Consider the following 55,126-nt stretch of genomic DNA (forward strand, 5'->3'; position numbering starts at 1 on the left):
CCGGGCGGCGGCGTCGAGCTCGCGCACGGAGTGGGCGATCGTCAGGGGGTGCGGCGGGTAGGAGAACCACACCTCGCCGTCGGCCTCGAGGTGCGCGGTCGGCTCGCCGTCGGTGACCACCAGCAGCACGGGCTGGGCGTTGGGGTGCTTGCGGAAGAACCGGTTGGCCAGCAGCAGGCCGTGGTGGAGGTTGGTGCCTTTGTCCCAGCGCGCGTCGAGGGCGGTCAGCTCCTCGATCTCCATCACCTGGGCGTGGCGGCCGAAGGCGATCAGCTGGATGTCGTCGCCGCGGAAGCGCGACCGCACCAGCTGGTGGAGGGCGAGCGCCGTGCGCTTCATCGGCACCCACCGGCCGTCCATCGCCATCGAGAACGACGTGTCGACCAGCAGCGCGACCGCGGCCTGGGTGCGGGCCTCGGTCTCGACGACCTCGATGTCGTCGACCTGGATGCGCACCGGGGCGGCGCCGCCGTCGCGGAGCACCGCGTTGGTGATCGTGCGCGGCACGTCCCACGGCTCGGTGGAGCCGAACTCCCAGCGCCGGGTGGCCCCGGACGGCTCGCCCGCGAGCCCCGTCGACCGCGTCTCCCGCGCGCCGGAGCGACCGCTCATCCGCTCCGCGACGTCGCGCAGCAGCGCCTTGCCGAGCTGGCGCATCGCCTTCGGCGAGAGCCGCAGCTCCCCGTCGGAGCCGCGCTTGAGGTAGCCGCTGTCGCGCAGCGCCCGCTCGAGCTCCTGCAGCGTCCGGGCGGACACGGCGGCGTCCGGCCCGAGCTGCTGGGCGAGCGCGTCGAGGTCGACGTCATCCATCCGGGCCCCGTGGTGCGACTGCGCGAGCTGGTCGGCGAGGGCGTCGAGCTGCGCGAGGTCCTGCAGCGCGCCGGTGCCGTCGCCGAGACCCATGCCCTGGTCGCCCTCGAAGCTCTCCGAGCCCGACCAGTCCTCGCCCGGGCGCAGCGCCTGGAGGTTCGCGTCCATCCGGGCGAGCTGCTCCATCAGCTGCGGCGAGCCGAAGGCCTGCTGGGAGAGCTCCATCAGCTCCTGGCGCTGCTCGGCCGACATCGAGTTGAGCATGCGCTGGGCGGCGGCCGCGCGCTGGGCGAGCTGGTCGAGCAGCTCGTCCATGTCCTGCGGGTCGTCGGGGAAGAAGGCGCCGTGATTGTCCATGAAGTCACGGAACTCCTCGTCCGTGACACCCCCGCTCGCGTGCTTCTCGAGCAGGTCGTTGAGGTCGGACAGCATCTCCTGGACGGCCTGCCGGTCCTCGTCGGTGGCGCCCTCGAGCGCCTGCTTCATGCCGGCGAAGCGCTGGTCGAGGAGCTCGCGGCCGAGCAGGTCCTTGATCTCCTCGTAGGCATCGCGCGCGTCCGACGACTGCCAGTCGTACGACGACAGCTCGCTGACCGCGGCCGGGGTGGAGGTCGGCAGGTCGTCGAGCATCAGCTCGCGGAAGGCGCGGTCGCCGTCGTCCATCGTGATGTCGCGGGCCAGCTGCCCACGCTCGGCGAGGACGGCCTTGTCGAGGAGCTCCTTGACCTCCTGCATGGTGCCGTCGAGGTCGTTGCGCTGCAGGATCTCGCGCCGGCGCTCGGCGACGCGTCGGGCGAGCTCGTCGAGTCCCGCCTGGTCGGTGCCGCCGCGGCGCAGGAACTCCCGCATCGCCCGCTCCGGCGAGTAGCCGGCCATCACGTCCTGGCCGATGGCGTCGAGCGCCTCGGCGAGGTCGACCGGTGGGGCGAGCGGGTCGCCGCCGTCGTACTTGCGGAACCGGCTCACCGCGCGTCCTTCCGCAGCGCCTTCTTCATCCACACGTCGTCGGGCCACTCCCGGTCGGTGACCCGCTCGACCTCCTCGAAGCCGCGCGCGCGGTAGAAGTCGAGGGCCTGGGCGTTGCCGTCGACGACCTCCAGCCAGAGCTCCTCGCCCTCGACCATCGCCTCGACCTCGGCGAGCAGTCGGCTGCCGATCCCGTGGCCGTGGTGGTCGGGGTGGACGTAGAGCTTCCACATCACCTCGCGGTCGCCGGTGACGTGCGGGAAGTCCCGGTAGGACCGGGACAGGCGCCCCAGGTTGGCCAGTGCGACCACCTCGCCGTCGACCTCCGCGACGAGGTGGGCGTTGCGGGCGAGCGACTTCTCGAAGACCTCGGGCACCCACCACTCGTCGAGCATCCGCTGGGCGTAGGCCGCGTCGATGGGGCCGTAGGTGGGCGGCACGACGGCCTCGCCGAGGGCGCGGAAGGCCGGGACGTCGGCGAGCGTGCCCGGTCGGACCGTGACGACCGGGTCAGCCATAGACGGTCTCCCCGGCGTCGGTGTCCTTGCCGATGCGGCGGGCGAGGTAGAGCCCCTCGAGGGCCAGCTCGATGGCGGCCGCGCGCTCGCCGTCGTTGGTGGCGCCGAGCCGGTCGCAGACCTCGTCGTAGAGGTCGGACTCCCCCAGCACCGGGAGCCCGGCGAGGAAGTCACGGGCGCCGACGCGGGCGCCGGTGCTGACCATGGCGCCCTCCTCGATGGCCTCCACCAGCAGCCGCAGGTCGATGCCGGCGAGGTGTGCCCGGACGGTCTCGGCGATGGCGGTGCGGAGCAGGTGCGTGAGGATCTCAGCCTCCCGGCCCTCCTCACCGGTCTCGAACTCGATCTTGCCGCCGAGCACGTCGACGGCTGTCTCGAGGTCGACGACGCGGGCCACCGGCTCGTCCTCGCCCTGGGTGGTGGCGCGGTGCAGCGCGGCCGCGGCGATGGTCTCGGCGCCGGCGATCGCGAAGCGGGCGCTCACGCCCGAGCGCTGGTCGACCGACTGGGAGTCGCGCAGGTTGCGGGTGAACCGGGCCAGCACCTCGAGCAGGTAGTCGGGGACCTCGGCGACGAGCTCGGCCTCCTGCTCGATGACGGCGATCTCCTGCTCGACCTCGCGCGGGTAGTGGGTGCGGATCTCCGCGCCGAAGCGGTCCTTGAGCGGGGTGATGATCCGCCCGCGGTTGGTGTAGTCCTCGGGGTTGGCGCTGGCCACCACGAGGACGTCGAGCGGGAGCCGCAGCACGTAGCCGCGGATCTGGATGTCGCGCTCCTCCATCACGTTGAGCATCGCGACCTGGATGCGCTCGGCGAGGTCGGGCAGCTCGTTGATGGCGACGATGCCCCGGTGGCTGCGCGGGATCAGGCCGAAGTGGATGGTCTCCGGGTCACCGAGGTGCCGGCCCTCGGCCACCTTCATCGGGTCCACGTCGCCGATCAGGTCGGCGACGGAGGTGTCCGGCGTCGCGAGCTTCTCGGCGTACCGCTCGTCGCGGTGGCGCCACGAGATGCGCAGGTCGTCGCCGTACGTCGCCACCGCCTGCTGGGAGGTGACGCTGATGGGGTCGTAGGGGTGCTCGCCGAGCTCGGAGCCGGAGATGACCGGGGTCCACTCGTCGAGCAGCGCGACCAGCGAGCGCAGCAGCCGGGTCTTGCCCTGGCCGCGCTCGCCGAGGAGCACGATGTCGTGGCCGGCGAGCAGCGCCCGCTCGACCTGCGGGATGACGGTGTCCTCGAAGCCGTGGAGGCCGGGCCAGGGGTCCACCCCGTCGCGCAGCCGCGCGAGCAGGTTGTCGCGGAGCTCCTGGCGCAGGGGCTTGAGCTGGTGCCCGCTCTCGCGGAGCTGGCCGAGGGTGCTGGGTGCGGGGTGCCCGTCCTGCTGGATCGCTTCAGTCACGCCCTCCACGCTAGACCCGTCCGACAACGTCGAGCGCGCTCGAAGTCCCCGGGCAACACCCCCGACTCCCGGCCCTGACGTGGGGGACCTTCGGCCCTGCTGGCGCCCGTCCCCCCGGGCGAGGCTGGGAGTCCAGCTGAAGGAGGCTCCCCCATGCACACCACCCACGACCTCTCCCGGGAGGACTGCGCGCGCCTGCTCAACGCCGGCATCGCCGGCCGGGTCGCGGTCGGCACCCCGACCGGTCCGCACATCGTGCCGGTGAACTACGCCCTCGACGGGGAGTCGGTCCTCATCCGCACCACCGCCTACAGCCTGCTCGGCACCTACGGTCGCGGTGCGCAGCTGTGCTTCGAGGTCGACCAGTTCGACTACGAGCTCAAGCGCGGCTGGAGCGTCGTGGTGCGCGGCCGCGGCCACTTCGTCGACGACCAGGAGGAGCTCGCCGAGATCGCGCGCTCCTGGGAGCCGCGTCCGTGGGCGACCGGGCAGCGCAACCTCATCGTCCGGATCCCGTGGACCGAGCTGACCGGTCGCCAGCTGGGCGGCGGATGGGACCCGTGGGAGCACCTCCCCGTGCGCCGGCTCGCCTGACGGCACACTGGTCCGCGTGACCCGAACCCCTGCTCCCGACCTCGGCGCCGACGCCCGCTCGCTGCTCGAGGCGGTCACGGCGATCTCCAGCGACCTCGACCTCACCAGCGTGCTGACGCGGATCGTGGAGGCGGCGACCGCGCTGACGGGCGCGAGGTACGGCGCGCTCGGGGTCCTCGGCAACGACGGCGAGCTGGTCGAGTTCGTCACCACCGGCATCGACGAGCGCACCCGTGCGCTCATCGGCGACCTGCCCCGCGGCCGCGGCATCCTCGGCGTGATCATCGAGGACCCGTCCGGTCTCCGGCTCGCCGACCTCAGCGCCCACCCGTCGTCGGTCGGCTTCCCGCCCAACCACCCGCCGATGACGTCGTTCCTCGGCATGCCGGTGCGGATCCGCGGCACGGTCTTCGGCAACCTCTACCTCACCGAGAAGGCGTCCGGAGGACCGTTCACCGAGGCCGACGAGCGGCTCGTCGAGGAGCTCGCGCGCACGGCCGGCTACGTCATCAGCAACGCCCGCTCGTTCGCGCTCAGCGAGCGCCGGCGGCAGTGGCTCGAGGCGTCGGCCGAGCTCGCTGAGGTGCTCCAGCCGCCGGTCGACCTCGACACCGCGCTGCCCCAGATCGTCTCCACCGCCCGCCAGGTCGCGCGGGCGCGCGCCGTGGCGCTGTGGTCCTCGCTCGGCCCGGAGCACGACACGGTCAGCCTCGCCCCCGACCTCGCCTCGGACGGCGACCGGGTGGTGGCGTTGCTCGCCGCAGCGCGCGACGGCTTCGACCCGGGCGCCGCTGACGCGGCGGTCACGACGAGCGCTGGCGACGGGGACGGCGTGCCGGTCGTCGTGCCGCTGCGCTCGCACCTCGCCCCCGTCACCGCGCTCGTCGCGATCGCGCAGCCCGCGTCAGGGCTGCTCGACGTCGAGGAGCGCGACCTGTTCGCCGGCTTCGCCGACCAGCTGGCGCTCACCCTCGACCGCACCCAGGCCCTCGCCGACCGCCAGGAGCTGGCGCTGATCTCCGACCGCGAGCGGATCGCCCGCGACCTCCACGACATCGTCATCCAGCGGCTCTTCGCGACCGGGCTGCAGCTGCAGGGCGTGGCGGCGATGACCGGCGGGAGCGCGATGTCCGAGCGGCTCGACAAGTCGGTGGCCGACCTCGACGACACCATCAAGGCGATCCGCGGCACCATCTTCGAGCTGCAGGACCGGCGCGGCGACTCCCTGCGCGCGGCCGTCCGCGCCCTTGTCAAGGAGTACGTGCCGGTGCTGGGCTTCACGCCCGTCGTGCGCACCTCCGGCCCGGTCGACACGGCGGTGCCGCACGAGCTCGGCGCCCAGCTGCTGGCCGTGCTGCGGGAGGCGGTCTCCAACATCGCCCGTCACGCGCTCGCCGACAGCGCCGAGGTCGACGTGGTCGTGGCCGGCGACCGGCTCGAGCTCCGGGTCGCCGACGACGGTGTCGGCCTGCCCGCCGAGGTCTCCGAGAGCGGCCTGCGCAACGCCCGCCGGCGCGCCGACGACCTGGGCGGGACGCTCGAGGTCACCCGGGTCGGCGACCGCGGCACGGTGCTCGTGTGGCGGGTCCCGCTGAGCTGACGCCAACCCGAACACCAGAGGACCCGGCGCCGGGGGGTCGGCGCCGGGTCCGGTGAGGGACCGGTGTCATCGCAGGACGGGGTACCTCCGTACCAGGCCGGTGCGGTTCCACCAGTGACCCAGCCCCCACGTGGTGCCGGCCGCGCCGAGGGCGAGGACGACCATCACGATCACGCCGATGAGGTGGTCGTCGACGACCGGGTTGTTCTGCAGCGGGAGCGAGGCGGCGTACATGAAGGCGTACATGAGGGCGCCGGCCGCCGTGCCGATCCGCATCCCGACCCCCAGGAGGAGGGTCACACCGACGCCGAGCAGGCCGGCCATGAAGAGCCAGTCGACCCAGGCGTTCCCGGCCATGTTGGTCCACATGTCCTTGAAGGGGTTGTCCGGTGGGACGCCGAAGGTCAGGAATCCCTCGGTCGGGCTGCCGCCGTTGAGCCAGGCGGCGTCCTGGGCCATGAAGTCGATCCCGGCCCGGGAGCCGTCCTCGGCGAACTGGGCGCCGGTGCTGAACCCCAGGGCGAAGGTCTTGTCGAGGAACGCCCACAGGAACGTGATCCCGAAGGCGATGCGAAGCGCGGCGAGGGCGCGTGCGAGGCCGACGTCGTGTACTTCCTCGGTCTCCGAGGTGGTGACGCCCTCGGTGGTGATGTGGTGCTGGCGGTGGATGACGTTCATCGTCATCTCCTCCTCGGGTGGTGGGTGTGCTGGGTCACCACCAGAGTCCCGCTGCCCCGCCCGGGACGTCAGGGCCGCGGGTCACCCCCCGTCGGGACCAAGGTCCCGACCGCGCGGGGGACCTCAGTGCGGCGCCTGGCCGAGGAGCTTCGAGGCCAGCACGGCCGCCTGCGTGCGCCGCTCGAGGCCGAGCTTGGCGAGGATGCTGGAGACGTAGTTCTTCACCGTCTTCTCGGCGAGGAACATCTGCTCGGCGATCTGCCGGTTGGTCAGCCCCTCGGCGATGTGCCCGAGCAGGATCCGCTCCTGGTCGGTGAGCGAGGCCAGCTCGTCGGGCGTCTCCGGGCCGTTGCGGATCCGTTCCAGCACGGTCGCGGTCATCGCCGGGTCGATGAGCGACTTGCCGGCCGCGACGTGGCGCACCGCGGCGACCAGGTCGGAGCTGCGGATCTCCTTGAGCACGTAGCCGGACGCTCCGGCCATGATCGCCGCGAACAGCGCCTCGTCGTCGTCGTACGACGTCAGGATGAGCGCGTTGATCGTCGGGTCGACGGCGCGCACGGCGCGGCACACCTCGATGCCCGAGCCGTCGGGCAGCCGCGCGTCGAGCACGGCGACGTCGGGCCGCAGCGCCGGGATGCGTGCGGTGGCCTCGGTCGCGGTCGCGGACTGGCCCACGACGACGATGTCCTCCTGCTGCTCGAGCAGGAACGTGAGTCCCTCGCGCACGACGTCGTGGTCGTCGAGGAGGTAGACGCGGATCGGCTCGCCCATGGGCACATTCCACCAGATGCGTGCCCCTGCGCGCCCGACCTGTCGCGCTTCAGCCCAGGTCGAGGTACATCACGTGCAGGCCGACCCGGCCGTGCTGCGCGCTGTCGAACGCGCCGGGCACCGTGCCGATGACGGTGAAGCCCAGGTCCTGCCACAGCCGGACTGCGGCCGTGTTGGTCTCGACGACGGCGTTGAACTGGATGCCGGCGAACCCCTGCTCGCGGTGCCACGCCACCATGTCCTCGGCCAGGCGCCGGCCGACGCTGCGACCCCGGGCGGCGGAGTCGACCATGAACGACGCGGTGCCGACGTGGGCGCCCCGGCCCGGGCGGTTGGGGCCCATCTTGGCGGAGCCGAGGACGGCACCGCCCTCCTCGAGCACGGTCACCCGGCTGCCGTCGAACCACCACCCCCGGGCCTGGTCGGACGTCGCGCCGAGCGGGTAGGCGTAGGTCTCGCGGCCTCGACGATGTCGCGCCAGAACGGCCAGATCGCCGGCCAGTCCGCCTCCGTCGCCACCCTGATGCCCGCCCCGATACCCATCGCGTGCTCCTCCTCGTCCGACCGGTCTGGAGCAGTCTCCCGAGGGGGTCCCCGCGGGCGCACACTGGGGGTGACCAGCAGAGAAGGAGGCGCTCCATGTCCCTCACGCACCGCACGGTCGCGATGATGATGCCGGTCACCGACGTCGACCGCGCCCGCACGTTCTACACCGAGTCCCTGGGACTCGACTACACCGGCACCAATGACGAGGGCAGTGCGATGTTCGCCCTGGACGGCGGCTCCTCGCTCGTCCTGCTCCCCCGCCCCGACAGCCGACCCTCGGAGAGCACCGCGATGAGCTTCGAGGTCGACGACATCGCCACCGAGATCAGCGACCTCGAGCGCCGCGGCGTCGTCTTCGAGGACTACGACGAGCCGGAGCTGAGGACCGTCGACCACGTGGCCGTGATGGGCTCCGAGAAGGCGGCGTGGTTCAAGGACCCCGACGGCAACGTGCTCTGCCTGCACCAGGAGGACTGAACCAGCAGCACGAACCTCCCTCAGACGTCGGTCGCGCCGTCGATGGACTGGCGGACGAGGTCGGCGTGCCCGGCGTGACGGGCGTACTCCTCGACCATGTGGACCAGCACCCACCGGATCGTGGCGGTCTCGCCCTTCTCGGGCGGGCGCGGTCGCGCGACGCGCCGGCCGAGGTCCGGGTCCTCGGCCAGGGCCGCGTCGAGGCAGGTGTCGGACCGCTCGATCGCCACAGCGAGCATCGCGTCGAGCTCGGCGTGGGTGCGGCCGGCTGCGCTGTGCCAGTCCCAGTCGGGGTCCTCGTCCCACGGAGCCGTGTCCCACGGTGGGGCAGGGTCGTGGGCCGCGAGGTTGTAGGAGAACCAGTAGTCCTCGACGAAGGCGAGGTGCTGGAGCATCCCGCCGAGCGTGAGGTCGCTCGGCGGGAGCGGCTGGTCGAGCTGGGCGTCGGTGAGCCCGCTCGCCTGGAGCCGGACGGTGGCGCGGAAGTGGTCGAGGAAGGAGCGGAGCATCCCGACCTCGTCGTTGCTGAAGGACGGCTCGGGCCGCTCGATCGTCATGCCGCGGACCGTATCGGAGGTCCGTCGATCGGACCGAACGACTTTCGTACGCCGCTCGTCACGCTTGGGCGCGCCGACGTACTGGCCATTCGGTCCGATCGACCGGTCGGGTCAGAGGGACGGGCCCTCGCCGCGGAGCTTGTCGACCTCCGCCATGGCGTCGCGCAGCTGACCGAGCCACTCGTCGGCGTGCTGGCCGACCAGCCGCACCGACCACGCCAGCGCGTCGGAGCGAGAGCGCGCGACGCCGGCGTCGACGAGCGTGTCGAGGACGCGTCGCTCGGGCTGGCGCAACCGGGTCATCACCGGCGCGGCGACGTGGGTGAAGAGCGCCTCCGTCTCGCCGAGGCGCACGCCCCACGACACCTTGCGTTGGTAGCGGGCCTGCGCCTCGAGGGCGATCTCGATGCGCTCGGCCTTGGTCTCGGACCGGAAGCGGCCGATGCGCCCCTCCGCCTCGGCCCCGGTCACGTCGTCGGCACCGGCGAGCGTGCCGACGACCAGGATCTCCTCGCGGTCGACGGTGACGTCGACCGTGCTGAACCATGCCTCGGGCAACCGCCCGTGGAACCACTCGGACGCGTCGGAGGCGTCCGGCAGGTCGGCGACCTGCCACCCGCCGCGGCGACCGCGACGGCTCTCATCTGTCTTCATGCATTACATGATTACACTGCAACACAACCGCGGGCCAGTAGTGTCCTGTCGTGTTCTCCACGCCCTGCCCGTGCGGGACCGGCGCGGCGTACGACGCCTGCTGCGGCCCACTCCTCGCCAACGTGGCGCAGGCGTCGACGCCGGAGCAGCTGATGCGCTCGCGCTACACCGCGTTCGTCATGGGCGATGCCGACCACCTCTTCCGCACCTGGCATCCCCGCACCCGGCCCGACGACGTGCGCCCCGACCCGAGCACCCGCTGGACCGGACTGCGGGTGGTGAGCGCCACGGGCGACACCGTCGAGTTCGTCGCGAGCTGGGAGGGCGGCTCCATGCACGAGGTGAGCAGGTTCGAGCAGCGCGCCGGCCGGTGGGTGTACGTCGACGGCGAGGTGGACGGGCAGGTCGGCGGCGTCAGTCGCTGACATCGACCCAGCGCTCGCCCACCGCGACCGCCTGCGAGCGACCCCCGGTCGCTGCGGCGACCAGCTCGTCGAGCCGCTCCACCCCCTCCGGCGGGGCCGCGAGCAGCAGCCGGACGCGCGCGTCGTACGCCACGTCGAGCACGGGCACCCCGCGCGACCGCAGCTCTCCCTCGACGCGGCCAGCGTCGGCGTGGTCGAGGTCGAGGACCAGCTCGGTGAGCAGCGAGCGGCGCAGCACCCCGGCGTCCGCCACGGCGCCGCGCACCGCGTCGCCGTAGGCCCGGACGAGCCCGCCGGCCCCGAGCATCGTGCCACCGAACCAGCGGGTCACGACGGCCGCGACGTCGCTCAGCCCGGCGCCGCGGAGCACGTCGAGCATCGGGGCACCGGCCGTGCCCGCCGGCTCCCCGTCGTCGGACGAGCGCTGCAGCGCACCGTCGGGACCCAGCACGAACGCCGAGCAGTGGTGCCGGGCGTCCCAGTGCTCGCGGCGCAGGCCGGCGACGAGGGCGCGTGCGTCGTCCTCCGTGCTGACCCGTCGCAGCGTGCACAGGAAGCGCGACCCGCGATCCTCGACCTCGGCGGTCGCGTCGCGCGCGACGGTGAGGTACGACGTCACGCCGGGCGCTGCGACGGCTCGTCCGCGGACTCGGTCGCGGGCTCGGTCGCGGGCTCGGCCGCGGGCTCGGTCGTGGGGTCCTGCGGAGGCGCCTGCTCGAGCTCCTCCGGCACCTCACCCTCCGGTGGTCCGCTGGGGCGCTCCTTGGGGCCGGGGTCCCAGCGCACCTCCACCTTCTCGAAGCCCTTGTGCCGCTGCATGCGGGCGTAGAGGGCGTAGGCCCTGCGATCCGCGTCGGTCAGCCGCACGTTGTCGGTGAACGGGGTGAGCAGCGCCCGCGGCCACAGCCGCCGCGACAGCACCACGTTGATCTCGGTGGACAGCACGGCCATGACGGCGCCGATGTAGATGAAGCCGATCAGGCCGAGGACGAGCCCGAAGGTCTTGGTCATCGAGGACGTGTTCACCAGCACCCGGTCGACGTAGGCCGCGCCGCCGATCTGCAGCAGCTGCCACAGCACGGCCAGGGTGTACCCGCCCGGCGCCGCCCGGAGGAACGAGTGCTGCCCGGTGGCCGCGAGGCGGAAGAGGTAGGTCAGGCCGGTGCCGACGACCAGCACGGTGAGCACCGGGAGCAGGGTCTTGAGCCCGCCTCCGATCAGCTCGGTGAACACGTCGGTGGTGCTGGCGACCGTCGAGACGACCGTGACCGCCAGGAGCGACATCCCGGCCGTGACGAGCAGCAGCAGCGTCTTCCCCCGCGCCTTGAGCGGGTTCGGGCGGCTGTTGCGCGGCACCGACCACGCCACGTGCTGGGTGTTCTGCAGCGCCTGGCCGAGCCCCATCGCACCGTAGAGGGCGACGAGCGCACCGAGCACGACACCGGAGACGGAGCCCTGCAGGCCCTCGGGCCGGCCGAGCTCGTCGCCGATGATCGGGAACTGCGACAGCGCCGAGTTGAGGATGCTCTCCTGCCACTGCGGCTCCCCGCGCAGGAACAGCCCGAGGATCGAGGTGCCGAGCAGCATCAGCGGGAAGATCGCGACGAAGGCGTAGTAGGTCAGCGCCGCCGCGAGGTAGGGGCCCTGGTCGTCGAAGTACTTGTAGACGACCGCGATGGGGAAGCCGAGCCACGGCTGGCGCCGTTGGAACCCGTCGACTGCCGAGACCGCTCCCACGCTGTGGAGGCTACCGTCACCACCAGCCGAGGAGGCCTCCGCCGAGCCGCACGACGAACGCGGAGACGACGACGAGGAAGAACACCCGTACGAAGCCGGCACCGCGCGCGACCGCGAGCCGGGCGCCGAGGTAGCCGCCCGTGATGTTGGCCGCGGCCATGGGTAGGGCCAGCTGCCAGATGACCGCCCCCTGCGGGACGAAGACGGCGAGGGCCGCCAGGTTGGTCGCCCAGTTGGCGAGCTTGGCCTTGGCCGAGGCCTCGAGGAAGTTGTAGCCCAGGAGACCCACCAGCGCGAAGACGAAGAACGACCCCGTGCCCGGCCCGATCGCACCGTCGTAGAAGCCGATCGTCAGCCCGGTCAGCACCACGGCGGTGAGGTGCTTGCCGCCCTGGAACCGGAGGTTGGTGAGCTGCCCGACGCTGGGCTTGAACCACACGTAGCTGCCGACGAGCACCATCACGACCAGGATGATCGGGTCGAAGGCGCTGCGCGGCAGCAGGGAGGCGACGAGCGCCCCACCGGCCGAGCCGAGGCCGGCGGCGAGCATCAGTGGCAGGAACGTGCGCGGGTCGGGGCGGATGCGCCGGACGTACGTCGCCGCGCTGATGGAGGTGCCGCAGAACGACGCCAGCTTGTTGGTCGCCGCGATCTGCACCACCGACGCACCCGGCAGGCCGAGCAGCAGGGCGGGGAGCTGGATCAGCCCGCCCCCGCCGACGACCGCGTCGACGAAGCCGGCGGCCAGCGCTGCCAGCACGAGGAAGAGGACGACCTCGCCCGAGAGGTCACCCATGTCGGGGGCCCACCTCAGCTGGAGGAGGTGTCGCGGCGGAACTCCTGGACGACGACCGCGTCGTAGTCCTTCGGCATCGTGGCGCTGAGACCGGGACAGATGAACTGCTGGGACTGGTCGGTGAGCATCGTCGGCGCGGAGCAGCTGAGCGTCGCCACCGGCGACCCGTCGGTGGAGAACACCATCTCGAACAGCGCCGCCCGCTCCTCGTCGGAGGTGTTCTTGATCGTGCCCTTCACCTCGGGCGTGGTGACCTCCTCGAGGCCGGCCGAGCGCTCGATGCCGTTGAGCTCCCACCCGTCCTCGACGCTGAAGCCGTTCCACGTGAAGGCCTTGCCGACCTCCACCTCGACCGGGTCGGTGCTGGTGCTGGTGCTGGTGCCGTCGTCGCTGCAGGCCCCGAGCACGCCGAGGCAGGCGACAGCGACCAGGCCCGTGGCCAGTCGTGCGGCCGGGCGTGTGGTGCGGCGCCTCACGACGCGGCCACGAAGGTGAGCAGGTCCTGCCGGGTCAGCACGCCGATCGGCTTGCCGTCCTCGTGGACCAGCACCGCGTCGGCGTGCTCGAGCAGCGACACGGCGTCGGCAGCCGCCTCGGTCGAGCCGATGGTCGGCAGCGCCTCGGACATGTGGTCCTCGACCTGGTCGGTCATCTTGGCGGTGCCGCCGAAGAGGGCGTCGAGCAGGGTGCGCTCCGAGACCGAGCCCGCGACCTCGGCGGCCACGATCGGCGGCTCGGCGCGGACGACGGGCATCTGGCTGACGCCGTACTCCTGGAGGATGTGGACGGCCTCGGCGATCGTCTCGCCGGGGTGGGTGTGCACCAGGTCGGGCAGCTTGCCCGACTTGCCGCGCAGCACCTCGCCGACGGTGCGGTGGTCGGCCTCGGCGCCGGTCGCGAAGCCGTACTGGGCGAGCCACTCGTCGTTGAAGACCTTGGTGAGGTAGCCACGACCGGAGTCGGGCAGCAGGACGACGACGACCGCGTCGGAGCGGCCCTCGGCCGCGAGCTCGTGCGCGACCTGCCGGGCCGCGTAGGCCGCCATGCCGGCCGATCCGCCGACCAGCATGGCCTCCTCGCGCGCGAGGCGACGGGTGAAGGCGAACGAGTCGGCGTCGGAGACCTCGATGACGCGGTCGGCCACGGACCGGTCGTAGGTCTCGGGCCAGAAGTCCTCGCCGACGCCCTCGACGAGGTACGGGCGACCGGTGCCGCCGGAGTAGACCGAGCCCGCCGGGTCGGCGCCGATGACCTGGATGTCGGGGTTCTGCTCCTTGAGGTAGCGCCCGACGCCGCTGATCGTGCCGCCGGTGCCCATGCCCGTGACGAAGTGGGTGATCTTCCCCTCCGTCTGCGCCCAGATCTCCGGACCGGTGGTCTCGTAGTGGGACCGGGGGTTGTGCGGGTTGGAGTACTGGTCGGGCTTCCAGGCGCCGGGCTGCGAGGCGAGCCGGTCGCTGACGTTGTAGTAGGAGTCCGGGTGCTCCGGCGCGACGGCGGTCGGGCAGACCACGACCTCGGCACCGTAGGCCTTCAGCACGTTCCGCTTGTCCTCGCTGACCTTGTCGGGGCAGACGAAGACGCACTTGTAGCCCTTCTGCTGGGCCACCATCGCGAGCCCGACGCCGGTGTTGCCGGAGGTCGGCTCGACGATCGTGCCGCCGGGCTGGAGCTCGCCCGACGCCTCCGCGGCCTCGATCATCCGGCTGGCGATGCGGTCCTTCACCGACCCGCCGGGGTTGAGGTACTCCACCTTCGCCAGCACCAGCGGTGCGTCGGCCCCGCCGTCGGCGAGGTCGAGGGTCCGGCCGAGCCGGACGAGCGGGGTGTTGCCGATCAGGTCGAGGAGCGAGTTCACGTACTGCACCCGGCCAATCTAGCCGCCGACTGGCCCGAAGCCGTCACTGCCGGTTGCGTAGCATCGGGGCGTGGGGGCAACTGGAGCAGCACGCAAGCTGGCATCGGCCGCGGCCCTGGGCGGCGGCGGCCTCTCCGTGCTCGGCGCCGGGCTCTACGGGGTCCTGGTCGCGGAGGCGAAGATCGCGCGGCGGATGATCGGCAACGCGAACGACGTACCCCCGCAGGCGACCGGCTGGTACGGCCGGGGACGACCGGGCCCGGCCATCCGCATCGCGCTGCTCGGCGACTCCGGTGCCGCCGGCTACGGCGTGGACCGCGTCGAGGAGACGACCGGCGCCCACCTCGCCACGGGTGTCGCGGCCCAGGCGGACCGCCGGGTGCACCTGCGGTCCTTCGCCGTGGTGGGCGCCCAGTCGAGCGCACTGGCCGACCAGGTCGACGCCGCGCTCGCCACCCATCCCGACCTCGCCGTCGTGATCATCGGCGCCAACGACGTCACCCACAGCGTCCTGCCCTCCGCGTCCGTGCGCCACCTCGCCGAGGGCGTACGACGCCTGCGCGAGGCGGGCGTGCAGGTCGTCGTCGGCACGTGCCCCGACCTCGGCACCGTGCGGCCCATCCCACAGCCGCTCAAGCAGGTCGCACGCGAGTGGTCGCGCCGGCTCGCGGCAGCGCAGACCATCACCGTCGTGGAGAACGGTGGCCGGTCGGTCTCCCTCGGCGACATCCTCGGCCCCGAGTTCGACGCCGCACCGACGGTGCTCTTCGGGCCGGACCGCTTCCACCCCTCGGCCGACGGCTACAAGCAGCTCGCGTCGGTGCTCGTCCCGTCCTGCCTCGCGGCCCTCGACCTGCTGCCCGCAGACGAGGCGCTGCCCGAGCCGCGCCGCCGCGAGGGCATCCTCCCGGTCGCTGCCGCGGCGGTCCGCGCCGCGCGGACGCCCGGCACCGAGGTCGACGGCACGGAGGTCGGCGGCACCCAGCGCGGCCTCCGCGGCCGCTGGGTCGAGCTGCGCCACCGCCGGCGGCGCCCCTCGACCGAGGCGGAGTCGCCCGACGAGCACGAGGACGCGGTCGGCGACCCGTCGGCCGATCCGTCGGCCGATCCGGCCACCGCTCCCTGACAGAACGCCGCCGGCCCGCCCGAGCTGAGCTCGAGCGGGCCGGCGGAGTGGATCAGTGGATCGGCTGGATCAGTCGCCACGCATGATCGCGAGGATGCGGAGCAGGTTGGTGTAGATCCAGACCAGGCTGACGGTCAGGCCGAAGGCCGCGCGCCACGACTCGCGCTCGGGGAGGCCGGCGGCGACGCCGTTCTCCACGAAGTCGAAGTCGAGGATCAGCATGAAGACACCGAGCACGAGGCCGGCGATCGCCATCACGAGGCCGAGGGTGCCGAAGCCGAAGAGGCCGGTGTTGATGCCGAAGAGACCCAGCACCAGCGACAGCAGGCCGAGGCCCACCATGCCGAACACGCCGGCGATGACGAACGTGCGGAACTTGTTGCCGACCTTGATGTCGAAGAACTTGTAGGCGGCGAGCGTGCCGGCGAAGGCGGCGAAGGTGCCGAGCACGGCCTGGGTGACGATCCCGTCACCGAACTGGGCGTCGAAGAACTTGCTGACCGCGCCCAGCGCCACGCCCTCGACGGCCGCGAAGGCCAGGACCAGGGCGGGGCTGATGACGCGCTTGAACGAGTTCACCAGCGACAGGAGGAACGCGACGCCCGCGCCGAGCATGGCCAGCAGGCTGGCCGTCGCGAGGTTGTCCTCGTCGACGACCGTGTTGCCGAAGCTGTCCGTGGTGGTCATGTCGCCGATGAACCACCAGGTGGCGAAGGCGGTGACGAAGACGAGGGCGATCGAGATGGCGGTCTTCTGGACCACCGAGTCGACCGTCATCCGGCCCTGGTCCACCTGCCCGGGCGTGCCGGTGCCCCAGGTCGAGGGGTCGGTGCCGGCGTCGCCGTAGCCGGGGTAGGACGAGCCGCCGCCGGCGTAGGTCTGGTTGCCGTAGGCGTTCGAGGAGGCGCGGTTGAACTCCTCGGAACGGGCGAAGACGGGGTTGTTGCTTTTCATGGTCTCTCCTTGGAGGCCGCCTCCGGAGGTTCCGGAGGGTCGACGCCGTCGCGGTGACGACGCCTGTCGTGTCACCTCACTCTAGCCGGGGTGACAGTTGTTCAAACGTGGGCGCGGGGTGCGCTGTTCCCGTCTAAGGAACTTCTCAGAATGCGCGCCGCAGCTCGCAGCCGACCAGCTCCTCGCCGCGGCAGCGGTCCTCGCCGCGGCGTCCGACGACCCGGTCGCGGCCTGCGCCGCCCAGCAGCACGTCGTCGGCGTACGACCCGATGAGGACGTCGTCGCCGCCCCTCCCCTTCGCTGTGTACGACCTCGCGCCGACGACGCGGTCGTCACCCGGGGTGCCGAGGTAGGTCCACGTGCCGGGGTTGCCGGGCATCACGACGCGCTCGACGTCGACGATCGCGGCGCGGACGGGTCGTCGCTGTGAGAGGCGGACCACGAAGCGCTCGCGGGCGTGGTCCACGACCCCGCGTGCCCGGGCACCGGTGCGGAGCACGTCCAGGGACACCTCGTCGCGGCCCGGACCGCCGACGAGGCGGTGGCGGCCCGGGCTCAGGTAGACCTCGAGCTCGTCGCGACCCGCGCCACCGTCGAGCGTGCCGGTGCCGCCTTCCTTGCGGACGTGGTCCTTGCCGTCACCGCCGAGGAGCAGGTCGGTGCCGCCGGTCGAGTCGAGGAAGTCGTCGCCGGCGCCCCCGTCGAAGTGGTCGTCGTACGACTCGCCGCGCGTGCCGTCGTACTCGTAGGCGTCCCAGGCGTTCATCAGGAGGTCGTCGCCCCCGCGGCCCTCGATCCGGTCGCCACCACCGTTGCCGACGAGCTGGTCGGGGTCTTCGGTGCCGAGCAGGTGGTCGGGGTGGCCGGAGCCGAGGAGCTCGACGACCGCGCCGGCCGCGGGAGCGGGCTGGGCGACGACCACGGTGTCGTTGCCCTCGCCGGTCGCGACGCCGCTGACCAGGTCGACGGTGACGCCGGTCGCCGACGCGGAGTAGTCGATCGTGTCAGGGCTGTTGTAGCCGTCGTCGCGCAGGACGGTGTTGACGCCGACGTCGACGAGGTCGTCGCCCGGCCCGGGGACCAGCACGTCCCGGCCCGGCTCGGACTCGTCCTCGAACCGCGGGACCAGCCCGTTGTCGCCGCCGAGGAGCCGGTCCGCACCGGGTCCGCCGACCAGGACGTCGGCGCCCGCGTCGCCGCACAGCACGTCGTCGCCGCCCGCGCCGTCGATGGTGTCCTGTCCGCCCAGGCCGGCGATCACGTCGCTGCCCGGCGTGCCGGTGAGCTCGTCGTCGCGCTCCGTCCCGACGATGGTGGCCGGGCGCCCGTCGCAGGTGCGCGCCGCCGCGTGGCCGCTCGCCGGTCCCGGCCCGAGGGCCGCCACCAGCAGGACGGTCGCCCCGGCCAGTCGTCGTACGCGCATCGTCTCCCCCTCGCTCGAGAGTGCCCCGGCTGGGGTTCGAACCCAGACTGTGCGGTTTTTAAGACCGCTTCCTCTACCGGTTGGGATACCGGGGCCGGCGACCTGGGAGCCAGGTCAGAGGTACGTCTTGCGAGCGTAGACGGCGTGCGCGCCGGCCGCGCGGTCGAGGAAGAGCAGTCCGTCGCAGTGGTCGATCTCGTGCTGCAGCGCCCGCGCCTCGAAGGCTTCGGCCTCGAGCTCGACCTCCTCGCCGGTGCCGGGCAGCTGGCCGCGTACGACGATGCGGCTGGGACGCTTGACGTCACCGGTGAAGTCCGGGACCGACATGCAGCCCTCCCGCGCCTTCTCGTTGCGGCTGCCGGAGACCACCTCGGCGTTGCAGAGCACGAAGGTGCCGTGGTGGTCGCGGGTCTTGGGGTGCTCGGACACGTCGACGCAGAACACCTTGGCGCCCACGCCGACCTGGGGCGCGGCGAGCCCGACGCAGCCGGGCGAGACGCGCATGGTGGCGACGAGGTCGGCGGCGAGGCGTACGACGTCGGGCGAGGTCGGGTCCACCGTCTCGCCGACCGCGGACAGGACGCCTGCCGGGGCACGGACGACCTCGCGGAGCTCGCCGGCCAGGCCGAGGTCGGCCTCGGTCCACGCCAGGACCCTGGTGTTGACGCTCATCCGGCGGCGCTCAGAGCTCGTCGGTGTCGGCGGCGCGCAGCGTGACCCCGACGCCGAGGTCGGCGGCGACGCGGGACAGCTCGCCCTCGACGGCGGGCACGTCGGTCCCGGCCGGCAGGTCGACCTCGGCGACGACGAGGTAGAGGTCGCCCGCCAGGCGCGTGGTGAGGTCGGTGATGTTGCCGCCCACGCCCGCGATCACCCCGACGACCGCGGACACGATGCCGGGCCGGTCACCGCCGTGGACCGACAGCACCCACCCCGTCGCGTCGCTCGCCACGGCGCCCTCGGCCGGCACCTCGCGGACGGTGACGGTGAGGCTGCCGTCGGCGGTGAGCGGCGACAGGGCCTGCTCGATCTCGGCGTCGCCCGCCGAGCCCTCGCACACCAGCATCATCGCGAAGTGACCGCGCAGCAGGGTCATCGTCGAGTCCTCGAGGTTGAGGCCCAGCCCGGCGAGCCGGTCGGTGGTCTCGGCGATGATGCCGGGACGGTCGTGGCCGAGGACGGTGATCGCGTGGAGGGTCACGCGCTCATTCTGTCAGCGCCCTCGCGCGCCCGAAGACCTCGTCCGTCATCTCCCGCGTCAGCCGGCGGGTGTAGGTGTTGTGGGGCGAGGGGTGGTAGCAGCCGATCAGCGTGACGTCGCCGAGCGAGACCTCCGCGCCGTGGCCGAACCTCGGTCGCGTCGCCGGCGCGGGCGCCCCCGCGGCGACCAGCGAGCGGACGGCGCCGGCCCAGCCGAAGGAGCCGAGCGCGACGACGACCCGTACGGTCGGCAGCAGGGCGAGCTCGGCGGCGATCCACGGCGCGCAGGTGTCGCGCTCGACCGCGGTTGGCTTGTTGTCCGGCGGGGCGCAGCGCACGGTGGCCACCATCCGTGCGTCGACCAGGCGCTGGCCGTCGCCGGCGTGGTGGCTGGTCTCCTGCACCGCCCAGCCGGTGCGGTGCAGGCTCGCGAAGAGCCAGTCCGCGCTCGGGTCGCCGGTGAAGATCCGCCCGGTGCGGTTGCCGCCGTTGGCGGCGGGCGCCAGCCCGACGATGAGCATGGACGGCTCGGGGTCGCCCCAGCCGGGGATCGGGCGGCCCCAGTAGGGCTGGTCGGCGAAGGACGCCCGCTTGTCGACCGCGACGCCCTCGCGCCAGGCGACCAGCCGCGGGCACGCCGAGCACACGCTCACCCGGGCGTCGAGCTCGGCCAGCGGCACGTCGCGTGCGAGTCGGCGTACGTCCTCGGCGTCGTGCGCGACGGGGGTGTCCGCGACCGCGGGGTCGTCGGGCCAGCCGGTGCCGGGACCGACCGGGCTGGTGAAGGCGCCTCCCAGGACCGGGTGGGGCAGGAGGGTCGGCTCGCTCATCGGGCGATCGCGGCGGCCATGCCGTGCAGGATGTCGGCCTCGGAGACGACGTGCTCGATCACCGTCACGCGGTCGAGGATCCGGCTCCAGATGAGGGCGCCCGCGCCGATGACGTCGGCGCGACCGGGGTGCATGTAGGGCAGCGCGCGCCGCTCCTCCACAGTCATCGCCACCAGGTCGTCGACGAAGGAGGTGGTCGCGGCGTTGGGCAGCACCGCCCGGTCGAACGCCTCGCGGTCGTAGGAGGCCAGCCCGAGGACGCCGCACGCGATGGTCTTGATCGTGCCGGACGTGCCGATGACGGTCCGGGCCCGCTCCAGCGGGATCCCGCAGTCGTCGAGGTGCTGGTCGATGTCGGCCACGCAGGCAGCGACCTCGTCGGCGGTCGGCGGATCGGTGTGGAGGTGGCGCTCGTGGAGGCGGACGGACCCGATGTCCATGGACACCGCCTGCCGGTCCTCGCCCTGCCCCAGCACCAGCTCCGTCGAGCCGCCGCCGATGTCGACGACGAGCACCGGCTCGGGCGGCATCGGGGCCTGGGCGGCGATCGCGCCGGCGTAGACCAGCGCGGCCTCCTCGTCGCCGGACAGCACCTCCGGCTCGACGCCCAGCCGGCGTCGTACGCCGTCGGCGAAGACCTGCGCGTTGCTCGCGTCGCGGGTCGCCGACGTCGCGCAGAAGCGGACGCGCTCGGGCGGGACGCCGTGGTCGCGGATCATCGCTGCGAGCTCGTCGATCGCCGCGAAGGTGCGCTCCAGCGCCGCGTCGGCGAGCACGCCCGACTTGTCGACGCCCTGGCCGAGGCGTACGACGCGGGAGTCGCGCAGCGCCACGTCGAGCTGCCCGTCGTCGCGCAGCGCGCCGATGAGGACCTTGATCGAGTTGGTGCCGCAGTCGATGGCCGCGACGGTCTCGCTCACTCCGGGCATGCCCTCATTGTGCCGAGCGTTCCACGCACGGACCCGGGGCCCACCAGTCGCCGAGCAGGTCGAGCACCTCGTCGCCGAGCGGGTTGACCCCCCGCCCCATGGCCAGGGACTGCCCGGCGAGGACGTGGAGGCACTTGACGCGGTCGGGCATCCCGCCGGCGGTGATGCCCTCGATCTCGGGGACGTCGAGCCCGGCCCGCTCCCCGACCTCGGCGCGGAACGCGAGGTAGCGCTCGTGCGCCTCGCGGTAGGCCGCCGCGAGCTCCTCGTCGGTGCCGAGCCGCTCCTGCATCTCCTTCATCAGGCCCGACCCCTCGAGCGTGCCGATGCGCGACGCCGCGCGGGGGCAGGTGAGGTAGAAGGTCGTCGGGAACGGCGTGCCGTTGGGCAGCCGCGGCTCGGTCGTCACGACGTCGGGGTTGCCGCAGGGGCAGCGGTGCCCGACGGAGTCGATGCCGCGGGGACGGCGACCCAGCTGGGCGTGGATGGCGGCCTCGTCGGCCGGATCGATCGTGTGATCACCGGTGTGATCGTCCTTGCGGTTGCTCACTGCTTCGTCCCGTCGACGAGGTCGACCGGCTCCTGGTCGGGTGGGGGTGGGTTTCCGGCGAGTTCCATCGACTCCCACGCCGACGTCCACCAGGCCTTGGGCACGGTCTTGATCACGTCGTCGGGGTCGTTGAGGGAGGCCTGCGCCTCGAGCGGCTTGCCGTCGGGCCCGATCACCTCGAAGCCGGCCTCGCCGGGCATCAGGTAGCCGAACCGGGCGCGTGCCTGCGCCTTGACGAAGGCCGGGTCGTCCCAGCGCTTCTTCTCCCGCTCGAGGTCGTTGATGCTGGCCTCGCGCTCGGCGATCTGCGTCTTGAGGTCACCGATGTGCGAGCGCTGCTGCAGGTAGGCCCGCAGCGACGACGCGTAGGACACGGTCAGCACCGCGAGCACCAGCACCAGCACGGCGGCCCGACCGGTGAAGCGCGGACGGCGCGCGGCGCTCCGCGGGACGGCGGGGCGCACCGTCGTCGCGGAGACCGGCTCAGTGGCCCGCGGGGACGTCGTACGCGTCCCGGCCGCCCGCGGTCGTGAGCCGCGGGCGCCGGGATGCGTGCTGGAGCCCTGCCTCGGTCCGCGCGACCCGCCGGGCCCGGCCCGAGGAGTGCGGCGCTGGGAAGGCATGCCGCAAGTGTGCCTGCTTCAGCCGCCGAATCGCGGGAAGGCACCCCGGCCGGCGTAGCGAGCCGCGTCTCCCAGCTCGTCCTCGATGCGGAGCAGCTGGTTGTACTTCGCGACGCGGTCGGAGCGGGCCGGCGCACCGGTCTTGATCTGGCCGCAGTTGGTGGCCACGGCGAGGTCGGCGATCGTGGTGTCCTCGGTCTCGCCCGAGCGGTGGCTCATCATGTTGCGGAAGCCCGCGCGGTGGGCCAGCTCGACGGCGTCGAGGGTCTCGGTGAGCGAGCCGATCTGGTTGACCTTGACCAGCATCGCGTTGGCCTGGCCCCCGTCGATGCCGCGCTGCAGGCGCTCGACGTTGGTGACGAACAGGTCGTCGCCGACGAGCTGCGTCTGGGTGCCGAGGGCGTCGGTCATCGCCTTCCAGCCGTCCCAGTCGTCCTCGTCGAGCGGGTCCTCGATGGAGACGATCGGGTAGTTGGCGACGAGGTCGGCGTAGTAGTCGACCATCGCGTCGGTCTTCACCTTCTTGCCCTCGAAGGTGTAGGAGCCCTTGTCGAAGAACTCGCTCGCCGCGACGTCCATCGCGAGCGCGATGTCCTTGCCGAGGGTGAAGCCGGCCGCCTTGACGGCCTCGGCGATCAGGTCGAGCGCGGCGCGGTTGCTCTCCAGGTCGGGCGCGAAGCCGCCCTCGTCGCCCAGACCGGTCGACAGGCCCTTCTTCTTCAGCACCGACTTCAGGGCGTGGTAGACCTCGGCGCCCTGCTGGAGGGCCTCGCGGAAGGTCGGCGCGCCGATCGGCGCGATCATGAACTCCTGCACGTCGACGTTGGAGTCGGCGTGCGCGCCGCCGTTGAGGATGTTCATCATCGGCACCGGCAGGAGGTGGGCGTTCGGACCGCCGACGTAGCGGAACAGCGGGAGCCCGGCCGACTCGGCGGCGGCCTTCGCGGTGGCGAGCGAGACGCCGAGGATGGCGTTGGCGCCGAGCTTGGCCTTGTTGGCGCTGCCGTCGAGGTCCAGCATCGTCTGGTCGACCAGGCGCTGGTCGTCGGCGTCGAGGCCGATGATCGCGCCCGAGATCGTGTCGACGACACCACTCACGGCCTTCTGCACGCCCTTGCCGAGGTAGCGCTTGCCACCGTCGCGCAGCTCCACCGCCTCGAAGGCGCCGGTCGAGGCGCCGCTGGGGACGGCCGCACGGCCGAACGCGCCGTCCTCGAGCAACACCTCCACCTCGACGGTGGGGTTGCCGCGCGAATCGAGGATTTCGCGGGCACCGACTGCAGCGATGATCGACATGGCAGAGCTCCTGATGGGGGACGTCTCGGGTCGGCAGCCAGCCTAGCCACGTCGTACGTCGGCGTCGCCGGGGTGTCCGTCGGGGCGGCTAGCGTGGTCGGGTGCCGCGACCCGACCCAGGACCTGCCGACCACCTGAGGGCGTACGTCGACCGCGCGACGGCCGCCGTCGACGATCCGGCGGCCGACGCGGACGCCACGCGGCTGCGGCTCGCGATGGCCGGCGAGTCGCAGGCAAGGTTCCGCGACCGGCTCGTCCTCGAGCGCGCGGCATGGCTGGCCAGGGAGACCGACCGCCCGCTCCGCGACATCGCCACCGAGTGCGGCTTCCGTGGCTACGACGTGTTCGTCCGCGCGTTCCGCCGTGAGCTCGGTGCGTCACCGTCCGAGTGGCGCGCCCACCCCACGAGCTGGGAGATCGACGCCCCGGGCGAGGTGCACTTCCACCCTCCCGACGGCATCCGGCTGCCGGCCCGGGCCTCCGACGACGACATGCCGCCGGTCCCCGAGGCCTACCTCAGCGTGTTCGCGCCGGAGGCGACGATCGACGCCCTCGACCGGGCGTGACCTCATGGAGGTCATCGGTGCGAACCGACGATCCTCATGACGTCCGGTGCTGCTCGCCGGCCTTCTCTGCCTTCTCTGCCTTCTCGGCCTTCTCTGCGGCCTTCGCGGCGCTCCAGAGCCGCAGCACCTCGGCGGCATCGGTGGCCACCGCGTCGCCGAAGACGTGGGGGTTGCGCCGTTCCATCTTGGCGATGACGCCGCGGGCGACGTCGTCGAGGGTGAAGTCGCCCGCCTCCTCCGCGATGACCGCGTGGATGACCACCTGCAGCAGCAGGTCGCCCAGCTCGTCGCACAGCGCGGCCGGGTCGCCGGACTCGATCGCCTCGACGACCTCCTCGGCCTCCTCCCGCACGAACGGGATGAGCGAGGTGTGGGTCTGCTCCCGCTTCCACGCGCACTCGCGCCGGAGCACCCGCATCTGCTCGGCGAACTCCTCCATCGCCGAGCCCTCGGGCGTCGTGGCGCTCACGGGCTCAGCCGCAGCGGTGGTTGACCGGCAGCGTCTCGGCGAAGGCCGGGTCGGGCTCGGTCGACTGGCCCGACGTGGCGGTGTCGCTGACCGCGACCGAGGTGCTGGTGTCGACCGGGGACAGCACGCCGTCGACGCTGCGCAGGCCGAAGCGCGGGTCGACCTCGAGGGTGTGCGTGTTGGGCCACTGGTTGAAGACGTCGATGCCGGCCTGCGTGGTCTGCTCCGACGTCGGGTCGGTGACGCCCTGGTCCTCGAGGACGATCCTGCCGACCTGGTCGAGGATGTCCTGGGCGTAGGCCGAGGTCGAGGCCAGCTCGACGTAGTCGTCCCGGACCTCCTCGGGCTGGGTGCTCGCGGTCCCCTCCCGCTGCGCCACGTCGTTGTAGTAGGCCGTGCCGGGCTCGACGCCGTAGTCGTCGGCGATCTGCGAGGTCTGCGAGCGCAGCGTCAGCAGCTGGACGACGTACTGCCGCACGAAGCCCATCGGCACCGCCGACTCGAGCTCGCCGACCGCGGTGCAGTAGTTGGACGTCACCTCGTCGACGTGACGGGTCGAGATCTCCTCGTCGCCGACCTTGACCGCGACGCCGGGACTGGCGCTGCCGCATCCGGTCAGCAGCAGTCCTGCGAGGGCCACCACTACCCAGCGGGGCGCGGCCGTCATCAGGCGGGTCTTGCTCACGGGGTCACTCCTTGGTCGACGCTGGTCAGGCCGGGCTGGGCGCAGGCGCGGGCGGGTCGACCACATCGTCGATCACGGCGCGGGCCCATTCAAGCAGGGCCACGCCGGCCACCGGGCGCACGGGGAAGCCGGTCCCCTGCGGGCGCGGCACGAGGATGGTGCTGACCGGCGCCTTGACGACGCTCTTCGGGTGCAGCCGCTGGAGGCGTACGACGCGCGACTCGGGCAGGTCGACCGGCGCGAACCGGACGTACTTGCCGGCCACCGTCACCTCGCCGACACCGGCCTGGCGGCACCGGGCGCGGAACCGCGCCACGACGAGCAGCGACTCCACGACCTCGGGCGGGTTGCCGTAGCGGTCGAGGAGCTCGGCGCGGACCTCGTCGACGTCGGCGTCGGTGCGGACCTCGGCGAGCCGCTTGTAGATCTCGAGGCGCAGCCGCTCGCTGGGGATGTAGTCGTGCGGGAGGTGGGCGTCGACCGGCAGCTCGATGCGGACCTCGGCGAGCTCCTCCTCCGCGCCGCCCTTGAAGTCGGCGACCGCCTCGCCGACCAGGCGGACGTAGAGGTCGAAGCCGACGTCGGCGATGTGGCCGGACTGCTCACCTCCGAGCAGGTTGCCCGCACCCCGGATCTCGAGGTCCTTCATCGCGATGGCCATGCCGCCGCCGAGGTCGGAGTGCTGGGCCAGGGTCGCGAGCCGCTCGTGGGCGGTCTCGGTCAGCGGCTTCTCCGCCGGGTAGAGGAAGTAGGCGTAGGCGCGCTCGCGCGAGCGGCCGACACGACCGCGCAGCTGGTGCAGCTGCGAGAGGCCGAGGGTGTCGGAGCGCTCGATGATCATCGTGTTGGCGTTCGACACGTCGAGCCCCGACTCGACGAGGGTGGTGCAGACGAGCACGTCGAAGCGCTTCTCCCAGAAGTCGAGCATGACCTGCTCGAGCTGGCGCTCGTTCATCTGGCCGTGCGCGGTCGCGACCCGCGCCTCGGGCACGAGCTCGTTGATCCGGGCGGCGGCCTTCTCGATCGACTGCACCCGGTTGTGGATGTAGAAGACCTGGCCCTCGCGCAGCAGCTCGCGCCGCACGGCCGCCACCACCTGGCGGTCCTCGTAGGCGCCGACGTAGGTGAGGACCGGGTGCCGCTCCTCCGGCGGGGTGGTGATGGTGGACATCTCACGGATCCCGGTGACCGCCATCTCCAGCGTGCGCGGGATCGGCGTCGCGCTCATGGACAGCACGTCGACCGACGTGCGCATCCGCTTCATCTGCTCCTTGTGCTCGACGCCGAAGCGCTGCTCCTCGTCGACGATGATCAGGCCGAGGTCCTTGACCTTGATGTCGGGGTTGAGCAGGCGGTGGGTGCCGACGACGATGTCGATCGACCCGTCGGCCAGCCCGGCGACGACCTCCTTGGCCTCCTTGTCGGTCTGGAAGCGTGAGAGGCCCTTGATGACGACCGGGAAGCCGGACATCCGCTCGGAGAAGGTCGACAGGTGCTGCGTGACGAGCAGCGTCGTGGGCACCAGCACCGCGACCTGCTTGCCGTCCTGGACGGCCTTGAACGCCGCCCGCACCGCGATCTCGGTCTTGCCGTAGCCGACGTCGCCGCACACGAGACGGTCCATCGGCACGACGCTGCGCATGTCGGCCTTGACCTCGTCGACCGTGGTCAGCTGGTCGACGGTCTCGTTGAACGGGAACGCGTCCTCGAGCTCGCGCTGCCACGGGGTGTCCGGGCCGTAGGCGTGGCCGCGCGTGGCCTGCCGGGCGGCGTAGAGCTTGATCAGCTCGGCCGCGATCTCGCGCACCGCACGGCGCGCCTTGTTCTTGCGCTTGGTCCAGTCGCCGCCACCGAGCCGGTCGAGGCTGGGGTTCTCGCCGCCGACGTAGCGGGTGACCTGGTCGAGCGTGTCGGCCGGGACGTAGAGCATGTCGTTGGGGCCGCCGCGCTTGCTGGGGCCGTACTCGAGGACGAGGTACTCGCGGACCGCGCCGCCGATCTCGCGCTGCTTCATCTCCACGAAGCGACCGACGCCGTGCTGCTCGTGCACGACGTAGTCGCCGGCCTTGAGCTCGAGGGGGTCGATCTGCTTCTTGCGCCGGGCCGGCATCTTCCGCATGTCGCGGGTCGAGGCCTTCTGGCCCGACAGGTCGTCGCCGGTGACGACGGCGACCTGCGCCTCGTCGTCGACGATGCCGTGCACGAGGTGGCCGCAGGTCACCGTCACGACGTTGGGCCCGGCGGTGTCACCCTCCTCGACGAGGCGGGCGGCGATGTCGTTCTCCCCCAGCAGCTCGACGAACCGCTCGGCGGGGCCGTGTCCGGCGTGCACCACGACGACGTCGCGCCCGTCGGTGACCCAGCCGCGGATGTCGTCGACGGCCTGCTGCAGGTCGCCTCGGTAGGCCTCCGCGGGGTGGGTCGGGAGGGTGCGGCTCGGCACCCCGGCCGTCTCGGCGTCGATCGGCGCGTCGCTGGTGTCGATCCCGAAGGGGCTGACCGTCCACCATGCGAGGCCGAGGCCGAGCGCGTGCAGACGGACGTCGGCGATCTCGCGGTAGGACGCGGCACCGAGGTCGATCGGCGCCGTGCCACCGCCGGCCGCCGCGGCCCACGAGGCGCCGAGGAACTCCTCGCTCGTCGCGACGAGGTCGTGGGCGCGGGTGCGGGCGCGTTCGGGGTCGAGGACGAGGACCGTGGTGTCGGCCGGCATCAGGTCGACCAGCAGCTCCATCGAGTCGACCAGCGCCGGAGCGAGGGACTCCATGCCCTCCACCGCGATGCCGGCGGCCATCTTGTCGGTGAGCTCGAGCAGCTGGGGGTGTGCCTGACCGAGCTCGGCGGCGCGACGTCGTACGTCGTCGGTGAGCAGCAGCTCGCGGCACGGCGGCGCCCACAGGCGGCCCACCGTCTCGAGGGTGCGCTGGTCGGCGACGGAGAAGGAGCGGATCTCCTCCACGTCGTCGCCCCAGAACTCCACCCGGAGCGGGTGCTCCTCGGTCGGCGGGAAGACGTCGACGATGCCGCCGCGGACCGCGAACTCACCGCGCCGCTCGACCATGTCGACGCGGGAGTACGCCGCGTCCGCCAGGCCGCGCACGACGTCGTCGAGCGGCCGGGTGTCACCCGGGGCCAGCTCGACCGGCTCGATGTCCGCCAGGCCGGTGACCTGGGGCTGCAGCAGGCTGCGGATCGGCGCGACGACGACCTTCAGCGGACCGTTGGCGGCGTCGGTGCCGGGGTGGCGCAGGCGCCGCAGGACGGCCAGCCGCCGTCCGACGGTGTCGCTGCGCGGGCTCAGGCGCTCGTGGGGCAGCGTCTCCCAGCTCGGGTAGTAGGCGACGAGGTCGGGGGCGACGAGGTCGGCGAGCTCCTCGACGAGGTCCTCCGCCTCGCGCGACGTGGCGGTGACGGCCAGCACCGTGCGGCCCCGCTCCACCAGCCCGTGCACCACGAACGGTCGCACCGCTCCGGGCCCGGTGAGGTCGAGCGACGACTGGACCGCCGCGTCGGCGAGGGCACCGCCGAGGGTGGGCGCGGCGACGACGCGCCGGGCGACAGCGGCGAGGGGCGTGGACGACACCGAGGATCCCTTCGAGAGCACGCGGAAGAGCCCCACATGAGCGGGAGGTGGGGGAGGATGAAAGTCTACGGGGGCTGCCGGACACGGGCGCGCGGGGGACGAGGGGTTTGTCCTGCGCGGCTCAGGGGTAGCACCACCTCAACGCCCGGCGTTGCCGGGCGGCCAGAACTTCTCCTGAGAGGAACAACGGGGACATGCGCACCACTCGTCTCATCGCCGGCACGGTCAGTGCCGGACTGCTCGGCCTGACGCCGATCGCCATCGCCGCGCCGAGCCAGGCAGCCGACACCTGGACCACGACCACGGTCGCCACGCCGAGCGTCGCCCAGCTCGAGTACGGCGACGACTTCTACATCTCGGTCGACCTGTCCAGCTCCGACGGCTACTCCCCCGGCAGCACCGACGGCACCGTCACGCTGATGGCGCAGGAGGCCGGTTCGGCCGCGTGGACCCCGGTCGCCACCGCCGAGAACACCTACGCGTCGTTCTACGACGTGAAGCCCCGCATGAACACCAGCTACAAGGTCGTCTACAGCGGCTTCACCGACCCCGACCAGGGCACCTACGGCGACAACTACACGCCGAGCGAGTCCGCGCCCTTCTCGATCGGCGTCGCGCGCAAGATCACCCGCCCCAGCTCCGGCTTCGTGATCAAGGGCAAGGTCACGCCCAGCTACGCGAAGAAGAAGATCGTCATCAAGGTCTCCAAGAAGGAGAAGAAGGGCTACAAGAACTGGAAGACGATCAAGACCAACAAGAAGGGCAAGTACAAGGTCCGGCTGCCCCGCCGCGGCGGCACCTGGTACTGGACCTTCACCACCAAGGCCGACTCCAAGTTCCTCGCCAACGGCTTCGGCTGGCGCACCTGGGTCTCCTGACCCGCACGCACCTCCCGCAGCACCTGGTGCTGCACACCGCAACGGCCCGGCAGAGCACCCGCTCCGCCGGGCCGTTGCGCGTGCGGAGTGCGACTTTCGACCCTTTACCGTCCGCTCGGCGGACACATAGGTTCGCATGTCATGGATCACATCTCGGGAACCAACCAGTCCACCCTGCCCACCCACCAGCCCGGCACCCTCAGCCGCCGCAAGCTCCTCGCCACCGCAGCAGGAGGCGTCGCCGTCGTCGCGGCCGGCCAGCCCGCCTGGGCCGCCGACGCGACCCGCCCCGGCGCCGTACGCGGACCATCGCTGCGGCAGCGCGACGACCAGGTCGTGCGCCGCATCAGACCGGCCCGTGCGCTGCGCGACCTGCGCGTCCTCTCCGAGCAGATCGGACCGCGGATCGGCGGCACGGCCTCGGAGAGGGCAGCCGCCGAGTACGCGCTCACCGCCTTCCGCAGCGCCGGCTGCCGCGACGTGCGCCTCGAGCCCTTCCCGGTGGCCGACAAGTTCCTCGCCGACATCGGTGACCCCGACGGACAGCTCGAGGACGGCATCTGCTGGCAGGCCGGGGCTTCTCCGGACGCCGGGCTCGACGCGGATCCGGTCACGGGACGGGTCGTCGACGTCAAGGCAGCGAGCGCCCCGACGTGGCCGGCCGATCCCGCCGCCGTCACCGGCGCCGTGCTGCTCGCCGACGACGTCCAGAACACCGACCCCGTCGCGCGGGTCAACCAGCGCGCGGCCTTCGTGCTCGACGCCCAGCAGCGAGGCGCGGCAGCCGTCGTGCTCCTGCCGGCCGACCTGGAGTACCCCCGCCGGGCGTCCGCCTCGTCCCCTCGGCTGGTGCCGACGACCGGCTCGACACCACCACCGTGGACACCCGTCGCCACGATCCCGGTGCTCGGCGTCGCGCAGGTGCAGAAGCGCCTGCTCCGCGAGGACCTGACGGTGCGTCCGTTGCGCCTCACCATCAGCACGACCTCGCACCGTGGGCTGACCAGCAACAACGTCTTCGCCGACATCCCGGGCCGGCAGGGCGCCAACGGCTCGGTCGTCTACATCTCGGGCCACTACGACTCGGTGATCGGCGCGCCGGGCGCCAACGACGACGGCTCCGGCACGGTGCTCACCCTCGAACTCGCCCGGGTGCTGAGCAAGCTGCCCAAGCCGGACGCCACCATCCGGCTGGCGCTGTGGGGATCGGAGGAGCAGGGCCTGATCGGCTCGCGCCACCACGTCTCGCAGCTCGCCCAGACCCAGCGCGACCGGATCCGCGGTGTCTTCCAGAACGACATGGTCGGCACCAGCTGGAGCCCGGCGACGCGCTACTGGCTGCTCTCCTTCTCGGGCACCGGCAACGCCACGACCGACCGCATCCAGTCAGCGGCCAAGCGGCTCGGCTACGAGCCGCAGATCTCACCGGTCACGCAGCGCGGCGCCAGCGACCACCAGTCCTTCCAGGAGGTGGGCGTCGCCTCGGCGAACTTCTCCTGGCGCGGCGAGGCGACGCCGGCGCTCCTCGAGCCGCCGTACCACTCCCCCGAGGACACCATCGAGCGCAACATCAGCATGGACCGGCTCACGGTGAGCATGGAGATGATCGGCTGCGCGGCCTACGACCTGGCCAACTAGGAACCTCGGTCGAGCTCAGGCGGGCGGGGGTGGACCCTGGTCCACCTCCGCCTGCGAGCGCAGGATGCAGAACTGGTTGCCCTCCGGGTCGGCGAAGACCACCCACCCGGTGCCGGGGCCGTACTTCCCGCGCTGGTCGGCGACCTCCGTCGCACCCAGGCCGCGCACCCGCTCGATCTCGGCGTCGCGGCTGCCCTCGCGCGGGCGCAGGTCGAAGTGGATCCGCTTGGCCGGCAGCTCGGCGTCGGGCACCTCGATGAACAGGATGCTGTGGCCGGTGTCGGGGTCGAGGACCATGCACTCCTCGTGGCCCGGCTCGTTGGGGTCGGCCTCGACGTCGACGTAGCCGAGGAGCCCCTTCCACCACTCCGAGAGCTCGTAGGCATTGCGGCAGTCGACGGTCGTGTGCGAGACGAAGGAGGTCATGGCCCCACGCTGGCAAGGCACGACCTCCACCCGCAACCGGATATGGTCGGGCCTGCCCCGCACCGTGGGCGACCGGACGAGGGAGCCGTACCCGGAGAGCGACAAGACGGCCGTCGAGGAGATGGCCATGTCCTGGTTCGTGCTCGTCCTGTCCGGAGTCCTGGAGGCCGTGTGGGCCACCGCCCTCGGCCGTTCCGACGGCCTCACCCGCCCTGTGCCGACCGCGACCTTCCTGGTCGCGCTCGGGTTGAGCATGGGCGGGCTGGGCTACGCCATGCGCACACTGCCGGTCGGCACGTCGTACGCCGTCTGGGTCGGCATCGGCGCCGTGCTGACGGTCGTGATCGCGATGGTCACCGGCACCGAGGAGTTCTCGGTGGTCAAGGCCCTCCTGCTGACCGGCCTGGTCGGCTGCATCATCGGGCTCAAGCTCGTCCACTGACGGCCTGCCCACCGCCGGTCAGCGGGTCAGGCGGTGCCGTGGCGCCGGACGAAGTCGACGATCTGCTCGGCGAGCTCGGGACGGCAGACGATGAGGTCGGGCAGCGACGTGTCGTCCTCGTTGTAGACCAGCGGGGAGCCGTCGACGCGGCTGCAGTGCAGGCCGGCCGCGCGGGCGACCGCGACGGGGGCGGCGTTGTCCCACTGGTACTGGCCGCCGGCGTGGACGTAGGCGTCGGCGATGTCGCGCACCACGCTCATCACCTTCACGCCCGCGCTGCCCATCGGCACGAGCTCGGCGTCGAGCTCGGCGGCGAGGGCCTCGACGAACGCCGGCGGGCGGCTGCGGGAGACGGCGATGCGTGGACGCTCCGACGTGCGGGGCGGCACCGTGCTGGGGCGCCCGGTGCTGAAGGTCTCCCCCAGCGCGGGCTGCGCGACCGCGCCCGCCACGAGCTCGCCGTCCTCCCAGAGCGCGACGTGCACGGCCCAGTCGTCGCGCGGCGGCTCGGAGAACTCCCGGGTGCCGTCGAGCGGGTCGATGATCCACACGCGCTTGGCGGTCAGGCGCGACTTGTCGTCGGACGCCTCCTCGGAGAGGACGCTGTCGTCGGGACGGTGCTGGGTGAGGATCCGGTCGAGCTCGGCCTGGGCCGCGGCGTCGCCGGCGTCCTTGAGCGCCTTGCCCTCGAGGCCGTCGGCTGCCGCACCGGCGCGTACGTCGAGCAGCACCGAGCCGGCCCGTTCGGCCGCCCAGACGGCGAAGGCGTGGTCGTCGAGCGTGGTGGGATCGATCATGGCGCCAGCCTATCGACGGCCCGCGCCCACCTCCGCGGCGCTCCGGCCGCCGGTCCGGTGGTCACCCGGGTCGTCGCCCGGGTCATCACCCGCCCCCCGGGGCCTGGGCACGAGGTCGGCGCTCCCGGTGGCGTCGTACGCCTGGTGGAACATCGCGACCGCCTTGAGCTGGGTCGATGCCCCGAGCTTGGCGCGCAGCGCCTTGACGTGGCTGCGGACCGTGCCCTCCGCGACGCCCATCTCGACGCCGACCTCCGAGACGCGTCGGCCGGAGGCGAGGAGCTCGAGCACCCGCCGCTGCTGCGGGGACAGCGAGTCGAGCTGGTCGCGCACGTGCCGACGTCGGTCGCGGTCCGCGGCCCAGGACGTGCGGAGGGCCGCTCGCTCCTCCGGGTCCATCGACGAGGTGCCCGACGTCAGTCGTTGGACGACCTCCGCGAGCTGCGACACCGACGTCGTCACGGTGACGACGTCGACGGCGTCGTTGGACAGGAGTCCGCCCCACCTCGTGGAGGACTCGGGCGAGCTGACGACCACCACCCGGGCGTCGCCGGGCTGGGCGAGCGCCTCCACATGGCCCACGACGGCCGAGTTGTCAACCCCGTCGACGATCGCGACGACGACGGCCGGACGTGACGGCACGGGCACGGGCACCCCGTCCTCGTCCACCACCGACTCCCACCTGCGCGTCTCGGCCGGCACCCCGACGGAGCGCAGGGCGGCCGTGACCGCCTGCGCGACCAAGAGGTGCGGGGACAGCACCCATACCGGACCTGGCACGCTCATGAGGCCTCCTCCCGCTTGCCGGCATGCACAGCCTGTCCGCCGCGGGTCGTCACACGTCGACCCTTTGGCGAACGTGCACATATTTGGGGACGCCGCCGGCCTGCGTCTTCCGAGCCCACCGCGTGACCCCTGCTCCTGGCTACCCCCTTGAGGGGAAATCGGCGCATGCTCAGGCCCCGCTGGGGGCGACCTGAGGGGGTCCTTGACGAAGCCTCCACGAGTCCTGCGAACGGCGGACCAGACCGCCTTTGCCCTATTTGCGGTACGACCACAGAATCATTGGACCCCCCGCACCGTGGGTTGCACTCTCAGCCGAGAGCGTGGCTCACACGTCAGATCGCACGTCGTGCTCGGCAGCTTTGGGAGGCAGCTGGCACGTCTCGACAACAACTTGGGCTGTACCGCAGGGGGGTAGCACGAAATGCTGGGGATCTGCAGGGGGGACCTGCGCCACCGGTGCCGGACGGGAATCATGGGGCTCGCCTCGTTCCTCGTCCTGGTCTGGATCGGGTCGGGCACGGACCACGCGTGGTGGTCGCCGCCGTCGGCGTCGACGGTGCCGTCGCTGGGGGCGGGGGTCGTCAGCGGCGTCTTCGTCGCCGCCGCCGGCTGCGCCGCGCTCATCACGTGGCGCAAGCACGCCGGCGCGGTGCCGGGCTGGATCGCGGCGACGGGCGCGCTCGTGGCCGCCCAGGCGCTGGTCGTGACGCTCATCGCGCTGCACACCACGCCGCCGCGGGGACTGGCCGTGCAGCTGCTCCTGCTGTCGGTCGGGATGCTCGGGATGCTCGGGGTGGTCGTCCCGCTCCTGGCGCCCGAGCGCGTCCGCCGCGTCGTCGACGAGACCTTCGTCATCGGCCTCGGCCTCGGGCTCGTGGCAGCAGGCAACCTGCTGCTCCAGTTCCCGCGGGCCGAGTCGCCGTCTCCGATCATGCAGCTGCTCGTCGGGGCGCTGCTCGCCACCCACCTGCTGTCGGGGGTGCTCGTGCTGCAGCAGCGCGCTGCGACGCGGCCGGTGAACGCCCTGCTGCTCGTGACGGTGGGGGTGGTCGTGCTCGGCCAGCTCGTGCCGCCGTCCGGCCTCGCCGGTGGCAGCATCGACGCCGCACTCTGGCTGGCGCGGATGGCCGCCGGTGCCGCCTGGCTCGGCCTCGCCTGGGCGGCCCTGCGCCGGACGCTCGAGGAGGAGCGGCAGCGCATCGACTCCTTCGAGCACGTGCTCGTCGATGCCACCCGCGAGCAGCGCGAGCGGATGCACGAGCTGCGCAGCACGATCGCCGGCCTGGTCACCGGGTCCGCCATGCTCGACCGCGAGGACCTGCCCAGCGAGACCCGCGAGCGGCTCTGGGCGTCGTTGCGCCGCGAGCTCGACCGGATGGAGCGCATGCTCGCCGGCACCGGCCCGCAGGCCGCCGAGCTGCGCCTCGACGACGCGCTCAGCCAGATCCTCGACCTGCAGCGGCTCAAGGGCCGCCACGTCGAGCTGCATTCCACCGGTGACGTCGTCCGGGCGCCCTTCGACTCCCTCGCCGAGGTGCTCAACATCCTCGTGGACAACGCCGCCAAGCACGGCGGCACCGACGAGAGCGTCGTGGAGGTGATGCGGCGCGACGAGGAGACGGTCGACATCACGGTGACCGACTTCGGGCGCGGCATCCCCCGCGAGCAGCAGGCGAAGATCTTCGACTGGGGCAGGCGCGGCACCGAGTCCACGGGCGAGGGCATCGGGCTCAACGTCGCCCAGCGCCTGGTGACCGAGGCCGGCGGATCGCTCCGGCTGGCCGACCGCGCCGGCGCGGGATCGTCGTTCGTCATCTCCCTGCCCGCGGCTCGTCGCTCCCCGGAGAACGACCTGGGCGTGACCCGCCTGCCCGCGCCGAAGCTGACGATGGAGGACGGCCGTGCCTGGCGCGTCTCGGGGTGAGCACCGGGTCCTGATCATCGACGACCACGTGCTCTTCGCGGAGTCGCTCGAGCTCGCCCTGTCCCTGGAGGGCTACGACGTACGAAGGCTGGAGCCGCCCGACGAGGGCGGGTCGATGGCCACGCTGCGGTCGCTCGCCCTGCGGGCCAACCCCCGCACGGTCCTGCTCGACCTCGACCTCGGCCGGTTCGGCGACGGGATGAACCTCGTCGCCCCGCTCGCACGGGCCAACGCCAACGTCGTGGTGCTGACGGCGTCCGACGACGTCGGCCGCTGGGGGGCGTGCATGCGGCTCGGCGCACGCAAGGTGCTGTCGAAGACCGGTGCCCTGCAGCAGGCCCTCGCCACCGTGCGGCGGCTGCACCAGGGGCTGCCGGTGGTCACCCGCGAGGAGCTCGAGTCGCTGCTCGAGGCGTGGGCGCGCGACCGCCAGGCCCACGACGACGTACGCCGCCGCCTCGACCTGCTCACCCCGCGCGAGCGCCAGGTGCTGGGTGCGCTGATCGAGGGCCGCACGGTGCGCGCGATCGCCCAGGACAGCGTGGTCTCGGAGGCGACGGTCCGCACCCAGGTGAAGTCGATCCTCGGCAAGCTCGAGGTCTCCTCGCAGCTGGCCGCCGTCGGCATGGCCAACCAGGTCGGCTGGAAGGTCGGCGCCTGAGCCGATCAGCACGGCGTGGACGAGCAGCCCGGACGTGCAACGCGGCGGTCGAGGAGGGGGACCTCGACCGCCGCCCACTGGTTCGCATCGGTTCCGGGTGACGAAGCGTGGGGTTCCGCGTCACGCCAGCGGCCACCAGGAGGCGGCCAGTGCGGGGCTGGCCCGAGAAGAGCGAACCAGTGCTTGGTGCACCTCTTCGAGAGTAGGTCCGGGCGACCGGACCTGCCCATCCCTCTGAATGGGTATCTCCCGGGCGTGCACGGCTTTCGCTCATTTGCGGCATGCCCGCCCGGGTGGGCGTTCCTAGGCTCGCTGCAAGGTCAGCAACGGGGCGCCTTGGGCGGTGTCCCGAAGGGGGTTGAGGGGAATGACGCAGGTCGTGACCGATTCGGTGTCGGGGGTGGTCCCCGGGGTGGTGCCCCGCCCGCGTGGGGTCACCACGCTGCCACCCGTCAGCACCGTGGCCCTGGCGCCAGCGGCGGTCCCGGAGGCGGTCACCTCGGCCGTCATCCCGGAGCTCCTGCAGCGCCGAGCCACCCGGCCGGCGCCGATGTGGCCGACCGTGGCCCTCGACCTCGCTCTCGCCCTGGGACTCGCTGTCGTGTCGGTGTCCCAGGGTCGGCTGGAGCTGCCCGCTGCGCTCGCGACGGCCATGGCGTGGCCGGCGCTGCTCGCGGTGTCGGGCCGCTACCGGCGCCAGGCGCTCGGGCAGTCCCGGGGGGCCCGCGCGGCCGTCGTCCTCGGAGCCGGTGCCCGCACGGCCGTGCTCACGCTGGCGGTCTCCCCGCTGCTGTGGCACGCCGAGCCCGGCGCCCTCGCCGCCCTCGTGGCCGGGTTCACCATCGCCAGCGGCCTGCCGTTCGTCGCCGGCCCGCGTCGACCGCTGCCACGTGTCGTGCTGGCCGGTCGCCCGCGTGACGTCCGCGAGGCCGTGGCGCACCTCGCGGACAGCGGTACCCACGAGGTCGTCGCTGCCTGCCTCACCCGCGCGTCCAAGACACCGGTCGAGGGGGACGTGCCGGTCTACGTGGGCCTCCAGGCCTCGTCGACGGCGGCCCACGACCACGGTGCCGACGCGCTCGTGGTGCTCCCGGGGGCGAAGCTGTCGCCGGCCGAGGTGCGCCGCCTGCACTGGTCGCTGGCCGGCCTGGGCACCGAGCTCTTCCTCGGGACCGGGCTGCTGGACGTCGAGCCGCAGCGCACCCGGGTGATGTCCACCGCCGGCCTCGGCGTGCTCCACGTGGGCAAGCCGACCCTCCGGGGACCGCGGCGACTGCTGAAGGACATGGTCGAGAGGGCCCTCGCGCTGGTCGCGCTGGTCCTTGCTCTCCCGGTGCTGGCCGCCCTGGCCGTCGCCATCCGGATGGAGACCCCCGGGCCCGCGTTCTTCCGCCAGGAGCGGATCGGGCGCGACGGTGTCCCGTTCACCATGCTCAAGCTGCGCTCGATGGGCATCGACGCCGAGGCGGCACGCCACGGGCTCGCCGAGGTCAACGAGAAGGACGGCGTCCTGTTCAAGATCGCGCAGGACCCGCGGATCACACCGCTGGGCAGCAAGCTGCGCCGCTACTCGCTCGACGAGCTGCCCCAGCTGTGGAACGTCGTCCGCGGCGACATGTCCCTCGTGGGACCTCGCCCGGCGCTGCCGTGCGAGGTCGCCCGCTACGACGTCGACCCGCGCCGCCGGCTCGTGGTCAAGCCGGGTGTGACCGGCCTGTGGCAGGTGTCGGGCCGCTCGGACCTGACCTGGGCGGAGTCGGTGCGGCTGGACCTGAAGTACGTCGAGAACTGGTCGCTGCGCCACGACCTCTCGATCCTCGTCCGCACGGTGCGCGCGGTGCTCGGTCATCGCGGCGCCTACTGAACGCGGACACCGTCTCGTCAACGACCGTGGGGGTCGACCACCAGATGAAAAGCACCAGACCTGTTCAGGTCGCCGTGATCGGCGTCGTGGCCAGCCTTCTCCTCGGCGGCTGCGGCGCCGACGAGGCGTCCCCGGACGCCGGCGCCTCCGCCGCGCCCTCCGAGGCCGCCGCCTCGACGCCCTCGTCGGGAGCCGCCTCCGGACACCACGGCCACAAGAAGGGCGGGAGCACGGAGGGAGCCGGCGACGGCGCTTCCGCGCCGCCGTCCGCCGAGAGCCCCGCACCCGACAGCTCCAGCGGCAACGGTTCCGACGGGACCGCACCTGGCTCCGCCCCCGCGCTCGAGATGCCCGAGGCGCCGGAGGCCCCCGTGTCCAGCCTCTCGGAGCTGCTCCCGCCGACGAACCCCGCCCCGCTCGTGACGACGCCGCTCCCCGGCGCCGCGACCGCGGAGGGGCGGCTGGTGCCGCAGTTCCCCGACGCCCTGCGCCCGACCCGGGCCGCCCGCGTGCAGAGCAGCAGCCTCTCGCCGATGGGTGACCGGCTGCAGGTCGCGCTGGTGGCGACGACCGCCCTCTCCCCGGGACAGGTCCTGGTCGCCTACCGCACCCGCCTCGCGCGCCGCGGCTTGGACGAGACGGCGGCACCGCCGAGCGTCGCGGGCTCCCACGCGGCCGCGTTCCGCCGCGGCGACAGCGTCGTGACCCTCACGGTCACCCCCCGGGGCGCCGGGACGAGCTACAGCGTCCACGCCTCGCTGCGCTCCGGGGACGGGTGAGCGGGATGTACATCTCCGTCCGCGACCGGCCCGCCGCCGGCACCGCCGCGCGCGGCTCGACCTCGACCCGGCCCCCGGTGGGCCGGGTCGTCATCACGCTCGGGATCGTGTCGCTGCTGACCGACGTGTCGTCGGAGTCGGTGTCGGCGATCCTGCCGCTCTACCTCACCGCAGTGGTCGGACTGACACCGGTGGCGTACGGCCTCATCGACGGCCTCTACCAGGGCGTCAGCGCGCTCGTCCGCCTCGGCGGGGGCTGGCTCGCCGATGCGTCCGACCGTCCCAAGTGGGTCGCCTTCCTCGGCTACGGGCTCTCCGCGGTCGCGCGCGTGTTCCTGCTGTTCGCGTCCGGGGCCGCCGGGATCGCCGCCGTGGTCACGGCCGACCGGATCGGGAAGGGCATCCGGACCGCACCCCGCGACGCCATGATCAGCACCGCGACGCCCACCGAGCACCTCGGCCGCGCCTTCGGCGTGCACCGGATGCTCGACACGATCGGTGCGGCCCTCGGGCCGCTCATCGCGTTCGGCCTGCTGGTGGTCGTGCCCGACGGCTACTCGGTCGTTCTCGTGGTCTCGCTCGCCTTCGCCCTCGCCGGCGTGGCCCTGCTCGGTCTCCTCGGCCCCGACGTCCGCGCCCGGCGCGACCGGGACGCCGACGGCGGACCGACCCCGCCGCCGTTCCGGTGGCGCGACCTGACCGACCGTCGGTTGCGACCGCTGCTGGCGGTCGCCGGCGTGCTCGGCCTGCTGACGATCGGTGACGGGTTCATCTACCTCGCGCTGCTCGACCACGGCGGAGTCAACGTGACCTGGTTCCCCCTCTTCTACGTCGGCACCAACGTCGCGTACCTGCTGCTGGCCGTACCGATCGGCCGCCTGGCCGACCGCGTCGGGCGCGCCCGGACCCTGGTCGTGGGCCACCTGGCCCTCGTCGGCGCCTACCTCTGCGCGGTCCTCCCCACGTCGACCGCCGCTGCCACCGTCGGCACCCTGCTCCTCCTGGGCACGTTCTACGCCGCGACCGACGGCGTGATCGCTGCGATCGCCGGCCGCCTGGTCCCTGTCCAGGCGCGCTCCAGCGGCATCGCCGCCGCCCAGACGGTCGTGGCGCTCGCGCGGATGCTCGCCTCGGCCGGCTTCGGCGTGCTGTGGCTGGTGCTCGGTCCGACGGCCGCGATGGCGACGGTCGCCGCGCTGCTGGCGCTCGCGGTCCTCGCTGCGGCGACCCGGATCACGCGCCTCGACGGCGCCGCGGTCACCTCGTGAGCACTCGCACCCGGGTCCTGGCGTTCGTCGCGGTCGTGGTGGCGATCGTCGTCGCCGCGACCGCCTACGTCGTCGTCGAGCGGCAGGAGGTCACCGCCGAGCGCGCAGCCGACCCCGAGGCCGAGCAGACGCCCATCGCCGAGGTGACGGACGGTCCGCGGATCGTGTTCCGCCACACCGGGATCGACAGCCAGAACGGCGTCGTGGCCGTGGTGCCGCTCGACGACCCGGGCGGACCCCGCGCGTTCACCGGTGTCTCCTGCGACCGGGTCGCGGCCCGGGCCGAGGGCGCCTCGTGCCTGCTCACGGACCCCGGCGTCGCAGCGACGTACAAGGGGTTCGAGCTCGACGCCGACTGGCAGCAGGTGGCGACCAACGACCTCCCCGGCATCCCGAGCCGCACCCGGCTGAGCCCGGACGGCACGCTCGTGGCGACGACGGTCTTCGTGGCCGGCCACTCCTACATGTCGACCGGCTTCTCCACCGCCACCGAGGTGCACGAGTTCGGTGGGGGCGAGAAGTGGGGCAACCTCGAGAAGTTCCAGCTGGTCCTCGACGGCCGCGAGGTCGACCCCGTCGACCGCAACGTGTGGGGCGTGACCTTCGTCGACGACGAGACGTTCTACGCGACCGTCGCGACCGGCGGCCGCACCTGGCTCGTCGAGGGGGACCTCGCCGAGCGCACGCTGACCACGGTGTCCCCCGACGCCGAGTGCCCGTCCCTGTCGCCCGACGGCACCCGCGTCGCCTTCAAGGTCGACGTCGACCCGGGGCGTCGCGTCGTGTGGCAGCTCGCCGTCCAGGACCTGGCCACTGATGAGCGCACGCTCCTCGAGTCCGGCCCGCGCGGTCTCGACGACCAGGTGGAGTGGCTCGACGACGACACGCTGATCTACGGGATGCCCCGCGCCGACGAGCCCGGAGTCACCGACACCTGGGCGGTCGACACGACGCCCGACGCCACGCCCCGGCTGCTGATCGAGCAGGCCTGGTCGGCCACGGTGGTGCGCTAGCCCGCCGCGACACATTTTGGGGAAGTTCCTCCGCGGCCTTGTCGGTCCGCAGGTCCCTGTGGAGGATTCCGGGGACCGCGCAGCCCCCACCTTGTCCGCGCGGTCTCGTCCCTGCCCCCGTGCCATCGAGGTTTCTCCATGTCGTCCCCTGTGCGCCCCACCGCACCGGCCGCCGCGTCCGGCCATGTCCTGTCCCGAGGCCGTCGCCGGCTCGTCCCCGTCTTCGTGCTGGCAGCCGTCCTCGTCGCGCTCGCGCTCGTCGAGCAGCCGACCCCGTCGGCCCACGGCAGCTCCGCGAAGCAGGCGCGAGCCTCCGAGGTCGGACTGCTGACCAAGAAGAAGCCCGACGCAGCCGTGAAGAGCGGACCCGAGCGTGAGGTCGGGATGCGCTTCAAGGCCAAGGTCGCCGGCACGGCCGTGGGCGTGCGCTACTACAAGCCTCGCAAGTCGAAGGGCTCCACTCCCGAGTCCGCCACCCTCTGGTCCAAGGGCGGGAAGGTCCTGGCCCGGACCACGCTGCGGCCGGTCAAGGGCAAGGGCTGGAAGAAGGTCGGCTTCGACTCCGGCGTGACGCTCGCCGTCGGCAAGGCCTACGTCGTCTCGGTGCACACCGGGGCCAAGGGCATCCACGCCGTCACCCCGGGCGGCTTCGAGGAGGCCAAGAGCAACGCCCAGCTGCGCGCCCCCGGCGGCAGCAACGGCGTGACGCGGCCGGGCAGCAAGGCGCGGTTCCCGCGCTACAAGGCTCCGCGCGACGCGAACTACTGGGTCGACGTCCGGTTCGTCCCGACGGACGCCGGGACCGACCCGACCACGAACCCGACGCCCACCACGCCGCCCGGCGGGTGGCCCGGCCCCGACAACACCGGCGTACCGGCGGGCACCGCGCTGACCACCTACACCGGCCCCTGCACCATCACCTCCCCGCGCACGCTGTCGGCCGTGGACGCCACCGCTCGCTGCGGCGAGCTCGTCATCAACACGACGGGCGTCATCATCGAGAACTCCCTGGTGCCGCGCGTGCAGTCGATCTACGGCGACGGCGACAGCTCGGTGACCATCACCGACTCCGACGTGCGCGCCGGCGCCACGTCGACGGGGGCGCTGTGGGGGTACAACATCACCGCCCGGCGGGTCGACGTCACCGGCGGCCAGCACAGCTTCCACTGCAACAACTACTGCGAGGTCACCGACTCCTGGCTGCACGACCAGTACAACCCGGACAGCCAGAGCTTCCACAACAACGCCTTCATCTCCAACGGCGGCAGCCACATGGTGATCCGCCACAACACGTTGCACTGCACGGCGATCCTCGGCCCGAACGACGGCGGTTGCTCCGGTGACATCTCGTTCTTCGGCGACTTCGACCCGATCGACGACGTCGTCATCGACAACAACTTCCTGCGGGCGAACAACTCGTCGATCTCGTACTGCCTCTACGGCGGGGCGTCGAAGGCGCTCAAGGCCACGAACATGCGCGTCACCAACAACGTCTTCGAGCGCGGCCCGAACCGCAAGTGCGGCGTCTACGGGCCCGTGACGTCGTTCGACAGCAACGCGGCCGGCAACGTGTGGTCCGGCAACGTCTGGGACAGCGGTGAGGTGGTCAACCCCGAGCTGGGCTGACCGGCGTCACCACGGCACGCAGGTCAGCTCGCTGTACAGGTAGTCGACGGCGTGGGGCTCGAGGGCGGCGCCGCGGAACATCCGCGGCCGTGGCGCCGCCTGAGCCCGGGACAGCCGGGGCGGCCGCCCCGCCACCCGTCGCTCGGCGAGCGTCACGAGCGCGTGGTGTCGCAGCAGCAGGTGTCGGTACGGCGCGTGCCCGGCCCGGGCCAGGACGGCCGGGTCGGAGACGTGGACCAGCGAGGCGAAGAGCGGCAGCCCCTTGCGCCGGTCGCGCCGGGCGATGACGTAGCAGGAGTCCTCGCCGACGCGCACCACGAAGTGCAGCGCGGCCGCGGCGCCTCGGTGGTCGCGGTAGACCTGGAGGTCGGCCCCCGTGAGCGCTGCCTCGATCTGCTCGGGCGAGGTGAGGACCCGGACCCCGCGGCGCGACGGCAGCGGGAGGTTCGGGACCAGCGCCGTCGCGGTGTCGAGCCTCGAGAAGCCGAGGCGCTCGTTGATGCCGACCACGTTGCCGCTGGGCGAGAGGTCGACGAAGTCGTAGTCGCGCTGGCGCAGCATCGCCCGCGCGAGGCGTACGCCGTGCGCGCGGTGCTCCTCGAGCACGCACCAGGCGGCCAGGTTGCACCGCCGGCGCAGCTCGCCGTCCACGACGCGCTCGGAGTAGAAGGCGAGGTAGACACCGACGACGTCGTCGCCCTGACGCAGCATGAAGCCGTGGTTGGGCGCGTCCGCGCTCCACGGCGGAACGGCGCACCGCGCCCACTCGGCGGCACTCAACCTGACGTTGAGGTGGCGGTGCAGGAACGCGGCGACCGCACCGATGTCGTCATCGGTGATCGGTGCCAGGTCCACCCCCACGGACTCCCCTGACATGCGCCCACCGTAGGAAGACCGGTCGGCGCCGGCCGGGCGCTGCCGAGCCACATACCCATATTTTGTGAGCCTCTCCCGGAGGCTCGCGGCGACGGGGCGAGGCGCCCCTACGGTTCGACGCATGCGCGTGGTGAATGTCTGCTTCCATGGCATCGGCGCGCCGCAGCGCCGACTGGAGCCCGGCGAGGACGACTACTGGATCAGCCGGGACGTCTTCCTCGGCGTGCTCGACAAGGTCGTCGGGCGGGGTGACGTGCGGCTCAGCTTCGACGACGGCAACTCCTCGGACGTGGAGATCGCACTGCCGGCCCTGCGCGAGCGCGGCCTGCTCGCGAGCTTCTTCGTGGTCGCCGGGCGCCTGGACCGTCCGGGCAGCCTCAGCCGCGAGGACGTGCGCGAGCTGCACGAGGCCGGCATGACGATCGGCAACCACGGCATGTCCCACCGGCCCTGGCGCGGCCTCGACCCGGCCCGACGTCGGGAGGAGTTCGTCATCGCGCGCACCGTGCTGCAGGACGTGACCGGCAGCCGCGTCCACGACGCCGCCCTACCGCTGGGCCGCTACGACCGCACCGTCCTGCACGAGCTGCGCCCGCTCGGCTACCGGACCGTGCAGACCAGCGACCGCCGCTGGGCCCACACCGACCGCTGGCTCCAGCCCCGCTACAGCATCCGGAGCGGCGACACCGTCGAGTCCGTGGAGCGCGACGTGCTCCGCCGGCCCCCGGTCACCTCCCGCGCCCGCGGTGCGCTCGTCGGCACGGTCAAGCGCCTGCGCTGAAGGCCTGGTCCCGTCGGTAGCCTCGGCGCGATGAGCGAGGTGTCCGCCCGTGCCCGTGCGTTGATCGTGGTCGACGTGCAGCGCGCCTTCGTCACCGGGCACCACCGGGTGCCGAGCGCATCCCGCGTCGTCGATGCCGTGTCCCAGCAGCTGGAGGCTGCTCGCGCGGCTGGTTGCCCCGTCGTCCACGTGCAGAACGATGGCGCTCCCGGCTCTCCGGACGAACCCGGGAGCCCGGGGTGGCAGCTGGCACACGAGGTCCGAACGGACGAGCTCGTCATCCGCAAGGTGCAGGACGACGTGTTCGCCGACAGCGACCTGGCTGCGGACCTGCTCCGGCAGGGGGTCGACGGCGTGTCGGTCTGCGGGCTGCTGTCCGAGATGTGCGTGGCCGCGACCGCTCGAGGTGCCCTGCAGCTGGGCTTCGGAGTCGTGCTGGCCCGCGATGCCCACGCGACCTACCCCGTGCCCGAGCAGGGACCGCACGCGCCGGCCGTGTCCGACCTGCTGGTCTCACGGGTCGCCGAGTGGTCCTCGGGGGACCGGGTCGTGCTGGTCGACCGGTCGTCGGCGATCCGGTTCACCCATCCCTGACACGGCTGGACGCCGTCCCAGCGCCGGGCGTGCCTGTGGCCCCGCTGCCCGGCGGCCTGTTCGGTCCTGAGGCGTTGGAGAGGCGATGCCTCGGCGTGCGGGGGGACGCCCAGTCAGCGCGTGTCGGTCGCGAGGAGGTCGTTTGAGAACTCGTCCGTGTAGGTCCCGTCGACGAGCAGGTTGCTCTCGCGACGGCGGCCGTTCCGCTGGAACCCGGCCGCCTCAGCCACTCGCTGCGACCCGACGTTTCCAACGGCAACGACGAGGGTCAGGCGTCGCAGCCCGCCCCCACCGTCCGCCGCCGGTGAGAACGCCTCGTCCACCACAGCCGTTGCGGCGGACTTGGTGACACCGCTGCCCCGCGCCGCAGGATGAGTCCAGTAGCCGAGCGCCGCTGTGTCGGTCAGGTCGCCGCCACTTCCCGTCGGGCCCATGTTGCCGAGAAGGTCACCCGTTCGTCCGTCCGTGACGGCCCAGATCATGTGAGTGGGTGCCGCGACCCTGTCCATCGCCCAGGCGATGTAGGCGCGTGCGTCGTCCAGGCTGTAACGCTCGTTGATGACGGCCCCACCCAGCCGCGCAATCGTCTCTGGATCCGAGCAGGCTTCCTGGACCCGCGGCGCGTCCTCCGCCTCGAGCGGGCGGAGGGCGACTCTGCGGCCTCCGGGGGTCCTGGCAGTCAACCGATGACGCATGGCGGGGAACCTACCTTCGGGTCCGCGCATGAGCGGGACGAGCGGGGGATCCAGATGCTCAGCCAGCAAGGTCCACGTCGTCGCGAGGACGTGGCCTCGATGCTGCTGCCGCGACTCCCCGCGCACCGGGTCGCCGACGCGGTCGCAGCTCGCGGGCGGCCGCGGGCGAGCCGGATGACCACACGACCATCGTGGTCGACCTCGCCCGAGCGCCCCACGACGTGCCTGTGTCCCCGCTACCCGGTGGGTGGCGGGGTGTGGGGCGGGGTCATGGTCGGCGGGGTCGTGGGATGCCCGGTGGGTCGGGCGGATCGGGTGGCTCGGCCCTGTAGATCGCGGTGGTGCCGGTGCGGTCGCGTCGGTAGGTGTGGCCGTGGGGTGAGGTCCACTCGAACACTCCGGGATCGGTCATCTCGTAGTGCCAGGCGGTGTGGGTCTTGAGTCGGTGGTGAAACCTGCAGAGTGCGGCGAGGTTGCGGGTGCGGGTTGGACCGGGTTGTGGTCGGCCTTCCGCGTGAGCGTCGTGGTCGAACTCGGTGAGGTGGTCGATGTCGCAGCCCCGGGCGGGACGGGTGCACCACGGGAAGACGCACGTGCGATCGCGAAGAATGACCTGTTCGCGGATCCGGTCGGGGACCTCGTAGGCCGGGGTGGAGAGGTCCGCGTTGAGGTCGATGACCGGCTTGATGGTGACCTTCGTGCGGGAGTCGCCGCACCAGTCGCGGACCTGGTCGAGCAGGATCAGCCGCCGGCCCTCCTCCATCCGACCCGTCGACCCGAAGACCGTCGTATCGCCGGAGAGGGTGGCGTCGAAGTGGGCGTGGAGGACGACCTCCCGCGCGGCCGGCAGGCGCTCACGGTCGACACCCGGCCCGGCGAGGTCGAGCGCGGTCTGCGTCCGGGCGAGCTCGCCCAGCGCAGCCGAGCGGCGCGCCCCGAGCGAGGCGTCCGACCCGAGGGCCTTCAACGTGGCCGCACCGTGAGCGAGGGCGCGGTCGAGGTCCAGGGCATCCGCGATGTCGACCTCCGCCTCCATCCTCATCGTGCCGGCGAAGTGCACGTCGTCGTCGTGGATCGTGACGTGGCGCGGGTCAACGGACAAGTAGCCGTCCTCCGGGTCGCCGGCCGGGTCCACCTCGGCGAGGTCGTAGCGCTTGATCGCCTCCGCCACGAGCCGGTCCAGCTGCGCCGGACCGACCCGCCCCGCCACCGCTGCGACCTGCGCGTCGACGAACGCCGCCGCGTCGCGGGTCAGGGCGGGCGACGTGTGGATCGTGGTCTCGGCGACCGCGCGGGCCTTCCAGGCCGGCACCCGACCCGCCTGGACGAGCGCCCACAGTCGGGGGAGGCGGTGGCGCAGCTCGAGGGCGTGGCCGACGAGCTTCTTCGCCGCGGTCGTCGAGACCCCGAGGACGCCGCCGAGCTCGGCGAGGCAGAACTCCGCGACCAGTGGCGCACCCTCACCAGCGATGGGCTCCTCGTGCTCCGAGCCGGGGACCGTGAACGCGGCCGCGGCGTGGATCGACTCCGGCGGGTGCAGGTCGGCCCAGCGCGCCGCCGTGACGAGAAGCTGTGCCGCCGCCCGATCCTCAGCCGACTTCTGTTCCTTCGCGAGTGCGAGCAGATCGGCGGCGGCGAGGTCCTCGACCTCACCTGCTCCGCGGTCTGCCAGCGCCTCGATCATGTGTTCGATTCTACTGGCGGCCACCGACAGCCGCTATGGCTGTGGACGGTTGGTGGCCCGCCTTCTCGGCTTGGTCTCGTGACGGGACTTCGTCCCTCCTCGACCCACGGCCGCCGCTCTCCTCGGTCGGCGGCCGCCCCCTCCCCGAGCGCGAATCCGCGCCGGTCTCGTGACGGGACTTCGTCCCTCCTCGATCCACGGCCGCCGGAGGACCGGCGCCGTCGTCACTCGGGAACGAGCTCGCTGCCGTCGTCCCAGGTGTTGTCGCGCCAGACGTTGCCCTCGGCGTCGGGCTGGAACGAGGTGACGGGGCCGTAGACGCCGCACAGGTCGTTGGTCCCACGCTCGAAGACGTTGCCGGTGACGACCACGCCGGTGGCGACGGGGTAGGCCTTGCCCGGGGCGTGGCCGAGGAACGCGCAGTAGGAGGCCGACGAGCTGTTGGCCTTGAGCAGGTTGCTCTCGACGACCACGTCGCGGATCGGCCCGAAGTCGCCGAAGAGCGACAGGTCGGAGGTGCACCCGCCGTCGGTGTCGTTGAGCGTGGGCGTGCAGTGGAGGGTGTTGTGGCGAATGACCATGTGGGAGCCGCCGTTGGACAGGAACGCGTTGTTGTGCGCGGCCTCCCCGTCGGGGTTGTACTGGTCGTGGAGCCACGAGTCCTCGACCAGGCAGCCACTCCCGCAGTGGACGCTGTAGGCGCCACCGGTCACCTCCGTACGAAGGACCGTCAGGTTGTCGCCCCACACCGCTCCGCCGATCCACTTGCCGGCCACGACCTCCGAGTCGACGACCTCGACGGAGAACGTCGGGTCGACCTGGGTGGCGGTGGACTCGACGCGCGGCACGCGGGACGCCTCGATCCGCACATCCTTCGCCTGCACCACGATCGCCGGGCAGACGCCGGTGGCGTCCACCGCCGAGAGCACGGCGGTCTCGGTGATGGTGCAGGGCCCGGCGTAGGGCGCGAGCTCGGTGCCGGACGGGACGCCGGTGTTGTCGGCGTCCGGGAAGGCTCCTGCGTGGGCGCCCTCGTGGGCGCCCTCGTGGGCGTCCGGCTCGGACGCGCCGGTGGGGTCCGGCGTCGCGGCGGCGTCGCTCGGTGCCGAGTCGTCGGTGCTCGCGACCGTGGGCTCCTCGTCGGTCGCCCGGACGGCCAGGACCGCGAGGACGACGGCAACGACGACGACCACCACCGCGAGGGCGGCCAGGACCGCGCCCGAGCGTCTGCGTCCCATCGACCCCCTCCTTCGATGCTCCATCATCACGCGGGGTGGGCGGCGCTCGCGTACCCCAACCGGGGGATGTCGCGGCGCACGCTCCGGCGGTCGGTGGCGCCCCGTGGTCGACTCGCGCCGTGGGGATGACGATCGCATGCGTGTACAACGATCCTGCCGTCAGGGAGCACTGCCTCGACCGCTCGATCCAGGCGTACGACGGACCGGTGGAGGTGGAGTACCTGCCGGTGGACAACACCGAGCACGCCCACACCTCGGCCGGCTCGGCGCTCAACCACGCCGTGCGGCAGGCCAGTCACGACGTGGTGGTGCTGGTGCACCAGGACGTCTACCTGCACGACCTGGACCGGCTCGCCGCCTGCGCCGCCGCGCTGGAGGACGAGAGGTGGGGCATCCTCGGCGCCAACGGCGTCACCGCCGACCGCACCTCCGTGGGCCGGCTGCGCGACCGCGTCATCCTCATCGGGGAGTCGGCGCCCGACCCGGTGCCCGTCGACACCCTCGACGAGGTGCTGCTGATCGCACGGCGCGACGACCTGCTCCGCGAGCCGCTCAGCGAGGATCCGGAGCTGGCCTGGCACGCCTACGGCGTGGAGTACTCGCTCCGGGTGCGGTCCGCGGGCCGCCTCGTCGGAGCCGTGGACACGGCCATCACGCACAACAGCATGACCACGAACCTCGCACGCCTCGACGAGGCGCACCGCCACGTCGGGGACCTCTACCCGGGGCTGGTCCCGATCCACACGACCTGCGGCACGGTCGATCCCGGCGCCCGCGACTGGGGTCGGCTCCCGATCATCCGTGACCACGGCTGGCGCCGTCGGTGGCTGCAGCAGTCCCGGATCGCGGCCCGCGTGCGCGCGGAGATCGGCGTCCAGGTGGTGCTCGCCGACATCGCGCACGAGGTCGACCTCCTCGGCTACTCCGCGGAGCAGCCGCTCCACCTCCTCAACGCCGACCGCCGTGGCGGCTTCGCCGCCGAGGCCGGGGCGTCCGTCGTTCTCGAGCGCGCCGGTCGACCTGTGGTGATGTCCGCCGTCGCGCCGCGGCACGTACGGGAGGCGCTGAGGTCGCTCGACCGCGCCGAGCACGTGCTGGTCACCGGGCTCGCGGTCGCCGACCTGGCCGACCTCGGTCCGGAGGTCAGCGGCCGGGACTGGCTCGCAGGCGTGCAGTGGGACGAGGTCTGGCTGGTGCGCGGGCAGACCGCACGGCAGCGGCCCCCGGAGTGGACCCGTCCGCAGGCGGTCCCGCTGGGCGCCGGCCTGTCGCACGGCTGAGCGACCAGCTGGGTGGCCGGGGTCGCGCGAGCTGCGAGGTCAGCCGGTCGCGGCGTCCGCGACCGCCACCGCCACGGCGTACTCGTCGCAGTGGGACAACGACACGTGGATCGGCCCGGCGCCACGGCTGTCGGCGAGCGCTCGGACGTCACCGTCGAGCCGCACGCTGGGCGCACCGTCGGCGTCGCGGCCGATCTCGATCGAGCGCCACGCCAGGGGCGCGTCGCCGGCCGGGCGCAGCGCCTTCAGGACCGCCTCCTTCGCCGCCATGCGAGCCGCGAGGTGCAGCTCGGGACGTGCTCGGGACGTGCAGTAGGCGATCTCGTCGTCGGTGAACCAGCGCTGCAGGAACCGGTCGCCGGCGCTCCTGTGGAGCGCGGCGATGCGCGCCACCGACACGATGTCCGTGCCCGTGCCGATCGTGCCCACCACCCGGGTGCTGCCCCCCATGTCACGTCCCCCGTCCGGCCGTCCACCGCGGCGGCCACGACTCCGACACTAGGTACGCCACCGGTGCGGACGGGACCTCGCCGGCACCCTCACCACTATTGGGGAGTGTTCCCGCCACGCGCCTCCGCACCTTCCCGCCCCTGCTCCACTGGGTGGCGGGCCGACTGGGGTGGAGGCCCTGACACTGCCAGGGGAGGCGAACGTGCACGACCAGATCAGGAACGAGCTGCGAGAGTTCATCGGCGACAACTACCTCTTCGGTGACCACGACAGGTTGCCCGACGACGAGGCGTCCCTGCTCGAGGAGGGCATCGTGGACTCCACGGGCGTCCTCGAGCTCATCGAGTTCCTCGAGGACCACTTCGGGATCGTCGTCGGCGAGTCCGAGACCGTCTTCGAGAACCTCGGGAGCGTCGGCGGCCTCACCAGGTTCGTCGCGTCCAAGACCCTCGCCGGACAGGCCGTGGGCTGACGCCCTTCCCGTCGGGAACAGTCATGGGGGAAGTCCACGACCGGGTCGAGGACCCGGAAGACCGTCCGTTCCGCACGGACGTCGACAAGTACTACACGATCGTCGCGGGGGGCCGACGGGGCCCGTCGCAGCGTCTGCGGCTGTGGATGTGGAACGCCGACTTCCGTGTCGTCGCGAGCTACCGCTTCGACCAGTTCGCCCGGCAGTACCACGCCCAGCACCCGCTGAAGGGCCTGCCGGCGCGGGTCTTCGCCGTGGTCTGGCGCCGCCGCGTGATGAACATCCACCACGCCGACCTCGACCCGAAGGCGCAGATCGGCCCGGGCCTGCTCCTGATGCACCACACGGGAGTGTTCGTCGGGGCGGCGGTCATCGGCGACAACTGCGTGATGCACCACAACGTGACGATCGGGCAGCGCGTGGCCTCCGGCGACCAGGGGGTGCCCCGGATCGGCAACGACGTGTGGATCGGTCCGGGCGCGACCATCACCGGTGACGTGACGATCGGCGACGGCGCCACGATCTCCGCCGGCAGCGTGGTCTCGCGCGACGTACCCGCCCGCGCGCTGGTCGCCGGCAACCCGGGACGCGTGATCGCCGCCGACTACGACAACTCCGCGATGCTCAACTACCGCGTACGGCGCCCCGCGCCGCAGGCTGCTGCCCCCGAGCAGCAGCCCGAGCAGCAGCCCCAGCAGGAGCCCGAGGCCGAGGCCGAGCCCGGGCCCGGTCCCGGGCCCGGGCCCGACGCCGCGCACGTGGACCGTGCGCTCGCGGAGTACGCCCGCCTGCGGGACCCGGCCGGTGACCGGCACCTCGAGGCGGTGAAGGCGGCGATCTTCCTGGAGGACGTCTTCCACGTCGTGCTCCGCGAGGAGCAGATCGACCCCGACCTCCTCGGCACCGCCGAGGGCATGCGGGCGGTGCTCGCCCGGGCCGGCGGGACGGCCTGATGTGCGGTATCTGCGGCGTCGTCGACCTCGACGGCCCGCCGCCGGACAGGGAGCTCGTGACCCGGATGATCGGTCGGCTGCGCCACCGGGGTCCGGACGGCAGCGGTCTCTACCGCGACGACCACGCCGCGCTCGGGCACACGCGACTGGCGATCATCGACACCGAGGGCGGCGCACAGCCGCTGTGCAACGAGGACGAGACCGTGTGGATCTCGTTCAACGGCGAGATCTTCAACTACGTCGAGCTCGGTGAGGAGCTGCGCCGCTGCGGCCACCGCTTCCGCACCGCGAGCGACACCGAGGTCATCGTGCACGCCTGGGAAGAGTGGGGAGAGCAGTGCTTCACCCGCTTCAACGGCCAGTGGGCCCTCGCCCTGTGGGACTCGCGTGAGCACCGGCTGGTGCTCTCGCGCGACCGCCTCGGGGTGCGCCCGCTCTTCTACACGCGAGACCGGCAGCGGATCGCCTTCGCCTCCGAGGTCAAGGCGCTGATGGCCGACCCGGCCCTGCCGCGCGCCTTCGACCCCATCGGGCTCGACGAGGTGCTGACCTACTGGTCGACGGTGGCGCCGCGCACGGTGTTCGCCGGGATCGAGCAGCTCGAGCCGGGCCACGTCGCGGTGCTGGACCGCGACGGCTTCCGCCGCCACCCCTACTGGAGCATCGACTTCCCCGACCGCGGCACCGAGCCGGGCCAGGACATCGAGGCCAACGCCGCCGAGCTGCGCGAGCGCCTGGTCGAGGCGGCCCGGCTGCGCTTCGTGCGCAGCGACGTGCCGGTCGGTGCCTACCTCTCGGGCGGCATCGACTCCTCGATCACGGCCGCCGTGATCGCCCGGTACACCGACGCGCCGCTCCACACGTTCTCGCTGCGGTTCACCGACGCGGAGTACGACGAGGGCGTCCACCAGCACAAGATGGTGGCCGAGCTCGGCGCCCAGCACGAGGAGATCACGGTCTCCCCCTCCGACGTGGCCGAGGTGTTCCCCGAGGTCGTGCGGCACACCGAGACGCCCGTGCTCCGCACCGCGCCCGCACCGCTCTTCCTGCTCTCGCGGCTGGTGCGCGACAACGGCTACAAGGTCGTCGTCACGGGCGAGGGCGCCGACGAGGTGCTCGGTGGGTACGACATCTTCCGCGAGGGCCGGGTGCGCGCCTTCTGGGCCCGCGACCCGGGCTCGGCCACCCGCGACCGCGCCGTCGAGCTGCTCTACCCGTGGATGGAGCGCAACCCGGGCAGCGCCCCGGCCTTCGCGCGCAGCTTCTTCGGGCAGGACCTCGACGCCGACGACCCTGCGATCTCGCACCGCCCACGCTGGGCGTCCACCAGCGCCGTGAAGGGGTTGCTCTCCCCCGCCCTGCGCGACGAGCTCGACCGCGGTCAGGACGTCGTCTCGCGGATGCCTGCCGGCAGCGAGGCCTGGGACCCGCTGTCGCGCGCCCAGTGGCTGGAGATGACCACGCTCCTGCCCGGCTACATCCTGTCCAGCCAGGGTGACCGGATGCTGATGGCCAACTCGGTGGAGGGACGCTTCCCGTTCCTCGACAAGGAGGTCGTCGAGCTCGCCAACCGGCTGCCGGCGCGCCACAAGCTCTGCGGTCTCGACGAGAAGCACCTGCTGAAGGTGGCCTTCGAGGACCTCGTGCCCGAGCAGATCCGCCGCCGTCCCAAGCAGCCCTACCGCTCCCCCGACACCGCCAGCTTCTTCAGCGGCCCGCCGCCGGAGTGGCTGACCGAGGTGACCTCGTCCGACGCCCTCGCCGCAGCCGGGGTCTTCGCCCCGCGCCCGGTCGCCGGGCTCCTCGCCAAGGCCGCCCGCACCGGCGGCGCACGAGCGGGCAACACCGACAACATGCGCCTGCTCGCGGTCGTCTCGACCCAGCTGCTCCACCAGCAGCTGGTCGTCGACGCGGGCGCGGCGAGCGACGACGCACCACCCGCGCCGATGACCGTCATCGACCGGGTCCAGACGTGAGGAGCACTGCATGACCACCACGAAGTCCGACAGCCGGGCCGACAGCGACGTGCTGGCGATCGACGTCGAGGCGGAGGTCGCCCGGATCAGCGCGTCGCTCCGCGGCTACCTCACCCGCGCCCGTCGCAAGGGGGCGGTGGTCGCGCTGTCCGGCGGCATCGACTCCAGCGTGGTCGCAGCGCTGTGCGTCGCCGCGATCGGCAAGGACCGGGTCTTCGGGCTCCACATGCCCGAGCGGGACTCCTCCGAGGACACGCTCGCGTTCAGCACGCTGGTCTCCGACTCCCTCGGCATCGACTCGGTCGTCGAGGACATCACGCCGGTGCTCGAGGCGGCCCGTTGCTACGAGCGCCGCGACGGCGCGATCCGGATGGTGTGCCCCGACTACGGCCCCGAGCACAAGTCGAAGATCGTGCTGCCGAGCGTCGTGGAGTCGGAGAGCCTGCGCCTCTACTCCGTGGTCGTGCAGGCGCCCGACGGCACCACGACCCGCCACCGGCTGACGACCGAGTCCTACCTCGGCATCGTGGCGGCGACGAACTTCAAGCAGCGGGCCCGGCGGATGACGGAGTACTACCACGCCGACCGGCTCAACTACGTCGTCACCGGCACGCCCAACCGTCTCGAGTACGACCAGGGCTTCTTCGTGAAGCTCGGCGACGGGGCGGCCGACGTGAAGCCGATCGCCCACCTCTACAAGACCCAGGTCTACGCCCTCGCGGACTTCCTCGGCGTCCCCGAGCAGGTCCGCACCCGGCCCTCGACGACCGACACCTACTCCCTGCCGCAGTCGCAGGAGGAGTTCTACTTCTCCCTCCCGTGGAACCTCATGGACCTCTGCCTGCACGGCAAGAACACCGGCCGTCCGATCGAGCAGGTCGCGGAGTCCACCGGCCTGACTCCCGCCCAGGTGGAGCGCGTGTACGGCGACATCGACCAGAAGCGCAAGACCACTGCCTACCTCCACCTGCCGCCGCAGCTCGTCGAGCCCGTCGGTGAGATCGGTTGAACCACCGCACGGAGAAGAAGAGGTCATGACCGCCCGCGACTTCCTGGCTGCCGCCCTGCGCCGCTGGTACGTCGTCGTGCTCGGCGCCGTGCTCACGGTCGGCGTCTTCGCGGTGGTGCAGCGACAGGCCCCGGTGTGGTTCACGCAGTACAACATCGTGCTGGTCGGCCCGTCCGGGATGGAGCAGGAGAGCGTGCTCCAGAACCCGCTCTACGGGCTGCAGCCACTGGTCGGCGTCGTCTCCACCGACATGAACGACGGCCACCCTCCGCTGCTGACCGGTGACGTCGACGCCACCATGGTCGGCATGGGCTTCCGGGACGGCGTCCAGGTGCGGGTGCCCAACCTGGGCACGCAGTGGCGGCCCCTCTTCTCCGCCAACTACCTCGACGT

Annotated in this window: 57 protein-coding genes, 1 tRNA gene and 1 riboswitch (2 of these 59 running past the window's edge); of the genes, 24 read left to right on the forward strand and 34 right to left on the reverse strand. The window is 72.4% G+C overall.

Features of this window, described 5'->3' with window-relative positions:
- The 3 genes in view from AC3A3L_RS12240 to AC3A3L_RS12250 are tightly spaced (each overlapping or abutting the next) and all read right to left on the reverse strand, a layout consistent with a single transcriptional unit that may run on beyond the window.
- Positions 1-1,776 carry the 5' portion of a VWA domain-containing protein gene (locus AC3A3L_RS12240; protein WP_487640306.1) on the reverse strand. The gene continues 222 nt to the left of window position 1, outside the view, so only the first 1,776 of its 1,998 coding nucleotides appear in the window; its start codon is at positions 1,774-1,776; its stop codon lies beyond the left edge, outside the window.
- Positions 1,773-2,294, reverse strand: a complete 522-nt coding sequence (locus AC3A3L_RS12245) for an N-acetyltransferase family protein (RefSeq protein WP_487640307.1) — start codon at positions 2,292-2,294, stop codon at positions 1,773-1,775. Before AC3A3L_RS12245 ends, AC3A3L_RS12240 begins: the two co-directional genes overlap by 4 nt.
- A complete protein-coding gene (locus AC3A3L_RS12250; RefSeq protein WP_487640308.1) occupies positions 2,287-3,693 on the reverse strand; it encodes a sigma 54-interacting transcriptional regulator in 1,407 nt (468 codons plus the stop codon). The genes AC3A3L_RS12245 and AC3A3L_RS12250 overlap by 8 nt, the downstream gene beginning before the upstream one ends.
- 153 nt (positions 3,694-3,846) lie before the next feature.
- Here AC3A3L_RS12250 and AC3A3L_RS12255 point away from each other — a divergent pair, with 153 nt between their 5' ends.
- Positions 3,847-4,287: a pyridoxamine 5'-phosphate oxidase family protein gene (locus AC3A3L_RS12255; protein WP_487640309.1), complete on the forward strand. Its 441-nt coding sequence runs from the start codon at positions 3,847-3,849 to the stop codon at positions 4,285-4,287.
- Positions 4,288-4,303: 16 nt separating this feature from the next.
- Positions 4,304-5,887, forward strand: coding sequence for a GAF domain-containing sensor histidine kinase (locus AC3A3L_RS12260; RefSeq protein WP_487640310.1), 1,584 nt, complete (start codon positions 4,304-4,306; stop codon positions 5,885-5,887).
- A gap of 66 nt (positions 5,888-5,953) precedes the next feature.
- Here the strand turns inward: AC3A3L_RS12260 and AC3A3L_RS12265 are convergent, their stop codons facing one another.
- The 3 genes from AC3A3L_RS12265 to AC3A3L_RS12275 all read right to left on the reverse strand — a co-directional run bounded on the left by AC3A3L_RS12265 (position 5,954) and on the right by AC3A3L_RS12275 (position 7,727).
- A complete protein-coding gene (locus AC3A3L_RS12265; RefSeq protein WP_487640311.1) occupies positions 5,954-6,565 on the reverse strand; it encodes a hypothetical protein in 612 nt (203 codons plus the stop codon).
- Between the two features lie 123 nt (positions 6,566-6,688).
- Entirely contained in the window at positions 6,689-7,339 is a 651-nt protein-coding gene (locus AC3A3L_RS12270) for a response regulator (protein ID WP_487640312.1), read from the reverse strand.
- A gap of 49 nt (positions 7,340-7,388) precedes the next feature.
- Entirely contained in the window at positions 7,389-7,727 is a 339-nt protein-coding gene (locus AC3A3L_RS12275) for an N-acetyltransferase family protein (RefSeq protein ID WP_487640313.1), read from the reverse strand.
- Positions 7,728-7,978: 251 nt separating this feature from the next.
- On the opposite strand from AC3A3L_RS12275, the gene AC3A3L_RS12280 reads away from it, so the two are divergent.
- The gene (locus AC3A3L_RS12280; protein ID WP_487640314.1) at positions 7,979-8,362 is read left to right on the forward strand and encodes a VOC family protein; all 384 of its coding nucleotides are present in this window, start codon (positions 7,979-7,981) and stop codon (positions 8,360-8,362) included.
- Positions 8,363-8,382: 20 nt separating this feature from the next.
- On the opposite strand, the gene AC3A3L_RS12285 is transcribed toward AC3A3L_RS12280, so the two are convergent.
- On the reverse strand, positions 8,383-8,919 hold the full coding sequence (locus AC3A3L_RS12285) for a DinB family protein (protein ID WP_487640315.1): 537 nt from the start codon (positions 8,917-8,919) through the stop codon (positions 8,383-8,385).
- A gap of 111 nt (positions 8,920-9,030) precedes the next feature.
- On the reverse strand, positions 9,031-9,573 hold the full coding sequence (locus AC3A3L_RS12290; protein ID WP_487640316.1) for a hypothetical protein: 543 nt from the start codon (positions 9,571-9,573) through the stop codon (positions 9,031-9,033).
- Positions 9,574-9,623: 50 nt separating this feature from the next.
- Here AC3A3L_RS12290 and AC3A3L_RS12295 point away from each other — a divergent pair, with 50 nt between their 5' ends.
- Entirely contained in the window at positions 9,624-9,998 is a 375-nt protein-coding gene (locus tag AC3A3L_RS12295; protein ID WP_487640317.1) for a YchJ family protein, read from the forward strand.
- On the opposite strand, the gene AC3A3L_RS12300 is transcribed toward AC3A3L_RS12295, so the two are convergent.
- The 5 genes from AC3A3L_RS12300 to AC3A3L_RS12320 are packed head-to-tail and all read right to left on the reverse strand — an operon-like array spanning position 9,988 to position 14,398.
- Entirely contained in the window at positions 9,988-10,617 is a 630-nt protein-coding gene (locus tag AC3A3L_RS12300) for a YigZ family protein (RefSeq protein WP_487640318.1), read from the reverse strand. The genes AC3A3L_RS12295 and AC3A3L_RS12300 overlap by 11 nt on opposite strands.
- Positions 10,614-11,735: a YihY/virulence factor BrkB family protein gene (locus tag AC3A3L_RS12305; RefSeq protein ID WP_487640319.1), complete on the reverse strand. Its 1,122-nt coding sequence runs from the start codon at positions 11,733-11,735 to the stop codon at positions 10,614-10,616. Before AC3A3L_RS12305 ends, AC3A3L_RS12300 begins: the two co-directional genes overlap by 4 nt.
- Positions 11,736-11,751: 16 nt before the next feature.
- Positions 11,752-12,531: a sulfite exporter TauE/SafE family protein gene (locus AC3A3L_RS12310; protein ID WP_487640320.1), complete on the reverse strand. Its 780-nt coding sequence runs from the start codon at positions 12,529-12,531 to the stop codon at positions 11,752-11,754.
- A 14-nt stretch (positions 12,532-12,545) separates the two neighbouring features.
- Positions 12,546-13,007, reverse strand: a complete 462-nt coding sequence (locus AC3A3L_RS12315) for a hypothetical protein (protein WP_487640321.1) — start codon at positions 13,005-13,007, stop codon at positions 12,546-12,548.
- Entirely contained in the window at positions 13,004-14,398 is a 1,395-nt protein-coding gene (locus tag AC3A3L_RS12320; RefSeq protein ID WP_487640322.1) for a cystathionine beta-synthase, read from the reverse strand. The genes AC3A3L_RS12315 and AC3A3L_RS12320 overlap by 4 nt, the downstream gene beginning before the upstream one ends.
- A 61-nt stretch (positions 14,399-14,459) precedes the next feature.
- Here AC3A3L_RS12320 and AC3A3L_RS12325 point away from each other — a divergent pair, with 61 nt between their 5' ends.
- The gene (locus tag AC3A3L_RS12325) at positions 14,460-15,515 is read left to right on the forward strand and encodes an SGNH/GDSL hydrolase family protein (RefSeq protein WP_487640323.1); all 1,056 of its coding nucleotides are present in this window, start codon (positions 14,460-14,462) and stop codon (positions 15,513-15,515) included.
- A gap of 69 nt (positions 15,516-15,584) precedes the next feature.
- On the opposite strand, the gene AC3A3L_RS12330 is transcribed toward AC3A3L_RS12325, so the two are convergent.
- From AC3A3L_RS12330 to eno, 10 genes are all read right to left on the reverse strand, one after another.
- Complete coding sequence (locus tag AC3A3L_RS12330) at positions 15,585-16,469, reverse strand: Bax inhibitor-1/YccA family protein (protein WP_487640324.1); 885 nt, start codon at positions 16,467-16,469, stop codon at positions 15,585-15,587.
- A 145-nt stretch (positions 16,470-16,614) separates the two neighbouring features.
- Positions 16,615-17,892, reverse strand: a complete 1,278-nt coding sequence (locus AC3A3L_RS12335) for a calcium-binding protein (RefSeq protein ID WP_487640325.1) — start codon at positions 17,890-17,892, stop codon at positions 16,615-16,617.
- A gap of 21 nt (positions 17,893-17,913) precedes the next feature.
- A tRNA-Leu gene (locus AC3A3L_RS12340) sits at positions 17,914-17,987 on the reverse strand.
- A 19-nt stretch (positions 17,988-18,006) separates the two neighbouring features.
- Complete coding sequence (gene def / locus AC3A3L_RS12345; protein WP_487640326.1) at positions 18,007-18,564, reverse strand: peptide deformylase; 558 nt, start codon at positions 18,562-18,564, stop codon at positions 18,007-18,009.
- 10 nt (positions 18,565-18,574) lie between these two features.
- Positions 18,575-19,093 carry a glycine cleavage system transcriptional repressor gene (locus AC3A3L_RS12350; protein WP_487640327.1) on the reverse strand — a complete coding sequence of 173 codons (519 nt, stop codon included), beginning with the start codon at positions 19,091-19,093 and terminating at the stop codon, positions 18,575-18,577.
- A 4-nt stretch (positions 19,094-19,097) separates the two neighbouring features.
- Positions 19,098-19,922, reverse strand: a complete 825-nt coding sequence (locus AC3A3L_RS12355; RefSeq protein WP_487640328.1) for a uracil-DNA glycosylase — start codon at positions 19,920-19,922, stop codon at positions 19,098-19,100.
- Positions 19,919-20,851 (reverse strand): Ppx/GppA phosphatase family protein, encoded by a 933-nt coding sequence (locus AC3A3L_RS12360; protein ID WP_487640329.1) that lies wholly within the window; start codon positions 20,849-20,851, stop codon positions 19,919-19,921. The genes AC3A3L_RS12355 and AC3A3L_RS12360 overlap by 4 nt, the downstream gene beginning before the upstream one ends.
- 4 nt (positions 20,852-20,855) lie before the next feature.
- Positions 20,856-21,401, reverse strand: a complete 546-nt coding sequence (locus tag AC3A3L_RS12365; protein WP_487640330.1) for a DUF501 domain-containing protein — start codon at positions 21,399-21,401, stop codon at positions 20,856-20,858.
- Positions 21,398-22,024, reverse strand: a complete 627-nt coding sequence (locus AC3A3L_RS12370) for an FtsB family cell division protein (protein ID WP_487640331.1) — start codon at positions 22,022-22,024, stop codon at positions 21,398-21,400. Before AC3A3L_RS12370 ends, AC3A3L_RS12365 begins: the two co-directional genes overlap by 4 nt.
- 18 nt (positions 22,025-22,042) lie before the next feature.
- Positions 22,043-23,320, reverse strand: a complete 1,278-nt coding sequence (gene eno / locus AC3A3L_RS12375) for a phosphopyruvate hydratase (protein WP_487640332.1) — start codon at positions 23,318-23,320, stop codon at positions 22,043-22,045.
- Positions 23,321-23,421: 101 nt separating this feature from the next.
- Here eno and AC3A3L_RS12380 point away from each other — a divergent pair, with 101 nt between their 5' ends.
- Positions 23,422-23,886 (forward strand): helix-turn-helix domain-containing protein, encoded by a 465-nt coding sequence (locus AC3A3L_RS12380; RefSeq protein WP_487640333.1) that lies wholly within the window; start codon positions 23,422-23,424, stop codon positions 23,884-23,886.
- 34 nt (positions 23,887-23,920) lie between these two features.
- Here the strand turns inward: AC3A3L_RS12380 and AC3A3L_RS12385 are convergent, their stop codons facing one another.
- The 3 genes from AC3A3L_RS12385 to mfd are packed head-to-tail and all read right to left on the reverse strand — an operon-like array spanning position 23,921 to position 28,623.
- Positions 23,921-24,355 carry a MazG nucleotide pyrophosphohydrolase domain-containing protein gene (locus tag AC3A3L_RS12385; RefSeq protein WP_487640334.1) on the reverse strand — a complete coding sequence of 145 codons (435 nt, stop codon included), beginning with the start codon at positions 24,353-24,355 and terminating at the stop codon, positions 23,921-23,923.
- Positions 24,356-24,359: 4 nt separating this feature from the next.
- Positions 24,360-25,040: a hypothetical protein gene (locus AC3A3L_RS12390; protein ID WP_487640335.1), complete on the reverse strand. Its 681-nt coding sequence runs from the start codon at positions 25,038-25,040 to the stop codon at positions 24,360-24,362.
- Positions 25,041-25,065: 25 nt separating this feature from the next.
- Positions 25,066-28,623: a transcription-repair coupling factor gene (gene mfd, locus AC3A3L_RS12395; RefSeq protein ID WP_487640336.1), complete on the reverse strand. Its 3,558-nt coding sequence runs from the start codon at positions 28,621-28,623 to the stop codon at positions 25,066-25,068.
- A 194-nt stretch (positions 28,624-28,817) separates the two neighbouring features.
- On the opposite strand from mfd, the gene AC3A3L_RS12400 reads away from it, so the two are divergent.
- Positions 28,818-29,501: a hypothetical protein gene (locus AC3A3L_RS12400; RefSeq protein ID WP_487640337.1), complete on the forward strand. Its 684-nt coding sequence runs from the start codon at positions 28,818-28,820 to the stop codon at positions 29,499-29,501.
- A 141-nt stretch (positions 29,502-29,642) separates the two neighbouring features.
- Complete coding sequence (locus tag AC3A3L_RS12405; protein WP_487640338.1) at positions 29,643-31,139, forward strand: M28 family metallopeptidase; 1,497 nt, start codon at positions 29,643-29,645, stop codon at positions 31,137-31,139.
- A gap of 15 nt (positions 31,140-31,154) precedes the next feature.
- On the opposite strand, the gene AC3A3L_RS12410 is transcribed toward AC3A3L_RS12405, so the two are convergent.
- Positions 31,155-31,565, reverse strand: coding sequence for a VOC family protein (locus AC3A3L_RS12410; protein ID WP_487640339.1), 411 nt, complete (start codon positions 31,563-31,565; stop codon positions 31,155-31,157).
- 49 nt (positions 31,566-31,614) lie between these two features.
- A riboswitch (guanidine-III (ykkC-III) riboswitch) is annotated at positions 31,615-31,680 on the forward strand.
- Between the two features lie 12 nt (positions 31,681-31,692).
- On the opposite strand from AC3A3L_RS12410, the gene AC3A3L_RS12415 reads away from it, so the two are divergent.
- Positions 31,693-32,007, forward strand: coding sequence for a DMT family transporter (locus tag AC3A3L_RS12415; RefSeq protein ID WP_487640340.1), 315 nt, complete (start codon positions 31,693-31,695; stop codon positions 32,005-32,007).
- 26 nt (positions 32,008-32,033) lie between these two features.
- On the opposite strand, the gene AC3A3L_RS12420 is transcribed toward AC3A3L_RS12415, so the two are convergent.
- Positions 32,034-32,804, reverse strand: coding sequence for a 3'(2'),5'-bisphosphate nucleotidase CysQ (locus AC3A3L_RS12420; RefSeq protein WP_487640341.1), 771 nt, complete (start codon positions 32,802-32,804; stop codon positions 32,034-32,036).
- Positions 32,805-32,813: 9 nt separating this feature from the next.
- Positions 32,814-33,590 carry a helix-turn-helix transcriptional regulator gene (locus tag AC3A3L_RS12425; RefSeq protein ID WP_487640342.1) on the reverse strand — a complete coding sequence of 259 codons (777 nt, stop codon included), beginning with the start codon at positions 33,588-33,590 and terminating at the stop codon, positions 32,814-32,816.
- A 472-nt stretch (positions 33,591-34,062) separates the two neighbouring features.
- Between AC3A3L_RS12425 and AC3A3L_RS12430 the strand changes: the two genes are divergently transcribed.
- From AC3A3L_RS12430 to AC3A3L_RS12460, 7 genes are all read left to right on the forward strand, one after another.
- Entirely contained in the window at positions 34,063-35,514 is a 1,452-nt protein-coding gene (locus AC3A3L_RS12430; protein WP_487640343.1) for a sensor histidine kinase, read from the forward strand.
- On the forward strand, positions 35,492-36,175 hold the full coding sequence (locus AC3A3L_RS12435; RefSeq protein WP_191193029.1) for a LuxR C-terminal-related transcriptional regulator: 684 nt from the start codon (positions 35,492-35,494) through the stop codon (positions 36,173-36,175). The genes AC3A3L_RS12430 and AC3A3L_RS12435 overlap by 23 nt, the downstream gene beginning before the upstream one ends.
- Positions 36,176-36,554: 379 nt before the next feature.
- Positions 36,555-38,039, forward strand: coding sequence for an exopolysaccharide biosynthesis polyprenyl glycosylphosphotransferase (locus AC3A3L_RS12440; RefSeq protein WP_487640344.1), 1,485 nt, complete (start codon positions 36,555-36,557; stop codon positions 38,037-38,039).
- Between the two features lie 86 nt (positions 38,040-38,125).
- Positions 38,126-38,818, forward strand: coding sequence for a hypothetical protein (locus tag AC3A3L_RS12445; RefSeq protein ID WP_487640345.1), 693 nt, complete (start codon positions 38,126-38,128; stop codon positions 38,816-38,818).
- A gap of 5 nt (positions 38,819-38,823) precedes the next feature.
- A complete protein-coding gene (locus AC3A3L_RS12450; RefSeq protein WP_487640346.1) occupies positions 38,824-40,086 on the forward strand; it encodes an MFS transporter in 1,263 nt (420 codons plus the stop codon).
- Complete coding sequence (locus AC3A3L_RS12455) at positions 40,083-41,099, forward strand: hypothetical protein (RefSeq protein ID WP_487640347.1); 1,017 nt, start codon at positions 40,083-40,085, stop codon at positions 41,097-41,099. The genes AC3A3L_RS12450 and AC3A3L_RS12455 overlap by 4 nt, the downstream gene beginning before the upstream one ends.
- A gap of 138 nt (positions 41,100-41,237) precedes the next feature.
- A complete protein-coding gene (locus tag AC3A3L_RS12460) occupies positions 41,238-42,725 on the forward strand; it encodes a DUF4082 domain-containing protein (protein ID WP_487640348.1) in 1,488 nt (495 codons plus the stop codon).
- Positions 42,726-42,731: 6 nt separating this feature from the next.
- On the opposite strand, the gene AC3A3L_RS12465 is transcribed toward AC3A3L_RS12460, so the two are convergent.
- Positions 42,732-43,601 (reverse strand): hypothetical protein, encoded by an 870-nt coding sequence (locus AC3A3L_RS12465; protein ID WP_487640349.1) that lies wholly within the window; start codon positions 43,599-43,601, stop codon positions 42,732-42,734.
- Positions 43,602-43,722: 121 nt separating this feature from the next.
- Between AC3A3L_RS12465 and AC3A3L_RS12470 the strand changes: the two genes are divergently transcribed.
- The gene (locus tag AC3A3L_RS12470; RefSeq protein WP_487640350.1) at positions 43,723-44,382 is read left to right on the forward strand and encodes a polysaccharide deacetylase family protein; all 660 of its coding nucleotides are present in this window, start codon (positions 43,723-43,725) and stop codon (positions 44,380-44,382) included.
- 30 nt (positions 44,383-44,412) lie between these two features.
- Positions 44,413-44,976 (forward strand): isochorismatase family protein, encoded by a 564-nt coding sequence (locus tag AC3A3L_RS12475; RefSeq protein WP_487640351.1) that lies wholly within the window; start codon positions 44,413-44,415, stop codon positions 44,974-44,976.
- A 113-nt stretch (positions 44,977-45,089) separates the two neighbouring features.
- Here AC3A3L_RS12475 and AC3A3L_RS12480 read toward each other — a convergent pair whose 3' ends face one another.
- From AC3A3L_RS12480 to AC3A3L_RS12490, 3 genes are all read right to left on the reverse strand, one after another.
- Positions 45,090-45,671, reverse strand: a complete 582-nt coding sequence (locus AC3A3L_RS12480; protein ID WP_487640352.1) for a GNAT family N-acetyltransferase — start codon at positions 45,669-45,671, stop codon at positions 45,090-45,092.
- A 268-nt stretch (positions 45,672-45,939) separates the two neighbouring features.
- A complete protein-coding gene (locus tag AC3A3L_RS12485) occupies positions 45,940-47,355 on the reverse strand; it encodes an HNH endonuclease signature motif containing protein (protein WP_487640353.1) in 1,416 nt (471 codons plus the stop codon).
- A 224-nt stretch (positions 47,356-47,579) separates the two neighbouring features.
- Positions 47,580-48,593, reverse strand: coding sequence for a hypothetical protein (locus tag AC3A3L_RS12490; RefSeq protein ID WP_487640354.1), 1,014 nt, complete (start codon positions 48,591-48,593; stop codon positions 47,580-47,582).
- Positions 48,594-48,733: 140 nt separating this feature from the next.
- Between AC3A3L_RS12490 and AC3A3L_RS12495 the strand changes: the two genes are divergently transcribed.
- On the forward strand, positions 48,734-49,873 hold the full coding sequence (locus AC3A3L_RS12495) for a hypothetical protein (protein ID WP_487640355.1): 1,140 nt from the start codon (positions 48,734-48,736) through the stop codon (positions 49,871-49,873).
- A 39-nt stretch (positions 49,874-49,912) separates the two neighbouring features.
- Here AC3A3L_RS12495 and acpS read toward each other — a convergent pair whose 3' ends face one another.
- A complete protein-coding gene (acpS, locus tag AC3A3L_RS12500) occupies positions 49,913-50,323 on the reverse strand; it encodes a holo-ACP synthase (protein WP_487640356.1) in 411 nt (136 codons plus the stop codon).
- 202 nt (positions 50,324-50,525) lie between these two features.
- Here acpS and AC3A3L_RS12505 point away from each other — a divergent pair, with 202 nt between their 5' ends.
- The 5 genes in view from AC3A3L_RS12505 to AC3A3L_RS12525 are tightly spaced (at most 25 nt apart) and all read left to right on the forward strand, a layout consistent with a single transcriptional unit that may run on beyond the window.
- Positions 50,526-50,795, forward strand: coding sequence for an acyl carrier protein (locus AC3A3L_RS12505; RefSeq protein WP_487640357.1), 270 nt, complete (start codon positions 50,526-50,528; stop codon positions 50,793-50,795).
- Between the two features lie 23 nt (positions 50,796-50,818).
- A complete protein-coding gene (locus AC3A3L_RS12510; protein WP_487640358.1) occupies positions 50,819-51,748 on the forward strand; it encodes a serine O-acetyltransferase in 930 nt (309 codons plus the stop codon).
- Positions 51,748-53,724, forward strand: coding sequence for an asparagine synthase (glutamine-hydrolyzing) (gene asnB, locus AC3A3L_RS12515; protein WP_487640359.1), 1,977 nt, complete (start codon positions 51,748-51,750; stop codon positions 53,722-53,724). Before AC3A3L_RS12510 ends, asnB begins: the two co-directional genes overlap by 1 nt.
- A gap of 10 nt (positions 53,725-53,734) precedes the next feature.
- The gene (nadE, locus tag AC3A3L_RS12520; RefSeq protein WP_487640360.1) at positions 53,735-54,733 is read left to right on the forward strand and encodes an NAD(+) synthase; all 999 of its coding nucleotides are present in this window, start codon (positions 53,735-53,737) and stop codon (positions 54,731-54,733) included.
- Positions 54,734-54,758: 25 nt separating this feature from the next.
- Positions 54,759-55,126: the 5' portion of a hypothetical protein gene (locus tag AC3A3L_RS12525; RefSeq protein ID WP_487640361.1), read on the forward strand. Its footprint extends 346 nt past the window's final position; only the first 368 of its 714 coding nucleotides appear in the window; the start codon lies at positions 54,759-54,761; the stop codon falls past the right edge of the window.

The organism is Nocardioides sp. Soil_C_8 (assembly GCF_057656315.1).

What these genes read in the sequence shown, in the direction of transcription:
- nadE (WP_487640360.1), top strand. Translation starts at nt 53,735, where the DNA reads ATGACCACCACGAAGTCCGACAGCCGGGCCGACAGCGACGTGCTGGCG.
- AC3A3L_RS12405 (WP_487640338.1), top strand. Translation starts at nt 29,643, where the DNA reads ATGGATCACATCTCGGGAACCAACCAGTCCACCCTGCCCACCCACCAG.
- AC3A3L_RS12480 (WP_487640352.1), bottom strand. Translation starts at nt 45,671, where the DNA reads ATGCGTCATCGGTTGACTGCCAGGACCCCCGGAGGCCGCAGAGTCGCC.
- AC3A3L_RS12265 (WP_487640311.1), bottom strand. Translation starts at nt 6,565, where the DNA reads ATGAACGTCATCCACCGCCAGCACCACATCACCACCGAGGGCGTCACC.
- acpS (WP_487640356.1), bottom strand. Translation starts at nt 50,323, where the DNA reads ATGGGGGGCAGCACCCGGGTGGTGGGCACGATCGGCACGGGCACGGAC.
- AC3A3L_RS12425 (WP_487640342.1), bottom strand. Translation starts at nt 33,590, where the DNA reads ATGAGCGTGCCAGGTCCGGTATGGGTGCTGTCCCCGCACCTCTTGGTC.
- AC3A3L_RS12355 (WP_487640328.1), bottom strand. Translation starts at nt 19,922, where the DNA reads ATGAGCGAGCCGACCCTCCTGCCCCACCCGGTCCTGGGAGGCGCCTTC.
- AC3A3L_RS12310 (WP_487640320.1), bottom strand. Translation starts at nt 12,531, where the DNA reads ATGGGTGACCTCTCGGGCGAGGTCGTCCTCTTCCTCGTGCTGGCAGCG.
- AC3A3L_RS12485 (WP_487640353.1), bottom strand. Translation starts at nt 47,355, where the DNA reads ATGATCGAGGCGCTGGCAGACCGCGGAGCAGGTGAGGTCGAGGACCTC.
- AC3A3L_RS12245 (WP_487640307.1), bottom strand. Translation starts at nt 2,294, where the DNA reads ATGGCTGACCCGGTCGTCACGGTCCGACCGGGCACGCTCGCCGACGTC.
- AC3A3L_RS12450 (WP_487640346.1), top strand. Translation starts at nt 38,824, where the DNA reads ATGTACATCTCCGTCCGCGACCGGCCCGCCGCCGGCACCGCCGCGCGC.
- AC3A3L_RS12255 (WP_487640309.1), top strand. Translation starts at nt 3,847, where the DNA reads ATGCACACCACCCACGACCTCTCCCGGGAGGACTGCGCGCGCCTGCTC.
- AC3A3L_RS12420 (WP_487640341.1), bottom strand. Translation starts at nt 32,804, where the DNA reads ATGATCGATCCCACCACGCTCGACGACCACGCCTTCGCCGTCTGGGCG.
- AC3A3L_RS12475 (WP_487640351.1), top strand. Translation starts at nt 44,413, where the DNA reads ATGAGCGAGGTGTCCGCCCGTGCCCGTGCGTTGATCGTGGTCGACGTG.
- AC3A3L_RS12400 (WP_487640337.1), top strand. Translation starts at nt 28,818, where the DNA reads ATGCGCACCACTCGTCTCATCGCCGGCACGGTCAGTGCCGGACTGCTC.
- AC3A3L_RS12335 (WP_487640325.1), bottom strand. Translation starts at nt 17,892, where the DNA reads ATGCGCGTACGACGACTGGCCGGGGCGACCGTCCTGCTGGTGGCGGCC.
- AC3A3L_RS12465 (WP_487640349.1), bottom strand. Translation starts at nt 43,601, where the DNA reads ATGTCAGGGGAGTCCGTGGGGGTGGACCTGGCACCGATCACCGATGAC.
- AC3A3L_RS12470 (WP_487640350.1), top strand. Translation starts at nt 43,723, where the DNA reads ATGCGCGTGGTGAATGTCTGCTTCCATGGCATCGGCGCGCCGCAGCGC.
- AC3A3L_RS12290 (WP_487640316.1), bottom strand. Translation starts at nt 9,573, where the DNA reads ATGAAGACAGATGAGAGCCGTCGCGGTCGCCGCGGCGGGTGGCAGGTC.
- def (WP_487640326.1), bottom strand. Translation starts at nt 18,564, where the DNA reads ATGAGCGTCAACACCAGGGTCCTGGCGTGGACCGAGGCCGACCTCGGC.
- AC3A3L_RS12370 (WP_487640331.1), bottom strand. Translation starts at nt 22,024, where the DNA reads ATGCCTTCCCAGCGCCGCACTCCTCGGGCCGGGCCCGGCGGGTCGCGC.
- AC3A3L_RS12430 (WP_487640343.1), top strand. Translation starts at nt 34,063, where the DNA reads ATGGGGCTCGCCTCGTTCCTCGTCCTGGTCTGGATCGGGTCGGGCACG.
- AC3A3L_RS12270 (WP_487640312.1), bottom strand. Translation starts at nt 7,339, where the DNA reads ATGGGCGAGCCGATCCGCGTCTACCTCCTCGACGACCACGACGTCGTG.
- AC3A3L_RS12490 (WP_487640354.1), bottom strand. Translation starts at nt 48,593, where the DNA reads ATGGGACGCAGACGCTCGGGCGCGGTCCTGGCCGCCCTCGCGGTGGTG.
- AC3A3L_RS12330 (WP_487640324.1), bottom strand. Translation starts at nt 16,469, where the DNA reads ATGAAAAGCAACAACCCCGTCTTCGCCCGTTCCGAGGAGTTCAACCGC.
- AC3A3L_RS12285 (WP_487640315.1), bottom strand. Translation starts at nt 8,919, where the DNA reads ATGACGATCGAGCGGCCCGAGCCGTCCTTCAGCAACGACGAGGTCGGG.
- AC3A3L_RS12410 (WP_487640339.1), bottom strand. Translation starts at nt 31,565, where the DNA reads ATGACCTCCTTCGTCTCGCACACGACCGTCGACTGCCGCAATGCCTAC.
- asnB (WP_487640359.1), top strand. Translation starts at nt 51,748, where the DNA reads ATGTGCGGTATCTGCGGCGTCGTCGACCTCGACGGCCCGCCGCCGGAC.
- AC3A3L_RS12510 (WP_487640358.1), top strand. Translation starts at nt 50,819, where the DNA reads ATGGGGGAAGTCCACGACCGGGTCGAGGACCCGGAAGACCGTCCGTTC.
- AC3A3L_RS12280 (WP_487640314.1), top strand. Translation starts at nt 7,979, where the DNA reads ATGTCCCTCACGCACCGCACGGTCGCGATGATGATGCCGGTCACCGAC.
- eno (WP_487640332.1), bottom strand. Translation starts at nt 23,320, where the DNA reads ATGTCGATCATCGCTGCAGTCGGTGCCCGCGAAATCCTCGATTCGCGC.
- AC3A3L_RS12360 (WP_487640329.1), bottom strand. Translation starts at nt 20,851, where the DNA reads ATGCCCGGAGTGAGCGAGACCGTCGCGGCCATCGACTGCGGCACCAAC.
- AC3A3L_RS12460 (WP_487640348.1), top strand. Translation starts at nt 41,238, where the DNA reads ATGTCGTCCCCTGTGCGCCCCACCGCACCGGCCGCCGCGTCCGGCCAT.
- AC3A3L_RS12415 (WP_487640340.1), top strand. Translation starts at nt 31,693, where the DNA reads ATGTCCTGGTTCGTGCTCGTCCTGTCCGGAGTCCTGGAGGCCGTGTGG.